Raw genomic sequence first — 56,571 nt, 5'->3', positions numbered from 1 at the left:
AAATAAAGCGCTAACTGCGTTATAATTTTTTCAAGTAGAACAACTACATGTCAAAATTTACGCCTTGTTATCACTGTATTTATCTGTCGCTATAAATGGTCAGTAACTTAACACGATTGGTATTACAAGCACACAACAATCATAGCGACTGCAGCAGCTAAACCAACCAGCCATGATAAAGAACGCAGTACGTCTAAATTTAGATAGTAAAAAGCACAATATAGAACGCGGGCAATAATATGAGTAATGGCTAATAGCTCAGTAACTTGGTGGACATTATTGGTGCCCAGCACGGTGGCTAACGCTACAGCAAACACGGCCAATGATTCAAAACAATTTTGATGTGCTGCCAGCGCCCTTGCGCCAAATCCGGTGAGCTTAGACTGTTGCTCTCTTGGGTGCTTATTATCGTAGCCATCGAGCTTGTTCATTGCAAATGCCACGGGGGCCTTGGCAAAGTAAGGCATCAGTACAGCAAGTAGTGCGCAAATAAGTAATATCGTCATCGTTACTCCTAATCATAGTTTTCATTAACTTAGCACAGCTAAACTGATCGCGTAATTGACTTGAGTAATAAAAAAGCCGCAATGACTTATATGAAATAAATACAAGGCATTACGACTAACAATAACATCGCGATAACTATAGCCCAAAAAGTTGGATTTGCAGCTGTGGCATATTGTCGCAGCAAAGATATTTTCATTTTATGGAATCTTAGTTCGCTTTAGAGCCCTGGCACTGGTAACTTATCCGCCTCTGTGAATTGCTGTTTTTTCATTATGACTTGGATCTTTTTAACTATTTTAGCCGCTTTTATGCAGTCGTGGCGCAACGCTTTACAAAGTAAACTAAGTGCGCATGTGAGTGTTGCAGGCGTCACCTTAGCGCGCTTTATACTTGCAAGCCCACTTGCTTTGGCATATCTCATTTCATTATATCTCTATCAAGATGCTCCCTTACCCACCTTCAACCTAGCTTTTATTAGCTACATTGTCGGCGCGAGCATAGTGCAAATTATTGCAACAGGATTAATGGTGACGTTATTTAAAATGAATAACTTTGCTGTTGGTGCTGGTCTTGCAAAAAGTGAAGCTCTCGTTGCGGCTATACTAGGAGTATTATTTTTTGGCGCGACGCTATCTTTATTAGGCTGGCTTGGCGTGTTTATTGGCTCAATTGCAGTATTACTATTAAGTGGAATTGCTAACATTAAGCACTTTAGCTTAAAAACAGCCTTACTAGGCTTGGCCTGTGGGACAGCATTTGCACTTTCCTCATCATGGATACGCGAAGCAAGCCTAAACTCAGGTCTGTCGTTTCCTTATTCCGCAGCATGGGTTTTACTGCTTATTATCAGCCTGCAAACTATCATGCTATGTGGTTATATTACAGTAAGGGAACGCTCAACATTTCGCGCTATGTGGAACCATAAAAAAACCACCAGTGCGGTGAGTTTTTTTAGCTGCATAGGCTCGATTGGTTGGTTTAGTGCGATGAGTTTACAGCATGTTGCCTATGTCAAAACCTTAGGGCAAGTAGAAGTATTTTTTACAATCTTGATCTCAGTTTTATGGCTCAAGCAGCCTTTAAAACGTCAAGATACCGCAGGGCTGGTGTTAATTGCTATAGCCGCAGTATTAGTCATGTTACCTTCGATATAAACAACAAAGGCGGCTCACTGCAACGTGGCCGCCTTTCGATTTTTTAATTCACTGAATTAATGGCTGATTTTCAATGTGATAACGCCGCTAATAATCATTAATACACCGGCAATACGGCCGAATGTTGCTGCATCATTATAAAATAGTATCCCTACTAAAAATGTTCCTGCCGCGCCAATGCCTGTCCACACTGCGTAGGAAGTCCCCATCGAAATATCACGCTGTGCCAGCCATAACATAAAACCACTGGCGACCATAAACGCCACTGCAATGCCAATACCTAACCAGCGATGTTCACCCTCTTGCGACATTTTTAATCCTACAGGCCAGCCAATTTCCAGCAAGCCTGCAATAATTAAATAAATCCACGCCATTAATTTTCTCTCTTTTTCAATATTACATCGTACAGATCTTCACGACGATCTTTTAAGTTACGCACCGTGCCTTCACTGTGCAGAACTTTTAATTTATCCATATCTAAATCACTAAATAACAGCATTTCAGTATTGGGGGTTGCTTCATTAAGCGTAGCATCATGAGGGAACGAAAAATCAGACGGTGTTAATACCGCTGATTGTGAATACTGCACATCAAGACTTTCAACTTCTGGTAAGTTACCTACCGATCCGGCAATAACCACGTAGCATTCGTTTTCAATGGCCCGCGCCTGCGCGCAGTGGCGTACTCGTAAATAACTATTTTTGGTGTCGGTCCAAAATGGCACAAACAGAATATCGAGACCTTGTTTTGCTAAAATACGTGACAATTCAGGAAATTCAACATCGTAACAAATTTGAATACCCACGCGTCCAGCATCAGTATCAAATACCGCAATTTTGTCACCACCTTGAATCACCCAGTCATTTTGTTCATGAGGCGTGATATGAATTTTACGTTGTTCGTCAATTTTACCACTGCGATGGCATAAATAACTGACATTATAGATTTTATCGCCTTCAGCAAGCGGCATTGAGCCGGTGATAATATTCGCATTATACTCAATCGCCATACGCGACATCGCATCACGAAAAGTCTCCGTGTATTCGGCTAAATAACGAATAGCCTCGGTCTGATTTCTTTGCTCTGTAAGCCCCATTAGTGGCGCATTAAAAAACTCCGGAAAAAGAATAAAATCACTTTTGTAATCAGACACTGTGTCTACAAAATATTCGACCTGCGTGAGCATTTCTTCAACCGACTCAACACTGCGCATTTGCCATTGCACTGCGCCTACTCGCACTATCGACTTCGTTGATTCAAGTACCGTGTCGGTCGGTTCAAACATAATGTTATTCCACTCAAGTAGCGTGGCATAACCCACCGAATTTTGATCTTCCGGTAAATACTTTTTAAGTAAGCGTTTAACCTGGAAATCATTCGACAATTGAAAACTTAAAATTGGATCATACAGCTCTTTATGATCGACTTTGGCAATATATTCTGTTGGACTCATGTCACTGCTATGATTGTAATAACGCGGAATACGTCCGCCAGCCAAAATAGCCCGCAGATTATACTGACGACATAATTCTTTACGCGCATCATAAAGCCTGCGCCCTAAACGCATACCACGATGAGTAGGCGAAATAACCACATCTAAGCCATACAGCGCATCACCATCGGGGTCACTAAATACCCGGTCATGGCCGTCAACAATATCTTCATAGGTGTGCGGATTAGAAAAGCGCGTGTAATCAACTTGCACACTCAACGCAATCCCTACCAGCACGCCATCATCCACCATGCCCAACTGCCCTTCAGGGAACTGGTCAATCAGTCTAAATATAGTATGGCTTGGCCATGCACCACCTAAATCTGGATAAGCCTGATCCATCAAAGTTTTTACTTGTGGATACTGCTCTTTAGTTAAATTACAAATCTCAAGATGGGTTTTTTCTGCCGACATACACAACTCCTTTAGGCGTAGGACATTAAATTTGATAGTTCAATACGCGCATAATACGTGATCAGCTCTGAACGCTTGCTTAGTGCAGCATACCTAGCGCTGGTTTATTTTTAAGATAGCACCAACAACAGTGTTGAAGTAAGTATAAGTAGGTATAAATTTTTAGTTTTACAGCTCTTTGCTCAGCTAACATTAACGCTGGTTTAGCGGTTTTCGACCTAAAGCTTAGGTTAATTGCACTTTATAAGAGTAAAAGTAATGGCCGAAATCAAGCGGCCACTACCTCAAAACAAGGTGGCTTTACTCATTTAAAGCTCATTTGCAGGTAATATTGTGATCTCATGCATTAGTGTTTGCGGTAATAGCGGCGTTGGTTTTGCAGCTACGTAGTCATCAAATCCTGCGCGATAAAATGGCGATAGTGGATGACCTGACTGGCCACCGGGAATGGCCATTATGGCGTTTTCTAAATGCCCAGGTTGAGCAATAAATCGCTGTGACGCACCAAAACTACGCCCCTGCACTGCTGGCATATAACTGTCGCCAAATCCTGGCGCTGTCGGCATATTTAATAATTTACTTAGTTGTGGTATTTGCTGTGCGAATGGATGCTCAATAACCAATTCATTAACTTTCCCCCACTGCCAACCTTTTAAGTTACTGCCAAACTCTTTACTTAAATTACTGACAACTTGACTAAATGAATCAGTTAATTGTGCATCCCAATCAGCAAATTGTGGATTTAACCAGCTATTTGGTTGCTGTTCAATAAGCTGCCATATTGCCGGCTCTAAATCACGTTTAACATACTTTAATGAACCGCCCTGAGCCTGTAAATTTGCTTGCATAGCCGTAAATACACTATTGATAACTTCATCACGATAACGCCTAACCAGCGTGTAGCCTATTGACGTTGCACAGGCGCAATCTTGCCAGTTTTCTAATTCTTTTATGTACTGCTGATTAGCCGTACTATTTTTATTAAGCTGTTGCAGCAATAAGCTATGCCACGGTTGTAAAAAGCGCGCCTGATTATCATGCTGCAACTGGTTAAAATTAGCTTCATTAAAATGTTGCTTTTCATACAATCTATCACGAATTTGACTCGATCGTGCTCCCAAGGCATAACCACCATTACCAAAACGCTGATCATCCAAAGCCGATACAACGCGAGAGTTCCCAGTCCATAAACGGCCATCAACAGGATTTTTAACTTCCGGCCTTTGCTGTTCATTATGCTGCCAAAGTGTTGAGTAGTCATTTTCCTGAACAGCTAGTTCACTGGGCTTAATACGCCCTGGAATGGCTCCCATATTTTTCCAACCCGCATTGCCTTGGCTATCTACCACCATTAAGTTTTGTACTGGAATACCCACTTCACTGGCAATCAGCAGCGCGTCATCGACAGTGGTTGCTTGTTCTAATTTCAATAAATCCATATCGACTGCATAAGGTTGATGGCCAACCCAGCTAAGCGCATAAGGCTTGCCATTTATTTCTCGCACTGGACCATACTCACTCAATGTCAGCTTATATTCTTCAATTGCCCCATCCGGTAGTGCTATTTGCTCAACTTCTTGCCATGTTTTACTGTTATCAGTTAATGCTACCCAATCGGCAGTATCGAGGTAACCATTAGTAAATCCCCACGCAATATTGTTATTAGTTCCCACCACAATTGCTGGTGCGCCAGGCAAGGAAACTCCTGTCACTTGGCTCACTTTTCCTGACATTGCATAGTTAAGTTGCGCACGATACCAAATAACCGGCACCGCCATCGACAAGTGCATATCATCCGACAGCATCCCAGCACCTGTAGTAGTTAACTGCCCAGTCACCGCCCAGTTATTACTACCACGTTCTTGATTTGCATCAATCCTGAGTAAAGCTTGTAAGGTTTGCTTAGGAAATTCAGGAATAGTTAAATTATAAGGTGCGAGTGTGCTGCCATCTAAAGCCGCTTGATATTGACTGGGTTGAGTTAAAAAACTGACCATTTCTGGGCCATAAATATCGGCAATTTGAATTAACGCTTGGTCACGTTCAAAGGTCGCCGTTTGTAAATCTAAGTACATACTGTAAATCACTAACAAACTGTCTTCACTGCGCCAAGGCTTTTGCTCAGCGCCTGTTAGTAAATATTCAAAACTGCTAAAACCTACCTGTGCTAAGCCTTCGTTAACGCCAGCGGCATAACTTGTTAATAATGCTTGATCTGCTTGAGGCAATTGCTCAACTATCGCAGCGCTGCGTTTTCGTAACTGGTGGAAGCGCATTTTTTTATCCAAACCTAATGCTGCTTTACCAAACAGTTCACTCAATTCACCTGCAGCATTACGGCGCAACAAATCCATTTGAAAAAATCGGTCTTGACCATGTGCGAAACCTAAACCATACGCAGCATCAAGGCGGTTCTCAGCTGAAATAACTGCTTGACCCAGTTGGTCTCGGGAGATTTTTACCGCTTGGCTGACGTGGTTACTACGCCCATTACCATCAAGCGCCGGTAAGCTAATTGACAGTACACCATAAATAACTGCTGTTGCAGCTAATCCTAAAATTACGATTGCTAACACCAACCACTTGATAATTTTAAACATGAACCAGTCCTTTTACTCTTGATTAGCTCTATCATAACCATAGTTTTATGAAAAAAGTGCGGTAATTTAAATAAAAAAACAAATAGCTCAATTGATCGGACTATTTTTATTTCCGTGATAAATTGACTATAGTTGAACAGCCAAATATAAAAGCACAAGTCGCTAATGCCATTGTTAAAAACAGATGATCACAAACAAGTCTACAAATTTAAACTGATATTTTGGTGCTCGCTCGTTTTTATTTTATTAATCAGTTTAGTGCTTGATAAGATCAGTTATAAACGTGCCCAAGAATCTCATAGACTATTAATTTTATCTGAAGTAAGTAGCTACCGTACTCAACTTGAATCAACATTAGTATCGAATATTCAATTGGTGCGTGGTTTAGCTGTTGCAGTTGCTGCAGAGCCTAATTTAGATCAACAACGTTTTGCCCAAATTGCCGCGCCATTATTCGACACCTCATCTGAATTACGCAATATCGGTGGTGCACCTAATATGGTGATCCGCATGACCTACCCATTGGCAGGCAATGAAAAAGCCATAGGGCTAAACTTTTTAGATAACAAAGCACAACGTGCAGATGCAATTCGTGCGCGTGATAACAATGAAATAGTTATGGCAGGCCCACTTACATTAGTGCAAGGTGGTGAAGCATTAATTGCCCGAGTCCCTGTGTACCTCCCCCCTGACAAGCATTTTTGGGGACTGCTCTCGGTGGTACTCGACATAGACAAAATATATAAAAGAGCGGGTATCTACGAACTAGAAGAAGACTATGATGTTGCCATTCAAGGACGCAATGGCTTGGGTATAAAGGGAGAGTTTTTCCGTGGTAAAGCGGATATTTTAGAGCGTAACCCTCTGGCATTTACTTTAACCTTTCAAGGTGGCGAGTGGGAAATTTTTGTTACTCCTAAAGTTGGTTGGGCACCTCCAAACTCTGCGATTTGGCCGCTGAGATTAGCAATATTTACTATTTGCGGGTTACTAATTTTAGCTTTCTTATTATTCTTAAAAATGCTCAATCGCCAGCTAAGAAATGAAAAAATGCTAGTGACAATGAGTAGTCTTGCAAAAATTGGCGCTTGGTCATTTAACCTTGAAACACAACAAGTATATTGGTCAGATATGACCAAAAACATTTTCAAATATCCGCTAGACGAACAACCTGATTGGCCAACGAACTTTTCTTACTTTAAAGAAGGCGAAAGCCGTGACACGATAAAAAAGCTCGTTGAGCGAGCAATTAAATATGGTGAAAGTTACGAAGTTGAGCTCGAAGTTATCGATTCTAAAGGTAATGCTTTATGGGTGTTAGTGCATGGTGAGGCCGAAATCCGTAATGGCCGCTGTATTAAGATTTTTGGCTCTTTACAAGATATAAACGTCCGTAAATGCATTGAATTAGAAAGCAGTAAAACCGCTTTGCACAATGAGGTACTCGCCTCACTTACCGTTAATAACGCTGTGTTGACTGGTAATTTAAAACAAGCAAAAGATATTATTACACAATCAATTTGCGATGCATTTAATGTTGAACGTGCCAGTATATGGCTGTTCAATGATGCAAGAGATCAACTGCAATCATTTGCCCATCATGGTAAACACACCCCAAATAACACTGCGTTACCAGCATGGCAGCAAACTGAGTTAAATAATTTTTTTACAGCCATTGATAACCAAGCAGTGATCCGCGCTTCAAATGCACTGAGCAATAAATTTACAGCCCCGCTTACAGCGCTCTATTTAGCCCCTTTCGACATAAAATCAATGCTTTGTGTATCTATCCCTACAGGAAGCGGGGCGATTGGTATTGTTTGTGCTGAGCATTGTCAGTATCCGCGGGTATGGTCGCGTAACGAAGAAAGCTTTTTAATTGCCGTTGCCGCTTTAATTGGCAGTTTATATTCTAGCGAGCAACGTATAGAAACCGAGCAACAATTAGTCACAGCAAAAGAAGCAGCGGAACAAGCTGTAACCGCTAAAGGTGAGTTTTTAGCGAGCATGAGCCACGAAATTCGCACCCCGATGAACGGTGTGCTCGGGATGCTTAATATTGTGCAACAGACTAAGTTAGATCCTCAGCAAGCGCATCATATTGAATTAGCACAATCATCAGCGCAATCGCTGCTTAATATAATTAACGATATTCTGGATTTTTCAAAAATTGAAGCTGGTAAATTAAATATCGAAAAGATTGCTTTTAATTTACCGAAATTACTCGGTGAAGTGGTCGAGTCATTTGCCCTTAAAGTAGAGCAACATAATACTAAACTGATTTTAGATGCCACTAAAATTAATGTAAATAAGATTGTTAGTGACCCAAATAGGCTTCGCCAAATTATTAATAATTTACTCGGTAATGCCGTTAAATTTACTCATAATGGTGAAATTATCGTGAGCGCAAACTTAAAAAATACCACTAACGGGACTTTTTTAGATTGCTCAATTATTGATACCGGTATTGGTATTAAAGCCGACAAACAAGCTTCGTTATTTGATTCTTTCACTCAAGCCGATACCTCAACTACTCGCCAATATGGCGGCACAGGCTTGGGCCTGGCGATTGTTAAGCAGCTGTGTAATTTGATGGATGGAGAAATCAATGTCACGAGTGTTTATGGCCAAGGCAGTACATTTACTTTTTCCATTAAAGTACAGCCGCTACTGGGTAAAGAACAAGACTTACCGAGTCATTTAATTACAAACAAACATATTTTAATTGTCGATACTTGTCCGTTAAATAGCTCAATTGCGCAAAAACAACTGAATGTGTGGGGGGCACGTGCGCATATCCTCAAAAACTACCTAGCTTTGAGTTACTATCTCAATTCTAGCGATGAATTGATTGATGCTGTGCTGCTTGATTATAGCTTTTTTCAGCAAGCCGACGCCGCTGCAATTAATACATTGAAAACTTACCTAAGCAAGCATCACGTAAAACTGATCCTTATGGCACCAATGAGTTTCTCACAAGAAGCACATGCAAACTTGCCAATCGAAGCCGATTGCATGATTTTTAAACCACTAACGCCTTCGGACTTGTTTGATTCTTTGGCGAATGAAAAATTTATCGAGCAACAACAAAATAACAATGCACTACCAGCAAGTATTGCAATCAACAATACACACTTTGTAAATCAAGACAAAATCCTGCTGGTAGAAGACAATAAAGTAAATCAAGTCGTAGCCTGTGCATTACTAAAACAAGCAGGCATAAGTTTTGATATCGCTGAAAATGGTCTGGAAGCTATTGAAAAACTAAAAAACAAAACCACAGAACCATACAAGCTATTGTTAATGGACTGCCAGATGCCAGAAATGGATGGTTACCAAGCAACTAAGGCAATCCGTAATGGGGATGCGGGTGAATACTACAAAAACGTAACTATTATTGCGTTAACCGCAAATGCTATGCAAGGCGATAGAGATAAATGCCTCAGTGCAGGAATGACTGATTACCTAACCAAACCACTCGATTTTGATGCGCTTAATCCGAAACTGCAACAATGGCTTGGTAAACAATAAAGGTGTAAGCTAAGGCATAACAAAAAGAAGGATTTATTATGCAACTCACTGCTATTGAACAACGTGTGATCGGCTGCCTACTTGAAAAACAAAGCACCACACCAGAGCATTACCCGCTGTCACTAAATGCATTGACCAATGCGTGCAATCAAAAATCGAACCGAGAGCCAGTGCTCACGCTCAGCGAAACTGAAGTACAAGAGGCGCTAGACTCGCTAGTTTCCCAGCGGTTAGTTACATTAGACGAAGGGTTATCTGGACGCGTAACTAAGTTCGCACATCGCTTTTGCAATACTGAATTTGGTAATTTACAGTTAACGGAGCAACAGCGCGCTATTATTTGTTTAATGCTGCTACGTGGCCCACAAACCCCTGGTGAATTAAGAACCCGCAGTAATCGGCTCGCTGAGTTTAATAATGTTGCTGAAGTTGAGTCGGCATTAAATGCCTTGATGACTGCCGAACATGTGACTAAACACCCGCGAGAACCCGGCAAACGTGAAAGCCGTTACAGCCATTTATTTGCTGATCCACAAAGTGCTGTTGCAGTAGAACCACCTGAATTACCTGCACTCAAAGCTGACGAGTTGAATGAGTTACTTGCTGAAATTGATGAGCTAAAAGCTGAATTACAAAAAATTAAGCTACATTTAGGGCTTTAAATTAAACCCTTTGAATTAGATAATAATTCCAATTGCATTAAATAGAGATCATGCTTTTAAGCTAATTGGTATAACCATGACAACCAATAATATTATTAGGAGAGCTCAGCATGCGCGCTGAAATAGTGGCAGAAATGAAAGTCCAGCCAAATATAGACGTCAACAACGAGATCACACGCCGCGTAAACTTTATAAAAAACCGTTTAGTGGCAGCACATTCACGCTCTTTAGTGCTGGGGATTAGTGGCGGTGTAGATTCCTCTACCTGTGGTCGCTTATGCCAACTCGCCGTTAACGAATTAAATGCGCAGCAACAAACCGACAAGTATCAATTTATTGCGGTTCGCTTACCGTATGGTGTGCAAGCTGATGAAGCTGAAGCGCAATTGGCTGTTGATTTTATTCAACCAAATAAACGCCTAACAGTGAATATTAAACCCGCAGCAGACGGCATGCATGAGCAAGCATTAGCGGCAGTGGTAGGTTGCGGTGATGCACTGCCGGAACAAGCACAAATTGATTTTATAAAAGGTAATGTGAAAGCCCGCCAACGCATGGTCGCGCAATATGAAATTGCCGGACTGTGCCAAGGCCTCGTTGTTGGTACTGATCATAGCGCCGAGAACATTACTGGCTTTTATACTAAATTTGGTGATGGCGCATGCGACTTAGCGCCATTATTTGGCTTATCAAAACGCCAAGTACGCGCATTAGCCAAGCAGTTAGGTGCACCCGATTTACTCGTTAATAAAGCGCCAACAGCCGACCTAGAGTGTGATCGCCCTGGCCTTACTGATGAAGAAGCCCTTGGTTTAAGCTATGAACAAATTGATGACTTTTTAGAAGGCAAAGAAGTCAGTGACGAGGTAAGTGAAAAACTCATCGCAATTTATCTACGCACTCAACATAAACGCCAAGCTATTCCAACCATTTACGACGATCTTTAGGCTGTCATAAGTTCATAAACCGTAAATGACACTTCTAGGGCAATTAACAATAAGAAAAATGTGATTAATTGCCCGCTTTTCACTTTAGCACAAACATAAGCCCCTAACGGTGCTCCGACCACAACCACTGGAATAGCCGCTAATAAATACGACTGTATTTCGCTACTTAAGCTATTGAAGAACCATACGTTAGCAATGCTTGCCACTACAGACGTTATTGCCATGATAATCACCGAGGTTGCAGTCGCTTTTTGAATATTAGCGTTGCAGGCGATAATCAATAACGCAAAAATAGCAATGTCAGCTCCCGAACCAACTAAGCCAGATGCAACTCCTCCAATAACAGCAACTAATGCAACTGTAAATGTACTAACGTGTATATCGGTTTGACTACATACATGTTGCACCCTGCAGTAAATACGCCATAAAAGAGTTAATGCGAAGCATATTAAAAGTACGCTAAAGACTCCTTTAACCACCAGTCTTGGTAATTGATCGGCAATAAAAGTAAGGCTTAGTAATACGCCAACTAATGCAGCAGGAGCTGCGATTAATACCACTTGGCGATAATATGGAATACCAGTAAAAATAATGGTTAATGCAGCCGCACTCATACCAAAACTTTGAATCGCTAACGAGAATACTTTTGCGGTTACAGGATCTATTGCCAGTAACTTAGTCATCACAGGAAATGCTACTGCGCCACCACCAAGTGCAGTGCCACCAGCAACAAAAGACCCAAAAGCCATAGTCACAGCAATGCTAAACTCTGCGATAACACTTTGTAGCGCGGCATTTGCGCCTTGCCAAGCAATTAATGAACAATACACGCCAGCAACAAATAACCAGGGGATCATACGCAGTTTATGGATCGGTTTAGGTGGTGATTGCATAGTTACAGATCATAAATTGAAGTTTTATTATTATGCCTGACAATCATCGCAGAGCAAATGATCGCAACTGTTCGTTACGGCGTACAAACAGATTGTTATATTGGTGCAATATCTTTGCAGTAAAGATGAAATAGTTCTGTAATTTAGTTTATAGTTGTTAGTAAACACATGGTAATCAAGCTCATCGCATTAAAAAAACCTAAGGATTTGTATTTAGTTATGACATCGCCCATTTTAATAACAGGTGCCGGCCAACGTATTGGTTTAGCACTGGCAAAACATTTTATAGCCCAAGGGCAAGCTATTATCGTTACTTACCGAACTCGCCATCCCGCTATTGATGAATTATCTGACCATGGTGCTGTATGTGTTTACGCAGACTTTAGCACTGACAACGGCATTAATGAGTTTGTCAGTCAATTAAAGCTGCACACAAATAGCTTAAAGGCGGTGATCCACAATGCATCGAGTTGGGACTGCGAAGCGAATAATCCAGATAGCAGTACGCTATTTGATAACATGATGCGGATCCATGCAAAAGCACCTTACTTAATTAACTTAGCGCTTAGCGAGTTACTGTTAAATTTTCAGCAACAGCAGCAACACCCTGCTGATATCATTCATTTAACTGATTATGTTGTTGAAAAAGGAAGTCCAAAGCATATCGCATATGCCGCAAGTAAAGCCGCCTTAGAAAATATGACAAAATCATTTGCAGCTAAGTTTGCCCCGAATATTAAAGTGAACGCTATCGCCCCTTCATTAATTATTTTTAATGATCACGATAGCGATGAGTACCGAGAAAAAACCCTTAAAAAATCATTAATGGGCATCGAGCCCGGTTGTCGCGAAATTATAAACAGCGTCGATTTATTGCTTAGCAGCCATTACATCACGGGACGTTCTTTACCCGTAGATGGTGGCAGACATTTAAAATAACGGATTAATCGAGAAATTTATGCACGATCAATTAAAAAATAGTTACCACGAAATTATTACTGCTGTAGGTGAAGATCCACAACGTGAAGGCCTATTAGACACGCCAAAACGCGCCGCCAAAGCGATGGAATATTTGACCAAAGGCTATCGTCAAACATTAGAAGAAATTACCAATAATGCGGTATTTACTTCTGATGCAGATGACATGGTTTTAATTCAAGATATAGAGCTTTATTCGATGTGTGAACATCATTTATTACCATTTGTAGGGCGCTGTCATATTGCTTATATTCCTAACGGCAAAGTGCTGGGTTTATCGAAATTTGCGCGTATTGTTGATATGTTTGCACGCCGCTTTCAAATTCAAGAACAACTGACTCATCAAATCGCTAAAGCGGTTGAAGAAGTCACCGGTGCTAAAGGCGTTGGTGTAATAGTGGAAGCAAAACATATGTGTATGATGATGCGTGGGGTTGAAAAACAAAACTCAAGTATGCGTACGTCGGTAATGCTAGGTAACTTCAGAGCCGATCCAAAAACCCGCAATGAGTTTTTACAACTTGTAAAAGGCTAATCCTATGGCCAATGCAATTATCCATGTAACTAACTTACGGCTGCGCACTTTTATTGGCTTTAATCCCGATGAACGTGAGAAAAAGCAGGATGTAGTGATCAATTTAGAAATTCACTATCCTGCTGAGCAAGCCTGTGAAACGGATCAAGTTGAACAAGCACTTAATTATAAAGTGATCACCAAAGAAGTGATTAGTATTGTTGAGCAAGGTCACTTTTTATTGCTTGAAAAACTAGTGGCAGAAATACTCAGTGTTTGCCATAGCCATAGCAGCGTGAATTATGCAAAAGTGCGAGTTGATAAACCTCACGCTTTGCGTTTTGCAGATTCAGTATCGCTAACACTCGATTGGAGTAAAGCTTAAAGCAACTTATCCAGCCCAACGGCAAAGGCTAGTACAAGCAAGTAACGTGCGCCTTTGCCAAGGGTAACCAGCCATAAAAATGTCCACCAGCGCACTTTAAAAATGCCTCCTACAACTGTTAGCGGATCACCAATAATTGGTAGCCATGCCAACAACAGACTATAAACACCATACTTTTCAAAGCGCTCTGCAGCCTTATCGATACTTGCCTGCGACACGGGAAACCATTTCCGATCCTTAAAACGTATGACTTGCGTGCCTAACCAGTAATTAACGCAACTACCTAGTACGTTACCAACTGTGGCACTGAGCCATAACAACCAAAGTAAATATTCTCCTTTGGTCACCATTGCTGTGAGTACCACTTCTGATGAGCTTGGCAATAATGTTGCCGAAATAAACGCAGTAAAGAACAGAGTTAAATAAGCCATCTAAGCCTTTATTAATACATATAAAAAACCCAGCATTTGCTGGGTTTAATAAAAATGAAGAGTAGTTTATTTTATCAATTGTAAGCTAAATGGGTAGTTAAACTCTTTACCGTCATTAGTTTTGATTGCGCCAATCACCACCATAATAAACGAGAAAATAGCGACTATAGGTAATAGAATTACCCCGATAACTGCAAACATCAAAATCAAACACACTATATATGCTATGAACATAGTGATTTGAAAGTTAAGCGATTTACGCCCATGTTCAGCCACTAATGGCATTTCGTCTTTTTTTATTAACCAGACAATCAGCGGACCGATGATACTACCCATAGGTATAATAAATCCGGCTAATGCGCTTAAATGACATAACATCGCCCACATACGCTCATCTTTACTCGTTATAACTGGTTCAACCTGTTGATTATCTTCCATTACCATCTCCTTATTTCGTTAATACCTATATGCTGACCTTTTTCAGTCTTAATGTCTAGATTTTAATCAGCGTCGTCGATACTGCTAAGCTCGAGCAAGTGTGCAAAACCACAACACTTAATTTAGACAAAAAATTAAGGCGTAACCTAAGTCACGCCTTAATTGTAAAACACTAAAATCAGTTATTACTTTTTAATACCAGCTAAATCTAAGATAAATGCATAATTTAGAGCTGTATCTTGAAGGCTTTTAAAACGCCCAGATGCGCCACCATGGCCTGCTTCCATATCAATTTTAAACAGTAATTTATTATCATCGGTTTTAAACTCACGTAATTTTGCAACCCATTTTGCTGGTTCAAAATATTGCACTTGAGAATCATGCAAACCTGTGGTGACCAACATATTTGGATACGCTTGTTTACTCACTTGATCGTACGGTGAGTAAGACAGCATATAATCATAATATAGTTTGTCATTTGGGTTGCCCCACTCGCCGTACTCGTTGGTCGTTAATGGTAAGCTCGCATCTAACATAGTGGTCACTACATCAACAAATGGCACAGCCGCAACCATCCCCTGATAAAGCTCTGGTGCTTGGTTTGCCACGGCGCCCATTAATAAGCCGCCCGCACTGCCGCCCATCGCGAATATTTTATCTTGCGCACCATACTGCTGGGTAACTAAGCCTTTGGTTACATCAACAAAGTCATTAAAAGTATTCTTTTTATTGAGTAGCTTGCCATCTTCATACCAAGGACGACCGAGCATCTGCGAGCCACGAATATGCGCGATAGCAAATACAAAGCCTCGATCAAGTAAACTCAAACGGCTACTAGAAAAACTTGGATCCATGGTTGCCCCATACGACCCATAGCCATATTGTAACAATGGATTAGTGCCATCTTTTTTGAATTTATCTTTGCGATAAACTAAACTCACCGGTACTTTTACGCCATCTCGCGCAGTAATAAATAGTCGCTCCGATGCATAATTATCGGCATTAAAATCACCGATCACTTGTTGCTGTTTTAACAGTGTTTTCGTTGTGCTATTCAAATCGATATCATACGATGAACCAGGCGTCGTCATACTGGCATAATATACTCGTAAGCTTTCGCTATCTAATTCATTATTACCATATGTACTGACCATATAACTGCTGTCATTAAAGCTCAGCTGCTGTTCATCACCCGACTTTAAGTTGCGTATCGTTAAACGAGATTGCCCCATTTCACGCTCTTTATACACTAAATGGTCAGTGAACAAATCGATGCCTTCAAGCTTAATATCATCACGCGCGGCGATCAGTGTTTGCCAATTCGCTTTGTCGTGCGCTTTATCTTTATCCACCGTCATTAGCTGAAAGTTTACTGCGTTAAGGTTAGTGACTATGTAATAAGTATCACCGAGTTTAGCAATATCATATTCTAGGTTTTCTTCACGTTCAATTAAGCGCTTTGGCTGTGCCTTGACGTCATTAGCATCAATTACCGACACACCTGAAGCGTTAGTACTGCCATGCCAAATATAAATTTCTTGTTTGTCTTTACTCTTACCAAGGCCAGTGTAATAACTTGTGTTAGTCTCTTCGTACACTAACTCATCTTGTGCTTGTGACGTACCTAAGGTATGGCGATAAACCTGATAACCTAGCAATGTCTGTAAGTCTTTTTTAATGTAATAAAAAGTTTTATTATCATTCGCCCAGACGATATCACCATCTGTCCCTTCGAGCTTATCTTCTAGTAATTTACCGGTCTTTAAATCTTTCACTAAAATAGAGTAGATTCGTCGACTTACCGTGTCTTCACCATATGCTAATAAGTGACCATTTGGGCTGACAGATAAACCTGTTGCCGCGAAATAGTCATGGCCTTTTGCCAACTCATTTACATCTAATATAACGTGTTGATCAGTGCCCTTATCATCGCTACTGCGAACATAAGTCGGGTATTCATTATCCCCTCGCGTTTGCGATGAATAATAATAATCGCCACTTTTAGTTGGCACGGAGTCATCATCTTTTTGAATGCGCCCTTTTAACTCTTCAAACAAAGTAGTTTGTAAAGCTTTAGTATGCTTTAGCATCGCATCAGTATAGGTATTTTCTGCATTAAGGTGTGCTATGACAGCTGCATCTTTTCGTTCATCGTCACGCATCCAATAGTAATTATCGGTGCGCGTATCACCATGAATAGTCATTTCGAAAGGGATCTTATTGGCTACCGGTGCAGTTACATTAACCACTGCAGCTTCACTCTGTACAGCCTCGGATTTTATATTATTTTGTTCTGGAGCTTTATTACAGCCCGCTAAAATAGCTAACGACAAAGCCGCTAACGCAAATGATTGACGTGTTTTCATAGTATTCCCTAGAGTTATTATTATTCCACTACTAGCAATATATCTAACTAGCTGTTGATTACCTATATTAGTTTGTAAAGCAATGTAAAAAGGGAGCCTAAGCTCCCTTTGTTTGATTAACTTTGCTCGTTAATCACTGATAATTAAAATGACTAACTAAACAATTAATTACTTTTGTTTTCGGCGGCGCACAAATGCAAATGGTGCAATAAGCAATGTTAACCATGCTAGTGAACCGCTGTCACCGTCATTATTATCGTCATCTTTGCCCACAATATTCTTTACTCGTACTTCAACATCAACAGCTTTAGAGTTATTACCCGCACTATCAACAGCGATAACACTAAATGTAAAGTTACGCTCATATTCATAATCAATACTACCTACAACAACAATTTCACCCGCAGCATTAACAGTGACTAAGTCAGTGCCTGACACAATAAACTTAGTAACAGGACTTACATCAGCATCTGGATCACTAAAGTTAAGTTTACCAATCACAGTGCCAAGCGCTGTATTTTCATCAACACTAAAGCGTTGATTATCAGCAATAACTGGCGTGTTTTCTAATGCGTCTTGCGCTACAGTGATTGTTACTTCAACAGCTGCAGATTGATTACCAGCACTATCCGTTGCGCTAACCATCAGCTTTATCTCAGGTGTTGCATCATAATCAACGTCACCCGCCACTGTGATTTGGCCAAGTTCATCAATTGCAATACCGTTATGACCTGCAACTGTGTAGCTTACAATTGGTGTTACTGCTGTATCTGGATCAATAGCACGTATTTGACCAATCACAGTGCCTACCACTGCATTTTCTTGCACTTTAAAAGTTTGCCCGGCTTCGATAATTGGCGCAACTTCTGCTCCTTCATCAGCGACATTTAACACGTTAATCGTCACAGTTTCAGCAGCTGACTGATGACCATCTTCATCAATTGCGACTATCTCTAACGTAATAGTACTTTGCTCTTCAAAATTAAGTAGTTGAGCAACGGTTAGCATCCCCGTATTATCAATCGTGATTGCATCACTTCCCGCTACAGTAAACATAGTGATTGAACTGTTATCTGGATCTGTGAAAGCTAATTGAGCAAATGCGGTAGCTACTGGGGTGTTTTCTGCAACAGAGAATACTTGGCCAGAATTTATAATTGGGGTTACTTCGCTCGCTTCATCTGCAACATTGGTAATGTTAATAGTAATAACAGCTGGCTCTGATGTATTTCCCAAAGTATCGATGGCAACAACGACTAGTTCAGCGATGTGCTTACCAACTTCAAAATCAACTAACTCGCTGTTTGATACAAGAATTTGCCCTTTATTATCAACACTAAAGCCTTGATGAGTTTGCGATTGCACATAAAACTCAGCAATCGCTAAATCTCTATCTGATTCCACAACACTCAAGGTGCCAACGAGATGGCCGTTTTCCGCATTTTCAACAACATCAAATGATGCATTTGCAAGCTTAGGAGCCTGCGTTTTTGGTAACACTAAGTCTTCAGCAGTCACTAGTTTCAGTACATCTTGTAATGACGATGCTGTAAAAGCAAATGGCGCACTAGCATTCACAATCGCTTTTTCACCTGGCGCAAGTTGATTTACGACTGTATCACTGCCATCCACCGCAGTTAAACTCACTGACGCTGAAGAACTAAAGGTCGTAGCGCCAACTAGACTATCTGTTTCAAAGTACACGCCGCCACCATAAGATGGATAGCCTACAGATGCCTTAATATTTAACGGATCACCTAAATTATCACGTGTTAACCCAAGTGTGCTGCTACATACCGAGAAGGTAATAGTATCTGCACCGGCTGATTGATATAACGGTGTCAAAAACCGAAGCGTTTCTGCGCCAGCGTCATCGATAGTACCAATAACAGTACGTGAACGCCCTGGCGAAGTCGTTTTACGACCTCGGTCATTGTAGTTCTGCATAAGGAAGTCATAGGCACCATCGTTGTTGGTGTCTATATCTAAACGATAACCTGCTTGGAATACATGAGTGATCTCATCACGTAACTGAATCGATGCTGTAACTAATACACCAGATTCACATCCTTCAGCTGCTATTGCATTGAATGTAGTTGCAAGAATATTGAACGGTGCCTCTGCTGCTGACTTAACTTTACCAGTTGCAACAATATTTTCTGTCATTGTTGAAACTGTTGTTGCCCCAGTATTCTCAACGATAAGTTGCATCTCATTACCAACCACTTCCGGAGCAATACTTAATTCACTAGCCGCTTTTGGTAGCGCATGGTAAACAACATGTAGCGCATAATCTGAATCAGTGTCATCCACATCGTCAAACACTAAGGCGCCGTCAAACTCTGCGAGCGTTAATGCGGCGCTTCGTGCAGCTACCGATTCGGCATCAAATGGGTTTTCCAGTTTCCACTGATGCAATTTACTGGGATCAACAGTTAGCGTTACATCAAACTCTGTAGTTTGACCTGCGGGAATTGTTACGCTGGCTGGAATATCCCAACTGATTGCGCCACTGTTTTTATCATTTGCGTAACGTGCTTCAGTCCGTAATTTGTAGGTTTTTTCTTGTGTCGAGAAATTTTTCACGGTGACTGTTTTGCTGATTGACCTAACGCCAGTAAAGTTTTCTAAGCCAAACGATAATGCCGCTTGTTTAGTTTTAAACTCGGTATTATCAACCCATGCTACAACAGGCAGATTAACCGCTTTTTCAACGTTAACTAAACCAGCACCAATCATACTAATTGGTGCTAATTCAGAATCTGGATTTGTGCTAAGCGGCTCATTAGTCACATTTAGATCTGCCGTATTCATTAATGTTGCTTTAATTTCAAAGGCATTACGCTGTGGGTGTGCTGCGCGTACTAACGCAACCGCACCGGCAGTAATCGGTCCTGAAAAGGATGTACCTGAGGCTGGAGCTAGTTGATCTTGCGTACCAGTTGCTGCAACCATAATGCTTGTACCTGGCGCTGTGATTTCAGGTTTTAATAAACCATCCATTGATGGACCGCGCGATGAAAAGGTTGCCACAGCACCTGATGTTACTTTACGCTCAACAACTAAGCTATATGCAGCTTTGCCTGATGCTTTAAGCTCCGCTTTTATCGCTGCCCCGGCAGCATAAGTAATGCCAATATTTGGGATAGTAACCGTGGCATCAAATCCACCCATTGAAGCAGGAGTACCGTCATCTTCGTTATTTGCAATAAATACAAACGATGCGCCGCGCTGTTGTGCATGCAGTACTTTTTTCGTGAAATTACATACACCACGATCTATAAGCACCGCTTTATTATTAAAATCGGTGTCTTCTGAAAATACTTCACAGCCATTTTGATTTGCGGTTGGGTAAACAAGTTCAGCATCGGTATCTGCCATAGCAAATGCGGTTTGCGGACCAAAACCTGAAACTTGAAAAACAACCTCTTCTCCAAGTACGGTACCTGAAGCAATCCCAATATCTAATGTTGGATGCGTCATCGCACCAACTGCAAGTGCGTTTGGCGTGGTACTTGGTCCCCCAATACGAAAAGGATGATCGCCATCATTGCCTGCTGAGATAACAACATTTACACCTAAATCAACCGCTTTTTGAATTAAGTATTGAGTACCTCCGTCAGTTTCAGTGCCACCAAACTCGCCACCTAAAGACATATTAATAACATCTACGCGGTCAGAGATATCGCCATCACCATTAGGATCCATTGCCGCTTCTAATGCTGATGCTTGTGCTGCACTTGGACAACCACCACCACACACTGAGTACACATATAACTCTACTTCAGGAGCAATTCCAGTAACAGAGTGAGAAACAGACGTACCATGACTGGTCGGTTCATCAACATCGGGGATCACGACTACAGGATCATGTTCAATTGGATCAGCATCGTCACGAATAAAGTCGTAGCCACCATGTACGATGCCTTGCGGCCAAGCTACAGAAGTAGGATCAGCTTGAGCTGCGTCATACGCCTCTACGGTACCCGCACCACCAAAAACGTTGTGCGTGTAGTCAACACCTGTATCCAGTACCGCTACCGTTTGACCTTTACCTGTTACAACCCCATTTGCAACCAATGGTGAAGCTTTTAAATAATCTGCAGATGCGGCGACATGTAATTCATAATCATACATTGGCAGCACTTTCTCAACTCGGTAGTCACGGGCAATTTTTTCTAACGCCTCAGGGCTTGCTTGTACAATCAAAGTAGGCGCCAGCACTTTAGTTTGGCCGATTACTTTTGTACCAAAATCTAGACTACTTAGTTCAATTGTCACTTCACTTTGCACTTGCTCAATTTGTGCAATGGTTGCACGGCTGTCACCTATTTGATAAATACCTTGCGCCATTAGATCGGCGGCGGTTGTCGCTCTTAGCACAATCATATGAGCTGATGGTAACTGTTCTTTAACTTCGGTTTCATTAAATGTAGCTGTAGAGAAATTATTGAGAGCGGTAATACTGTGTGCTGTTTGCACTGTTTGTGCATTTACCGATGCCGCCATTAGCGCTGATGATACTGCAATTGATAAGGCTGTTTTTGTTATTAACTTGTTAGACATAAATTCCTCTGATGAGATTATTGTTATTAAATGTCCCCAAAAAGAAACATTAAGTCCCGAATACTACACCAGCAAGAAACAAAAAAACAACATTGAAACAAAAAGTGTAACCGTTTTAGGTAATCACAATAAATTTAAAACAAAAAAAATACCGCCCAATGGCGGTATTTTCACTAAAGCTATATGCCTTTAGAGGCTATATTACTACTTTTGTTTACGGCGACGCATAAATGCAAACGGTGCTACAAGCAGCGTTAACCATGCTAGAGAACCAGAGTTGTCATTGTCGTCATCATCGTTCGCACGTAGATTGTTAACACCAACAACAACACTCACGGCTTTAGACACATAACCTTTGCTATCTTCAGCTTGAACACTGAATACGATTTCACGGTCAAATTCGTAATCAATTTCGCCAGCAGTAACAATTGTTCCATCTGGATTTACTGAAACTAAATGGCTACCTGATACAATAAAGCGTTCAACTGGTGACACATCAGAATCAGGGTCAGAGAATGCAAGAGTACCAATAGTTGTTCCTAAAGCAACATTTTCATCAATTCTGAAACGTTGATTCATCTCAATCATCGGTGCATGTGAATTAGGATCAATTTCCACGTTAAGCATTACAGTAACAGGTGCAGACTCTAAACCGCTATCATCAGTTAGCGTAACTTCTAACTCAAGTGTTGGCATTGCATAATGATTTAGGCTACCAGTAACGACTAATTCACCCATTTCATTAATTGCAATTACGTCAGAACCTTTAACACTGCCTGAAACAATCATCGTTGCTGAACTTTCGAAAAGCTCCGCTGCTAGTTTACCAATAACAGTACCTTCAGCTGCAGATTCAATCACGTTGAATTTTTGACCTTCAGCAACAACCGGAAGTTCATCAGCTACGTTATTGATTGTTACTGTAAATGTTACTGGTGCAGACTCAGTACCAATAACGTCAACAGCTTTTACTGTGATTGTAATTTCTTTAAGACCAGCTTCTGAGTCAATTAAATCAGTGTTATCAACAATGATATCACCAGTATCAGCATCAACAATAAGACCCGGAGCAGACATACTCAAAGTTTCAAAATAAGCAATATCAAGTGCTGCCTCAGCATCGAGTTTGATTGTGCCAATGGTTAAACCAGTAAGCATTGTTTCGTCGATTGCAAAATCTTCAATTACTAAGTTAGGTACTTTAGGTGCACCAGGAATATCTCGTGGCGCAGATAAATAAACTTTCGTTCCTGCAGGTGATGTAAGAGCAAACGCACCGCTAGATTTAACAACAGCTTTTTGACCTGGCTCTAGTTTAGTGATTGCATTATCTACGCTATCAGTCGCATACATTGTTACTGCAGGGTTCGCTGTAAACACAGTAGAACCAGCTGCACTATCTGTTTCGAAGAATACACCAGCCTGATAACTTGGGTAACCAACTGAAGCTGCAATATTAATTGTTCCTCCCAGCATGTTTGCATCTAATCCTAACAGATTACTACATCCAGAGAAGGTCACTGTATCTTCGCCAGCAGCATGATACATAGGTGTACCCCATTGCCATACATCCTCACCCGCCGCATCGATTTCACCAATTAATGTACGGCTGCGTCCAGGTATTGCAGCATCACGGCCAACATCATTAAGATTCATCATAAAGTGATCATAAACACCGTCATTATCAATATCGAGATTCATACGAACACCGACTTGACGCATATGGGTAATTTCATCTCGTAATTGAATTGAAGAGGTAATAAACACTCCAGAATCACATGTTTCAGATGCATAAGCAGCAAATGTAGTGCTAAGAATGTCAAAATCTATCTCAGCATTTTCAGGGCTAGATGCAACGACCTGCTCAGATGTTGGCTCTACAGCCAGCGCACCAACGTTCTCAACAACTAACTGCGTAGAACCATCGATATCTTCAAAAGAGAATTCTAACTCAGCACCGGCCTTAGGTAATGCATGATAAACAATGTGTAAGTCGTGATCCGTATCGGCTGTTGAAGTATCATCAAATACCAATGCGCCATCAAATTCAGCCATTGTCAGTGACGGACTACGAGCAGCTAGATCATCTTGGCTAAATGGGTTTTCTAATGTCCACTCATGAAGTTTAGATGGATCAACTGTCATGGTTACTTCGAATGTTGTTACCGTATTTGCCGCAACAGTTACACTACGTGGAATATCAAAGCTAACAGCACCTGTATCCACATCATTCATATAACGCTCTTCAATACGAAGGTCATATGTTTTGTCTGCATCAGAGAAGTTTTTCAGCGTCACTGTTTTTGTAAAGCTGGTTGTTTCTGTCATGCGTTCTAAACCGAATGATAACGCAGCCTGTTTAGTTTCATACTCATCATCTTCAACCCATGCTGCGACAGGTAAATTAACCGCCTTTTCAACATCCACTAAGCCTGCACCGATTAAACTAATTGGTGCAAGTGGTGAATCTGGGTTAATACTAATAGGATCTACGGTTACGTTTAAGTCAGCCGCATTCATGATTGTCGCTTTTATTTCAAACGCATTACGCTCTGGATGCGCTTCACGAACTAATGCAACAGCACCGGCAGTAATCGGACCTGAGAACGAAGTACCTGTTGCTGGAGCTAGCTGATCTTGTGTACCAGTTGCCGCTACCATAATATCAGTACCTGGCGCTGTAATTTCAGGTTTTAATAAACCATCCATTGATGGACCACGAGATGAGAATGATGCAACTGCACCCGCAGTCACTTTACGCTCAATCGTTATGGTATATGTTGGCATTTCACCGGCCGCTAAAGCAGCTTTCATTGCTGCACCTGCAGCAAAGTTAATGCCAACATTAGGAATTGTTACTGCAGCATCAAAGCCACCCATTGGAGCAGGCGTGCCATCATCAGTATTGTTTGCTATAAATACAAACTTAGCACCACGGTCTTGAGCATTTAATACTTTTGCCGTGAAATTACATGCACCACGGTCAATAATTACCGCTTTACCAGTAAAGTCAGTTTCAGCAGAGAATGCCTCGCAGCCATTTTGGTTTTCTTCAGGGTAAACAACTTCAGCATCGGCATCTGTCATTACAAACGCAGTTTGTGGACCAAAACCTGACGGCTGAATTGTGGTCTCTGCGCCTTCAATTGTGCCTGTTGCAACGCCAACATCATTTGTAGGATGCGTCATCGCGCCAACAGATAATGCGTTAGGAGTTGTAGAAGGGCCACCAATACGGAATGGGTTATCGCCATCATTACCAGCAGAAATAACAACGTTTACACCAGCCTCAACCGCTTTTTGAATTAAGAACTGCGCACCGCCACCGATGTATGTGTCACCAAACTCTCCACCTAAAGACATATTGATTACATCAACACGATCTTCTGAATCACCATCACCATTTGGATCCATAGCGGCTTCTAATGCCGAAACCTGTGCTGCACTTGGACAACCGCCGCCACACACTGAATACACGTATAGCTCCACCGCTGGTGCAATACCTGTTACTGAGTGAGATACAGATGTACCATGGCTTGTTGGTGCATCTTCTTCTGTAGGAGCGGCTGGATCATTTTCAATTGGATCAGCATCATTACGAATGAAGTCATAACCACCCATAACTTGGCCTTGTGGCCAATTTACTGTGGTAGGATCTGCTTGAGCTGCCTCATAAGCTTCAACGGTTCCTTCACCACCAAAAATTTTGTGAGTATAATCAATACCCGTATCTAATACTGCAACAGTTTGCGTTGCACCTGTAACTGTACCATTTACTACTAATGGCGACGCTTTGATGTAGTCAGCGGTTGCTGCAACATGAAGGTCGTAATCAAACATAGGTAAAACACGCTCTACGCGTGAGTCTTTTGCAATTCGATCTAGCGCACCTTGACTTGCTTGAACAATTAACGTCGGTGCCAAAATTTTAGTAGAACCAAGTACTTTTACATTACTATCAAGAGTAAATAACTTATCTTGAACTTGGCTTTGTAACGTTGCTACTTGGTCATAACTTTGACGAGCATCAGAAACATTATAGGCGCCTTGCTCCATCATATCAGCTGCTGTTTTTGCCTTTAAAACAACAAGGTATGCTGAAGGTTGATTTTTATTAACAATATCGGTCTGTGATACTGGTGTGTAGCTAGTATTCTTAAGTGCGCTGTTATTTATAGTATTTGCATTTACAGCACCTGCAACTAAGATGCTTGTTACAGCGGTTGCAACCGCCGTTCTTTTTATTAGATTCTTAGACATGATTTCCCCTGGGATATGTTATGTATTATTGTACTTATTGATGATCATAAATTAAGTGCGAGACTAATATAGAACTTCAACACCCAAAATGACAACAATTCGATTACATGTAAATTACAAAAAGCAATGTGAAAATTAACAAATTGACACTAAGTGACTGTTTTAAATAAAAAAACAATCAAAAAAATAAATGTAAATCTTTGTAAACGGAATAATTAAAATCTACCAATGTACCTAAAAGGAAAGCAATGAACTCTGATGTTATAAATATTCTAACAATGGCAAAAGTAATCCAAACAGCCGTTGCGCCAGTTTTTTTAATTACTGGTATTGCTGCTACGCTGGGGGTTTTATCTAATCGCTTAGCTCGAATTACCGACCGTGCTCGTCAACTTGAACGAAAATTAAAGGTAAGTACCGATGAAGAATTTAATTCATCGCTAACAACCGAGCTACGAGCACTGCTGAAACGCTCTCGCTGTATCCATATTGCCTTTAGTTTAAGTGTATTAAGTGCGGTACTTGTTTGCGCCGTGGTCATGCTGTTATTTTTGTCTCATATTCAATCAGTTAATTTAGGTGTTTCCATCGGCAGTTGTTTTGTTGGCGCAATGGCACTACTTATTTGTGCATTTATGTCTTTACTGGGTGAGGTGTTTTTAGCTACTCGTAGTATGCGCAGAGGAATGATCTTTGCTGATATTGATATCAATAATTAAGATACAATCTTAGTTTTATAATTCAATAACAGTTCAGTTTAACCGCAATATACTTGAATAATCTGACTTGCTGATATACAACAGCAACTGTACAAGCAATGAATTACATATAAGGGGCAAAAGGAATGAAGTTAAAGCAATTATTTTTAGGTGCAACACTTTGTGCACTAACATTTGGTGCAACAGCAAACTCTGTATTTGAAGAGCCTAGTGACGCCATTGAGTACCGCCAAGCGGCATTTTCAATGATCCGTGTCCAAATTGGTGATATGGGTGACATGCTAAAAGGCAAAGTACCTTTTGACGCAGAACAGTTTAAGCATCGTGCAAATAATGCTGCTGCATTATCAAAAATGCCATGGGAAGCATTCGTTGCAGGCAGTGATAAAGGTGACACATCTGCATTACCTGCTATTTGGAGCGATAACGAAACCTTTATGAAAAAAGCAGCAGCATTTCAACAATATGCTGACGAACTAGCCGTTGCCGCGAAAACAGGCGATAAAAAAGTAATTGCTAAAGCATTTGGCCCATGGGCTAAAGGCTGTAAAGATTGCCACACATCATTTAAAGACTAATCTTTAATGCGATCATCTTAAAACTAAAACGGCGCTAAATTAGCGCCGTTTTTGATCTGTTAAACAGTTTAACTAAACAAGTAAGCCACAGGCTCTGCGCCCCATGTCATCAGTAATGCCGCAAATACAACGACAAGAATAATTATCGCAGTCCACGGTGATTTTGTTAGCTCTTCATTACTATCATTATTTTTTTCAGCGGCATAGCCCGTAACCATTGCTTTGACTAAATTTTTACCTTTCATGCGATAAATTACAATTGCCACAATATGGAGAATAATCGCGTACAACAATAAATCAAAGTTCTTATGATGCACCCAGCCGGCCCATTCAACTACATTACTTGATACATACTGCACTAATGGGCCATCTGTCAAAATGTCATCGGTGGTCATTAAGCCGCTTACTAACTGCGCCAGTAATAAAATAAAAAATGCCAACACCATGTAGCTGCCCGCTGCGCCATGGCCTGGTTTATTATCTGTTTGTTTAAATGATTTTAGTGCTGCGCTAGGTGAATGAAACAATGCACTTAACTTAGCTGTTTTGCTACCAATCAAGCCCCAAATAAGACGTGTTACTAGTAGCGCTAAGGTGAAAAAGCCAGCCACAAAGTGTAATTCCATCATGCCTTCTTCAGCACTAAAATACAGCGCCGCAATTGCAATAACTAACAACCAATGGAAACTGCGAATAAACCCATCCCATACTTTAATTTTATGCATGCTTAACCTCTTTTGCGTAAAAGCTTATTATTTCAAACTTTTGTTAATTTAGCATCTTTGCTGTTCAGGGTTAATTGATCTATGGCAGACTAAGGGCATTAATTACCGTAATGAATAATATTAATGACACTTAGCACCAAACGCGCACTCCTAAAAGGCTTTTTAGATATGCTACCACTGTGTTTAGCAGTGATCCCTTGGGGGATTTTATGTGGTTCACTGGCAATTCAAAATGGCTTTAGCGCATTTGAAACCCAAGCCATGTCATTATTAGTGTTTGCCGGTTCCGCCCAACTAGTCGCTATAGAGCTAATGGCTGGCAATACGCCTTTATTAACTATTTTATTCACCACCTTCATAATTAGCTCACGGCACTTTTTATACGGCTTAGCGGTGCGTCATAAAGTGATTGATCAGTCGCTACGCTGGCGCTTACCGGTAAGCTTTGTACTCACTGATGAGCTGTTTGCGTTTTCCCATCATCGCAAAGCTTATCGAACTAAAACTCGCTTGATCTACGCGCTCAGTGCCGGCTTTAGCTTTTATATTACTTGGAACTTGTGGACATTAATTGGCATCGTAGCGGGCAGTCTGCTACCTGATCTCACTAATTTAGGCTTAGACTTTGCTATTGCTGCAACTTTTATTGCATTAGTAATTCCTGGTATTAAAAATCTAGCTACATTGGCAACGGTTGTAAGCGCTGGTGTTGTGGCTACCGTTTTAAAAAGCCAGGGGTTTGAATTATGGTTAGTAGCTGCGGCACTATCGGCGATGACTATCGGTTACCTTATTAGCCGTATCCAAGGTAAATTGGAGCATAATTGATGATAACAACTATTTTACTTATGGCATGTATTACCTTTTTTACCCGTTACTTATTTTTACATCGTGACCTACCATTTAAAGTTGGCCCGAAAATGCAGCAGTTTTTAAGTTTTAGCGCACCGGCGGTACTTACCGCGATTTGGGTACCTATTGTGTTTGTAACAGACGAGGGGATAAATTTAGATTGGCAAAACCCATACCTCAGTGCGGCAATAGCAGCTATTATTGTCGCATATAAAACGCATAACATTTACTACACAACACTGGTTGGTATGGGTTTATTTTTGATCTTAAATTAGCGCATTTGTAATGCGCTAAAAGTAGCCTTAAACGCTGGCTAATAAAATTGCACGACTCTTATCAAGCGTGACTTGCTCTCGCTCACCGAGTGCCGTCATCCCATGGCGCTCTAGTTGCGCAACAATTTTGTCTGCGACTTCTTCACCTAAGTTATAATCACTTAAACGCGTTGGCATATTAACACTATGAAAAAACGCTTCTGTTGCTGCAATCGCTTGCTCAATAGCCGTATCTTCATCGCTAATATCAAGGCCTAAAACACGCTCTGCGTATTGTAAGATTTTACCGCGCTTAGTGTCTTTTTGCTCCGCCATCATGCGCGGTAGTACAATTGCCAAGGTTTGTGCGTGATCAAGACCATAAACCGCTGTCATCTCATGGCCTAACATATGCGTTGACCAATCTTGTGGCACACCAGCACCAATTAAACCATTCAATGCCATGGTTGCTGACCACATAATGTTAGCGCGTACTTGGTAATTATCTGGCTCACTGAACGCTTTCGGTCCTTCTTCAAGTAAGGTCATTAAAATACCTTCAGCGAAACGATCTTGAAGTTTTGCACCTACATCATAGGTCAAGTATTGTTCCATGGTATGTACAAACGCATCAACAATACCGTTTGCCACTTGACGTTTTGGTAATGAGTAAGTCACCGCAGGGTCGAGTACTGCAAATTGTGGCTGTACTAATGGACTCGCAAAAGGCAGTTTATCGTGGCTATCAAGGTTTGAAACCACACTAAAAGAATTTGATTCAGAACCCGTTGCTGGCAAAGTCAATACAACACCTAATGCTATTGCTGATTTTACCTCACCGCCTTTAGCTAGAATATCCCATGGCTCGCCGTCATAATTAGCTGCTGCGGCAATAAATTTACTACCATCAATTACCGAACCACCGCCTACAGCAAGAATATAATCAACTTGCTTTTCTTTAACCAAAGCAACGGCTTTCATACATGTTTGGTAACTTGGGTTAGGTTCAATACCGGCAAATTCAAACCAAGTGTGTTCGCTTAACGCCGCAGCCACCTGATCATAAATACCATTACTTTTAATACTGCCACCGCCATAAGTAACAAGTACCTTTGCGTCTGCCGGGATCTCATTTTTGATTAAGGCAATTTGCTGTTCGCCAAAATGAATCTTGGTTGGGTTTGCAAAACTGAAATTTAACATGCTTGCTCCATTGCTTTGAGGTGCTCATTATTTAGTGTGAGCTAAAATTTGCTGACCACCTAATTGTAGGGATTTAAGCATTAATTTAAAGACTAAGCTCAGAGAATCACTTTTGCACAGCTGCAACAATAGATGGTATAAACTATAATTACTTAATATTTGAGAACTAAATTATGTGGCATGGCCTTGATGAATTTTTACATGTGGTTGAACATGGCAGCTTTACCAAAGCAGCCAAAGTCATGGAAGTATCAACTTCCCATATAAGCCGCCAAGTACAGCAACTTGAAAACCGCTTAGGCTCATTGCTATTTCAACGTACCACCCGAAAAATAAGCCTCACCGATGCCGGCCGCGAATATGCCGTAAAGCTCAAAGCAATTAAACAAGAGCTAATTGATGCTAATAATCAACTGCAAGGTGAGCAACGTAAACCCAAAGGGGTCATTAGAATTTCTGGTGCTGGTGAATTTGTTGCATGTCATGTAGCACCTAAAATTGTTGAGTTTGTAAAACGCTACCCTGAGGTCGAAGTAGATATGGACTTCAACAATCGTAATGTCGACTTAGTTGAAGAAGGTTTTGATTTAGCGATCCGTTTTGGCCGCATGCAAGACTCTAACTTAATTGCACGACCACTTAGCCCGCGAATCATGACTCTCGTTGCCAGTCCAGAATATTTAGCACATCACCCAACCCCAACTACGCCTCAACAATTAACCGCTCATAATTGCTTAATTGCCATGGGGAAACGTTGGCGATTTAATTTTGCCGGCGATATTAAAGAGGTAAAAGTTGCCGGCAACTGGCGCAGTAACCATCCGCGCGCACTATTATCTGCGACATTAGCAGGCTTAGGCATTGCCCATTTAGCCACTGATATTGTTGATAAGTATATTGAAAACGGGCAACTAATTACCTTACTTGATGAGTTTCAGGTAACAGACAATGCCTCTTGGTTAGTGTATCCACGTAAAGATTTAATGCCATACAGAGTGCGATTATTGATTGAACATTTACTCAAAAGCTTTAATCATGCAAGTTAAAATAAAATGGTCTATGCAATGTGATGATAATTTAAGCTGTATGTCTATCACAACTCAGGATAGAATTTAACAAACAACAATAACTAGAGAGCAACATGAACGACTTCTATCAACTTTCAGCCAGCAATTTGCAAGGCCAAAGCATTGATTTTTCAGATTTCGCAGGCAAAGTTGTGTTAATTGTCAACACTGCCAGTAAATGTGGCTTCACTCCACAGTACGAAGGTTTACAACAATTACATGCAAAATACGCTGATCAAGGGTTAGTAATTATTGGTTTTCCGTGCAATCAATTCGGCAAACAAGAGCCTGGCGGCGCAAAAGAAATAGCGCAAGGTTGTTTAATTAACTACGGTGTTGATTTTGTGATGATGAGTAAAATTGATGTTAATGGCGAAAACGCCCACCCCGTATTCAGGCATTTAAAATCAGCATTACCTGGATTTTTAACCCGCAAAATAAAATGGAATTTTACTAAGTTTTTAGTTGGCCGTGACGGCGAGGCAATTAAACGCTTTGCACCATTTACCAAACCGCAGCAAATCGAAGGTGCTATTATCAAAGCCCTTAAAAGCAGTAATATCTAAACTCTAAAAGCAATAAAGAGGCAAATTGCCTCTTTATTTAAATTATCTCTTAGTCGTTTAAATACTCATCTAAGTCATCATCGCCCAAGTTTTTACGCAAGCGTTTTTGCTCAAGGTAGTCTTCCAACTTTTTCTTAACCTTTTGCTTATTCTTGTCGTGTTGATTACGCCCGACCATTTCGTACTCGTCTTCAACAAAATCGTCATCTAGCGCATCGTAACTAAATGTCTTACCCACAACCCACTCCATAAAGTGTTTGAGACCAATTAAGGATTTTTATCACTATCATTGGTAAATTAAAAATGTTCAGCACTATTTCACCGTATGAAAAAGCACCAAAATAAAGCCATAACGCGATTCTAAAATAGTGTTATGTCGATATTGTGAATAAATAGCGCTAAATTTGAGTTCTGGAAAGTGAGAGTTTTTTATCGAAACGATAAGTATATTTTATGTATCAATGTAAATTAGTCAAAATGACTAAAAAATGGCTTTTTTATAACATCCTAATACAATTTAAAAATAGTAAAAAACAATTAACCCTTTGTTTTTATTTACTAATAATTATTGGCACTAAACTTGATATGTATTAAATACGTTAAATGCGTACTGGTCATAATCAACAAATTAGCAGGAAATAAAAATGAAAAAATTACTATTAATAAGTTCTTTATTCATTGCCACAGGGGCAATGGCACACAATGACAATGAGACGAATATTTCTTTTAGCGGCGACACATGTGACGTTGAATTTAAAAATGATGTGCGTATTAAGCCAAATGAATTAGAAATTTTTACAGCTGATAACCACACTATGACTTTTATAAATAGTGGCGAGTTAATGATTGATGGCCAAACTTTGACACTCAACAGTCAACAACACCAAGCTATCAGTAATTATTCAGACAGTCTGCGTAGCCAATTACCAGAAGTCGCGAACATTGCTCTTGAAGGCGTTAAAATTGCCGGGGTCGCCATTGAAGAAGTCGCCAATGCATTTAATATCGATGGCCTAGATAGCATTAATGAATTAATGGCTGATATTCAGGTAGAAGTACAAAACACCTTTTACCAACAAGGCGCTTTTGTAATGGGCCAACAAAGCTTTAGCCAATTTGGCGAAAACTTTGAAAGCCAATTTGATGAGCAAATAGAAAGCGCTGTACAAGCTGCGATGATGCAATCGATGGGTAGTATTTTAATGGCTGTAGGTTCAGAACTAATGGGCTCTGGTGGCGATATGCAAGCCTTTGAACAACGCATGGAAAATATGGGAGCTGAAATTGAAGCCAAAGTTGAGCAACAAGCTAACCAACTTGAAAAACGCGCTGATGCACTGTGCGGTAATTTTTCAACCATTGCTGATCAAGAGCAACAATTAGTTAAACTAGTTCCAGAATTGAAAGACTACCAATTATTTAGTTATAAACAAAATAACTAACTTGAACTCAGGTTCTAAACGCTAAAAGTTTGATATCCCTTTAGCAGCACTCTTTTTTAAAGGTGCTGCTTTTTTATGCCATGCTATTTCTTCGCTAAATGCACTAACTCACCTAGCTTTATAATAGCTTGTTCAATTTTTTCACCCCATGGCAAACCATAACTTAATCGAATACAACTGCGATATTTATTAGTGGCTGAAAAAATATAGCCAGGAGTAATGCTAATGCCACTTTCTAATGCCAGTTGAAATAGTTTTACACTATCGTAAGCCGCACCTAAATCAATCCAGATCACACATCCGCCTTGCGGATCGCTGATCCTAGCGGTACTCGGAAAGGCCTGTTGTAAACACCAGATCATTCGTTCTTTATTAGAACGTAGACGCTGTCGCAGTAGTTTTATATTACGATCATAATCACCACTAACTATAAATTCATATAACGTCCATTGATTGATCAATGAAGTAGAACAACTCAATGCACGCTTATAGCGACGCGCTTTGGCAGCAAACTTTCCGGCAATCAACCAGCCAACACGATAACTCGGCGCCGCAGTTTTAGAAAACGATGCACAGGTTAATACCAACCCTTTTGTTGAGTAAGCCTGAGCGGGTGTACCGCGCTGCGGGGTAAAATGTAAATCACCATACACATCATCTTCAATTAGCACCACATCTTGAGATTCCAATAACTCTACTAATTGTTTACGCTTATGATCAGGCATAAAACTACCCACAGGATTATTGATCGAAGTAGAGAACACACAGGCTTTAATATCGTGATCATGTAAAGCCTGGCTCAGATCATCAAGCCAGATCCCATCATCAGGACACAGCGGGATCTCGAGCGCCTTGAGGCCCAGGCTTTCGATCAATTCAATGATACCAAAATAACAAGGTGACTCGATCGCCACCACATCACCTACTTTAGTGACACATTTTAGCGCGATCGCCAGTGCTTCTTGAGCACCGTTGGTGATCACAAGTTCTTGCGAGTCAACACCAATGCCAAAATCTAAATAACGATGGATTAACTGCTTTTTCAATGGTGCAAAACCATCCATCGCACCATAATTTATGGCGCGACTGCCGGCAATCGACATAACCCGGCGCATCGTACGACTTAGCATTTTATCAGTTGGAGCGGCAGCAACAGGATTAGCAATGCCAAACGGTACGACATCGGCTTGATGAATTGCATCATACACTTGCTCAATTAATACCTGCATGTTGACCGAAACTGGCTCACGATTGAGTTTAACCCGCTTTGGCCGCGCTAACTGGGTATGTGCCGTTTTTAAAAAATAGCCTGACTTTTCTCGTGCTTCAACCAAACCTTGTGCCTCAAGTGATTGGTAAGCCAATTTCACCGTCGGAATACTGACATTCAGCTTAGTGGCCATTTTACGTAATGAGGGGAGTTTTTCGCCTGGTAATAGTGTCCCCTGCTCACTCAGCTCACGCACCAGCTGCATTACTTGCTGATATAAAAAGTCATGGTTGGTTTTGCTGATCACCAGCGACATAGTAGACACCTTAAAGCCGTACAATCTGTATAGGTTGCATTTATAGTTTTCTGTGTATGTTAAGTATACAGAAGTATCTTAAAATAAACACTTAATCGACATAATGGACCAAGGCCATGAAAAGTATCGTGCTTTATGCACTAACCGTTTTAATTTGGGGCTCTACCTGGCTCGCAATCGAATTTCAACTTGGCGATATCGCCGTTGAAGTTTCACTATTTTATCGCTTTAGTTTGGCTGCAATTCTAATGTGGGTATGGGTGAATATTAAAAAATTACCGATGAATTATAGTCGTCGCGATCATGGCTTTTTCGTATTACTAGCACTGTGTAACTTTGGCCTTAATTACTTAGTACTTTACTGGGCACAACATTATTTAACGTCAGCCATGGCATCAATCGCCTTTTCAATGTTGTTATTAATGAACATTGTAAATACCCGATTATTTTTTGGTAAACCCATCGCTAAACGTATTTATACGGGTGCATTGATAGGGGTATTGGGCATCATCAGTCTGTTTTGGCCACAATTACAGCAGTTCGACTTGAGTAATGGGGCGTTGGTCGGTTTGCTACTTGCCTTAGCTGGCACCTTTGTGGCTTCATTAGGGAATATGATCAGCGTACGTAACTCTCAACAACGTATTGGCGTCATGCAGGGCAATGCATGGGGCATGTTATACAGCGCTATTGGTTTATTTGTATATGTAATCATCAGCGGTGCCGATTTTAGCCTGTCGGCCCCAGCAAGCTACTGGTATTCATTAGTTTATTTATCGGTGTTTGGGACGGTTATTGCATTTGCATGTTACTTTGCACTACTAAAAAATATCGGCCCAGAACGTGCCAGCTATGTGATTGTGTTATTTCCATTAGTTGCAGTGACTTTAAGTACATTATTTGAAGGTTTTAGTTGGCAAGCCAATACGTTTATCGGCTTTAGTTTAGTACTGCTTGGTAATGCTATTGTACTGACTCCAACAAAAAGAATTAAAGCGTTTATTGAGTCTAATAAAGCATCATTTGCTAATAAACGCTCCATCCCCAGTTAGAATGCGTATATACGCAACTAACGCCAAAAGCGCCTACTTGTTAGGCGCTTTTTTATTACTAACATATTACTCGTCATTTAACATTGCGGCATACAAAAACGCAACGCGAGCGGATGAATAGTCACCACCGCAGGGGTAACGCCTACCAGCTCACCATCTGCTTCGATTGGTAAATCAGGCGTATTTATATAAGCAATTTCTAAGCGCTGGTAGTTGAGCTCTTTCATACCGTGGTGTTTACGTAGCAATAAGCGCACAAAACTGTAGAGGTTACCTAACAAACCACGCGTAGGCACGCGATAGCACTCTAAATAGCCACTATTCAATTGTGCTTTTGGCGCTATCATCAACCCCCCACCAAAATAATGATGATTTGCAAATACAGTAATCAAATTACCATATTCGCATTGCTGCCCTGCAAAACTCCCAGCCAAGCGAGAAGGCTGATAAACGAATAAACACTTAAAGCCAGCTAAACTATAACTTAAAGCGGATAATGCAGGCTTGGTTTGCAATGCCTGTACTACATGCGCATCAAAGCCAACCCCCGCAATATTAATAAAGTAACGGCTATTTATTTGGCCAATATCGATTTTTACTTGATGCTCACTAAAAATAGCATTACGCCAAGCTGAGTTTGAACAGCCAAAGCCGCGTGCAAAATCATTACCCGTCCCCTGAGGCAATAACGCCAACGAGCAACTCAATCCCATCAATGCGTTTACAGCCAAATGCAGGCTGCCATCACCACCGAGCACAACAACGCGCTTTTGTGACTGAGCCAAAAACGTTATTTTTTGGCAATCATTAGTAAAATGTCCTGTGGTGTAAAAAACAGTGTAACTAATTTGACGTTTTTGACACTGCTCTAATAACCAAGTGCAATTTTTTTTATGTTTTTTTTGCGTACTTGGTTTAATAATTATTAGCATCTGGATACCAGCCTATTCAAAAGTAGGAAAATAGACATATTCAAAAAATAAATTAATCTGAATAATTAGTCACTTTATTTATTATCTAATGCATTAAAATATCAGTGGCAGTGTAATATTGCTTTTAAACAAGTGATTTAGGCGAATTTAAATTTCATAACCATGCATAATACTCAGTACGCACTATCTGAATAATACCTTAATAAAAACAATTCGGATTAGTTATTTCTATTCGAACACCCTAATTTTTATCGTTTTATTTTTGTGCAAAAAAAGCTCAGAATAGCCGTGTTGTCAAAACAGACATAACCCGGAGCAAAGTAATGAACCCAGTAAATACATTAAACGAAAATGCAGCTACCCATGTTGCAGTAAAATCGACCAACCGCAAAGCAAAAATGCTTGCCAGACTTAACCGTTTCGGCAAAAAGCTAGCTCTTGGCGGCGCAGTTCAATACAAGTAATCACCCAACCATGATTACTTTAGCGGTGCAGCAAACACCCAACCACTAAATGAAACTACTTATTTAGCTCCCTAGTTTGCTGCAACCCCTTCTTTAAACTCCCTAAAAACTCCTTTTTTATAAAAAAACCTCTTTTTTAGAACAAAAAAACAGCAAACGATCTTTTTCCTATTTACACACCCCAATCACCTGCGTATTATTCTTTCCCAACGGAGAGATGGCAGAGTGGTCGAATGCACCGGTCTTGAAAACCGGCAGGGGTTTATAGCCCCTCTAGGGTTCAAATCCCTATCTCTCCACCATTATTACGTTTTGGTGGTTCACTCGATTATCAAAATGACAATTTATGCGCCGGAGAGGTGGCCGAGTGGCCGAAGGCGCTCCCCTGCTAAGGGAGTATAGGGTTTGTAGCTCTATCGAGGGTTCGAATCCCTCCTTCTCCGCCATTTAATAACGAAAAAAGCCCCGCAATTTATTGTGGGGCTTTTTTTGTTGTTAAAAATGGCAGAAGGCGGGTGAGAACCCTCGACCAGGGTTCGATAAAATGTCAGGAACATTTTAGGCCGCTGCAAGCGTCGCGAAGCGATTGGTTACATGGACGTAAGCAAGCCCATCCCCACGTTTGACACAAATTTCAGAATGAAAAGCCTATTGTTTTATGTCCGTAACCTTTACACCAATGAAGGCGGGTGAGAACCCTCGACTAGGGTTCGACCAAACTTTGTCTGGAACAAAGTTAAACGCACGCAGTGCGGCCAGAAAACTAAACTCTAGATCCCTTCCGCTAAGTTGTGTAATGTAATATCAAATAGAACACATAAGTCAGCTCTTAAACCAAATTCAAAAATCGTTCTGACTTTTCTTTTTAAAAACAACAAAATATTTTCTAAGGCTACAAGTTGAATAATACCAATCGTGTTAAGTTACTGACCATTTATAGCGACAGATAAATGGAGTGATAACAAGGCGTAAATTTTGACATGTAGTTGTTCTACTTAAAAAAATTATAACGCAGTTAGCGCTTTATTTAGCTCGCTAGAATGGTTAAATATTTAAGTCGATTGGTATAACAGTGAGGACAAAGAAAGTGGTATTTTATATGCAGTTTTTACAACTGTATTATTGTACTTCCTTTTCAAAATCACTTTAATTTACACAATAGTTTCAGACCGACATGCCCCTTGTCTAAGCTCTCGCTGGGACAACATTGAAGTAGTTATTACTCCTTTTTCAGCATTCTTAATTTTAGCAATGTTGAGTTGTATTTGGTTGTTCCTTAGTTGTTTAAAATATAAAAAGAAAGTAGGTAAAGCAGCCTATCTAGTATTTTTTTTCGCAGCGATATTCTATTATTTTTGGTTTAAAGGTTTTTACGGCTTTTGGTTACTAATGGAGTATGAGCAGGACAAAATAACCCTATCTCAATTTTTTAACAAAACTGGGGGCGATGAGTTATTTAAATTATATGATGGGCATCACGAAATTCAGATATTGTGCCAACCATATAATCACAATGCAGATAAAAAACCGGATAACTAACTGTTACATCATAGTAATGCAATAGGTTGCTACCTATTAAATCAATACTTTAACCTAGTCTAGGTATTCTCTCGTAACGATTGGGTGAGCAGGTAAAAATTCATCGCAGATAAATGGTCTTGTATTGATACAAGCCTGTAGATTATTTTTTTGTTGTATGTTGTCGGGTTTCGCTGCGATCAAACTCACCTACAGTGCTTCTGCGTAAAACGGGTAAAGAGGCTAAACAGTCTCTTTATCTTAATAACCCAAACTAAACCCATCGGCATCTAAATGCGCCGGGAAACTTTGCTTAAAGAGCTCAAGCGGCTGTTTGTCCAAAGTGATAATAACAACATCAGCTTTGTTATCAGTAGCGGCTGCTAACGTATCACCTTTAAAGTCATACACTGCCGTGCCGCCATTGTGCGCGACGCCATTAGCATCATCACCAATACGATTAACGCCAATCACATAACACTGGTTTTCCATCGCCCGCGCCATTAGTAAGGTGTCCCATACTTTGCGCCTTGCAGCAGGCCAGTTGGCGACATTAACCATCACATCGTAGTCATTGCGATTGCGCTGAAAGACCGGAAAACGTAAGTCGTAACAAACTTGCGGTAGAATTCTAAAGCCATTAAGGGTGAACACTTCACGTTGCTGCCCTGCGGTTACAAAATCGCCCTCTTTGCCCAAGCAAAATAAATGCCGTTTGTCGTAATATTTCACTTCGCCATTGGGCCATGCCCAATAAAAGCGATTAGCTTTTTTATCGCCTTGAGTTACCAATACCGAGCCTGCAATTACCGCATTGCTTGATTTTGCCGACGCGATCATCCAATCAAGCACTTTGCCTTGCTTTAACTGATGATCCGGCTCTGCGCAATCAAGGTTAATAGCAAAGCCGGTGGCAAAGGTTTCTGGCAATAAAATAAGCTCTACTGATTTATCTATATCAGCTATTTTATTGCCAAAGTGTGCCAAGTTGGCGTCTTTATCTAACCAATTAAGCGATGTTTGTATCAGTGCTATGGTTAAAGTTGACATAAAATCTCCGCGGCTTGTAATAGCGTGGCGTCATTTTTGGCAAAGCATAAGCGAATAACTTTATCGTTGCTTGGTTGCTGATAAAACACGCTTAGTGGAATGGCTGCAACGCCTGCTTGTTCTACTAACCACTGGCAAAATTCTACGTCATTTAAATCCGATACATCGCTGTAATCAAGCAGTAAAAAGTAGGTGCCTTCACTTGGTAAAATGGTAAAGCGGCTATCTTTTAGTGCTTTACTAAGTACATCACGCTTTTGTTGATAAAACTCACTGAGCTCATCCACATGCTCACCTTGCTGTTCTAACATATCGGCTAATGCATGTTGTGCCGGCGTAAAGCTTGAAAAAGTCACATATTGGTGAATTTTACGAAACTCGACCGCAAGTGCAGCGGGTGCGATGCAGTAACCCATTTTCCAGCCTGTGCTATGAAAAGTCTTGCCAAAGCTTGAGATCACAAAGCTGCGAGCAAACAATTCGTTATCACGCAGCACACTTAAATGCGGTTGCTGATCAAAAGTAATATGCTCGTATACTTCATCACTTATCAGGTATAAGTCATGCTTAATTACTAAGGCTTTTAGAGCATTAATATCGTGCTGTTTTAACGTTTTACCACTTGGGTTATGTGGGGTGTTGATTATAATAGCCCGCGTTTTGCTATTGATAGCCGCAGCCACCGTTTGCCAGTCAATTGCATAACTCGGAGCATGCAGAGCAATATTGACTGACTTACCACCGGCCAATTCAATCGCTGGCTGGTATGAATCATAAGCGGGGTCAAACACAATGACTTCATCACCTTCGCGCACCAGCGCCTGAATGGCAACAAACAAGGCCTCGGTCGCGCCAGAGGTTACCGTTACTTGCTGCGCGGCATCTATTTCAGTTGCATATTTTCGTTTTGCTAACTGGGCAATTTGTTGCTGCAGGCGCGGCACACCAGATGAAGGTGAATATTGATTAACTCCTTCAAGCACATAATGATTAAGCTGTTTTTTAAGTAGCTCAGGCGCATCAAACTCAGGAAACCCCTGCGATAAATTAATCGCTTCGAATTGATTTGCTAAAGCAGTCATTTGACTAAAAATACTGGTGCCTAAATTTGGCAATTTACTTTCAAACACTGGTTACCCTTAATGATGGTTTTGCGCCCAAAGCGATGCTATCATTGCTGTTAACAGATGTATAGCCGTCTAAAAAAGTATGAGGAATGTATGCATAACAATACCGCTATTTCAGAACTTATAGAAGCAGGAAAGTGGATCAGTCAACGTGGTTGGGTGCCAGCTACGGGTGGTAATTTTTCAGCGCGAACTAACACCGGTTTTGTGGTTACTGCCAGCGGTTTTGACAAAGGTCAATTAGGGTCGCATACCTTTATTGAACTGGATCATGTCGGTAATCGTAGCGCTAGCGCCGCCAAACCCTCAGCTGAAACCGAATTGCATTTGTGCATGTATAAACTTATTCCTGCTGCTAATTATGTATTGCACACTCATTCGGTTGCTGCGACGGTATTATCTCGGGTTATTAAAGGTCACAGCCTAGACTTACACGGCTACGAAATGCAAAAGTCACTAACCGGCATTACTTCACATTTAGACACCTTGAGTATTCCAATCTTTGATAACGACCAAGATATTGATCGCTTGAGTTTATTAGTGAGCGATCACCACTTACACACGCCTATTGAGCACGGCGTGCTTATTCGCGGCCACGGTTTGTATGTAGTGGGTCGCACTATTGGTGAAGTACGCCGTCAATTAGAAGGCCTTGAGTTTTTATTTGCATGTGAGATAGAACGCTTAAAATTAGTAGGATTAGAATCATGATCAAAGCACTGCTGACCGATATTGAAGGCACTATTACCCGTATTTCGTTTGTTAAAGACGTACTATTTCCATATGCCGCAAAGCAGCTCCCCGAATTTGTAAAAACTCATCAAGAGCAAAGCGCTGTAGCTGAACAAATTTATGCCGTAAAAGCGGTTATTGAACAGCCAGATGCCAGTATTGATGTCGTAATTAACACTTTACTTGAATGGATCCGTGACGATAAAAAAATCACTCCATTAAAACAGTTACAAGGTTTGATTTGGCAAACTGGCTATGAAAATGGCGATTTTACCGGCCATTTATACCCAGATGCCTACCACTTTTTAGTTGCACAGCAGCAAGCCGGCCAGCAGTTGTATGTGTATTCATCAGGGTCAGTAAAAGCACAGCATTTAATTTTTAACTACTCTGACTTTGGTGATATTCGCTCCTTATTTACTGATTATTTTGATACTCAAGTCGGCGCTAAACAAGAGCAACGTTCATATCACAATATTATTGAGCAACTACCTTTTGCCGCTAATGAAGTGTTATTTTTAAGTGATGTGGCAGCCGAGCTTGATGCCGCCAAAGCCGCAGGTTTAAAAACCTTGCACCTGATCCGTGATGGTCAAGCAAGCTCGCCTGCGCATAACTATATTAACGATTTTAGCCAATTCACTGTGGAGCATTTAGCATGAGCCAACTGACTATTTTTGCTGACTGTAACGGCAATAATGCTTTATTAAACACTCAAGATACAGCACAAATTGCCACCGAGCTTAATAAAGTAAATGTACGATTTGAGCAGTGGCAAGCAACAAAAATGATTACTGCTGATACTAGCCATGAAGCTATTATTTCCGCCTATAACGCTGATATTGAAAGCTTAAAGCAACAAGGTGGTTATCAAACTGTAGATGTTATTTCGCTGGCAAAAGGCAATCCGAACGCTGCAGAATTACGTGCTAAGTTTTTATTTGAGCACACCCATAGTGAAGACGAAGTACGCTTTTTTGTAAAAGGCCAAGGATTATTTTGCCTGCATATTAACGACAAGGTTTACCAAGTACTTTGCAAGCAGGGTGATTTAATTTCAGTACCAGAGCTTACTCCCCATTGGTTTGATATGGGCAGCGATCCTGAATTTACTGCGATCCGTTTATTCAATAATACCGAAGGCTGGGTGGCACAAAGCACCGAATCTGAGATTGCTAAGCAGTTTCCTTTATTGGACTAGATATCTGTTAATAATGGAGTTTAAATGGAAAAGTTGTTTTCATACGGCACACTGCAATTAGAGCAAGTACAGCTTGATACCTTTGGCCGCTTGCTCGAAGGCCAAGCCGATACACTACAAGGTTACGTAGTAGGCGAAGTTGAGATCACCGACGCCGCCGTGCTGAAAAGCAGCGGCCAGCGTTTTCATCCAGCATTAATTAAAACAGGCCTGCCAACAGATACAGTAACTGGCACTATTTTTACTATCACCTTAGAGGAACTTGCTAACGCGGATAGCTACGAAGTTAATGACTACATCCGTATTGAAGAGTCATTTAGCAGCGGCATTAATGCATGGGTGTATGTGGCAAAAGGCTGTTAAACCAGCCTTTTTAATTCACCAACTAAAACTTGTTGTTGGTCATAAACGCCAGTATCGAGTACCCAGCCGGTAATAAGCTTAGCGGGGGTTACATCAAATGCGGGATTATATACGTTAGCATTTGTAGGTGCCCATAGCGCTTCACCAAAGCTTCCGCTTACACCGCGCACTTCTGCGCTGTTACGTTGTTCTATTTCAATGTCTGCACCGCATGCTGTGTTTACATCGAGGGTTGTTAGCGGCGCTACGACATAAAATGGGATGTTATGAAAATGCGCCAGTACTGCTAAGTTATAAGTGCCCACTTTATTAGCAAAGTCACCATTTGCAGCAATACGATCTGCACCGACAAAAATTTTATCAACCTTGCCTGCAGCCATTAAACTCGCTGCCATATTATCGCAAATTAAGGTGTAAGGTACTTGCCAGCGCTCAAGTTCAAACGCGGTTAAACGCCCGCCTTGCAATAATGGCCGCGTTTCATCCACCCATACATGAATATCGCCATGACGTTGCTGCGCTTTATAAATAACACCAAGAGCAGTACCAATACCTGCGGTTGCTAAGGCACCAGTATTACAATGTGTGAGAATATTATCGCCGCGGTTAACCAATGCAACTCCATGATTTGCCATGCTTTCACACAAGGCGATATCTTCATTAAACAATGTTACAGCGGCGCTTACAATTGCCGTTACATAATCATCTTGTTGTAATGCAATACGTAACTTTGCCATACAATGCATTAAATTAACCGCAGTTGGCCGAGTGGCTTCTAAATCATCAATCGCCTGCGCTAATGCTACTTTAGCTGTGCCTTGCTCTGCCAAATGGGCAACTAGCAAACTTGCTCCTAAACCAATCAGCGGTGCGCCGCGTATTTTTAAGCTTAGAATTAAATCCCTCATACTGGCTACATCATCACATTCGTGCCATACCTGCTGATGCGGCAGTAGGTATTGGTCTAACACGCTTAGTGTATTGTTTTGATATTTTAAACTGCTCGCTATGAGGTCTTGCATGATTGATCCTGAATAATCGTTAGGCTGAGGTTATTTTACAGTAGTTTTTAAAACGCACAACCCAGAAGTGTAGACATCTAAACGGTTGAAGGTATAGAATGCTATTGTTTATCATTTTCTGAGAGTACGCCGATGGCCGAATACGTTGCCTTTAATGCACAGCATGCGATTGATTATATTAAAAATCTTGTAACTAAAGATGGGTATGATTTGTTTGATCTTGACCAAACGTTATCGGCGTATGAGTTTGGAGATGGCAATTTAAATCTCGTTTTTAGAATAAGCGACGAGCAAAGTAATAGCGTTATTTTAAAGCAAGCCTTACCTTATGCGCGCTGTGTGGGTGAGTCATGGCCATTAACGCTTGACCGAGCACGCATTGAAGCTGAGGTTTTACTCAATCACGGCGCATTAAGCCCTGACTACACAGCAAAAGTATTGCATCATAATCCAGAGCAAGCACTGACCATTTTAGAAGATCTTGGTCACTTACAAATTTTGCGTAGCGCACAAATAAACGCAGAGCAATTTCCGCTATTAGGTCAACATGTGGCTCACTACTTAAGCCATACTGGTTTTTATAACTCAGACTTTTACCTAACCGCGCAAGATAAAAAAGCCAAAGTCAGTCAGTTTACTAATCCAGAGTTGTGCCAAATTACTGAAGATTTGTTTTTCAACGATATCTTGCGTGAACATGAGCGTAATAACTACCCAAGCGAGTTGCAAAGTACAGTCAATAAACTACAAAATAACACCGCATTACATTTAGCGATCGCAAAACTAAAAGCTAAGTTTTTATCATGCCCGCAGACGCTATTACATGGTGATATGCATAGCGGCAGTATTTTTGTCGATCAAGAAACCACTAAGATGATCGACCCTGAATTTGGCTTTTTTGGCCCAGTTGGCTTTGATATCGGCTCATTTATCGGCAATTTATTATTAAACTACTGCGCGCAAAATGCTCGTATTAGTGAATTTGTTACACGCCGTAACTATCACACCCATTTACTGACTTGCCTGCAAGAGAGTTATTCTTTGTTTGAACAACAGTGGCTGACATTTATTGCAGAGCAAACCACAGATAACAATTTAAAAGCCGCTGGTTATGGCGAGTATTTTATGCAACAAGTATTACAAGACGCGATTGGTTACTGTGGGACAGAACTGATACGCCGCACTATCGGCTTAGCACACGTTGCTGACATTGATGGCATTGAAGATGCGCAGGCGCGTTTAGACGTACAACGCCACACTTTAGCGCTGGGTGAGCAGTTAGTACTCAACGCCCACACTTGCAATAACAAAGAAGAGTTTTTCTCTTTATTGATAAGCCAACTAAATTAAATTTATAAAAATAGCAAAAGGCACTTTATTTAGTGCCTTTTATCAACCTATTTGGGCGGGACCTAGCTTCTATTACCTAGTCTTTTAAATTACTGGTAATTTTCATACATTTTATCAAGCGGCTCTGATAAACCATTTTCTTGCACAACGCGCACATGCTGGCGGCCAAGTTCACGGGCACTAAATACCCCGCATGAGTGAGCAATTAAACCCGCACCATAATGAATGTACTTATTGTAGTTTGCTACGCGCTGCGCTTTATCGGCGACATCTAAGCCACGTTGCAACCGCTCGTTGTGTGTGGTTATCCCTGTTGGGCAAGTGTCTTTATTACATTGCAGCGCTTGAATACAACCCAAAGCAAACATATGACCACGTGCCGATACAACAAAGTCTGCGCCCAGCGCGAGCGCCCATGCAACCTTAGACGGCACAATCAGTTTGCCTGACGCAATAACTTTAATTCGCTCTCGCAGGCCATGCTTTTCGAGCATATTAACAACCAAAGGTAAACTTTCTTTCAGTGGTAAACCCACCGAATCCATCAGCGGTTGTGGTGCAGCACCGGTACCGCCATCAGCACTATCGATAGTAATAAAATCGGGCGCAGATTCAATACCACGATGATTGATCTCAGCAAACAAGGTTTCCAGCCATGCATAAGCGCCAATAACCGCTTTAAAGCCGGTTGGCTTGCCAGTCGTTTCGCGCACCGAGGCAATCATATCAAGTAAATCTGCAGGGTTTTTAACTTCAGGATGACCATTTGGGCTAATTGAATCGTGACCTTCTGGGATACCACGAATAGCCGCAATTTCAGCAGTCACTTTTTTGCCTGGCAACATACCGCCTTTACCAGGCTTCGCACCTTGGCTCATTTTAATTTCAAACATTTTTACTTGTTCATGCGCAGCTATTTGCTTGAGCTTCTCATGACTTAATTTACCTTGTTCATCGCGCACACCATATTTAGCTGTGCCAATTTGAAACACAATGTCGGCACCTCCTTCTAAGTGATAAGGGCTTAAACCACCTTCACCAGTGTTCATCCAACAACCAGCGAGTTTGGCACCTTGCGATAACGCACGTACAGCAGGTTTTGATAACGCACCAAAACTCATACCTGAAATATTGAATAGCGATTTAGTAATATAAGGATTTCGACAATGCGGCCCTAACGTAACTGCACTAGGTTCAAGCGCTTCTTCGTCCAAGGTAGGAAACGCGCAGTTCATAAACATCACGGTCCCGGTAACTTCTAGGCTCTGAGTTGAGCCAAAGGCGGTGGTACGATCAACGTTTTTAGCCGCTTTATAAACCCAACTACGATCGGCGCGATTAAATGGCATTTCTTCGCGATCCATAGCGAAAAAGTATTGACGAAAAAACTCACCTTGGCGCTCAAAAAAGTATCTAAACCGACCTATTACCGGATAATTACGTCTAATCGCTTGTTTAGATTGAGTTACATCACTGATATAAAAATAAATAACAACTAAAACTAAACACCCAAATACCACTATAAATAAGCTGGCAAACACATCAATGCTAAAAACTATTAAATTACTCATGCAGCGCCCCTTGCTGGTTGTTTTTCCAGCTTTGAGAATATAAGCAGAACAAGTTTCAAGCAAATGTTTTGTAAGGAAAGCTCGGTTACACGCTAATCAGCACGAACCGAGATAAATTGAACGTTGTAATTTAGCCGCGCTTTTCCAGCTCAGTTTCAATATATTGATGGATTTGATCTTCTAATACTGACATTGGCACAGAACCGTGGCGAAGTATTTGATGGTGAAACTCACGTACATCAAAATCTTGACCAAGCGCTTGCTCGGTTTCTTTACGTAAGCGCTTAATAGTCAGCTCACCAATTTTGTATGATAGTGCTTGTGCTGGCCATGAAATATAACGATCAGTTTCGGTTTTCACGTTATGTAGTGACAATGCCGTATTTTCACTCATAAACTTCATCGCGCGATCTCGGCTCCAGCCATACATATGCATGCCAGTATCAACCACTAAACGAGCTGCTCGCCACATTTCATAAGTTAAACGGCCAAAGTTACTGTATGGGTCTTGGTAAAAACCCGCTTCAATTCCTAAATACTCAGAATATAACCCCCACCCTTCACCAAATGCCGATAAGTATGCATTCTGACGATAGCTTGGTAAGTTTTCTAATTCAGCATTAAGGGAGATCTGTAAATGATGCCCTGGTACAGCCTCATGAAAAGTGAGAGCTTCTAATACGTATAAAGGGCGCTTATCAAGTGCATAAGTGTTTACCCAGTAATAACCCGCTTGATCATCACGACTCGAACCAGAATAACGGCCAGTCGTGTACTTAGGCGCTATGCTTGCTGGCACCGGCGCAACACCATAAGGCATCCGTGGTAAGGTATGGAATAGCTTAGGTAATTGTGCATCCATCTTTTTAGCTATGTACGATGCTTCTTTTAATAACTCTTCCGGTGTTTTAGCATAAAATTGCGGATCAGTACGTAAAAAGTGCACAAATTCAGCAAACGTGCCTTTAAAACCAACTTGCTCAATAATCTTATCCATTTCAGCACGAATACGTGCCACTTCTTTTAACCCCAGTTCATGGATTTCTTTTGGCGTCATATCTGTGGTGGTATAATACTTGGCGCGATTGGCATAAAACGCAGCACCATTAGGTGTTGCAGAGATACCAATTTCAGTACGCGCACCTGGCTGATACTCTTCATTAAAAAATGTTAAATAATCTTGATAAGCAGTAATCACCTGCTCTTTAATAATTTTCTTTGCTTGTTGTTGTAAAGCAAAAAACTCACCATCACTCAAACCAGCGGTATTATTTAAAAATGGTTTATAAAACTCAGACTCAGTAGCGTCATCAACAATATATGCACTGATAGAGTCTTGATAACCCACAAGCACCGCTTTCGGTTGCGTTAAACCAACTTCTAAACCTTTGCGCATCCAGCTGATGTTTTGCTGAAAAAATCGAGGAACTTGCTGCAAACGTTGCAAATAAAGCTGGTAATCAGCTAATTTTTTATAATCTGAACTCGACACCATAAAAGATAAACTAGAGTGAAAGCCATATTCAGAAGTAAGCGGCATGTAGTGGCTGTTAAATACATATTCATCGATACTATTTTGTACTTGTCCACGAATTATAGTGAGATTAATACGGTTTTCATCACTGAGTTTATCTTTATCTATTGCATCTAACTGCGCTAATAATTCAGTGTTATGTTGATATTTCTTTTCAAGAAACTCAGCAGATAAATTAGTTAACAAATAACCATCAACACCCTCGGGGTTGCTATACGTGCTAATACTTTTACGATAATCAACAATTGATTGCGCAACTTGCGTAAATTGTTGATCGCTATCTACGGTGGTCATTTGGCAAGCACTTAATGTACATGCCAAGGCGATGCTTAACAGAGAATGACGCATAACCGATGAAGGTGATTTTTTCATAATAATAGGGATCTGCTACTGAAAACGTGAGGGTTAACCTAACCTAGACTGCTACAATAACCAAAAAAATGCGACCAAGGGCGATAAATACAAGGTTAAATTAACCGCGACTATTGACTAGTAGTTAATCAGCACTTTTTATTGCTTAATAAGATTGTCGAGAAAACCAGCTATTGAGCGATAAAAATAGAAATTTCGCTATCAAATTACATATTTTTGCTTTTAAATATCCCCGATACAGATTAATGTAAGGCAATCCCATACGCTAGGATTGCGTCAAGACCTCACGGAGAGAGTTATTTAATTTCGCTGTTACGTGTATTTAATTGGTGTATACAATGATGTTCCATGATTCCATGGCTATTGCTCAAGAAAAAATGACCAAGGTATGTATCTTTTTAGAACATCATATATTACCACCGACTCCTCTTAATTATCACGTTGTCTACACCTACGTTAGCCAAGTTAATTCTGATTTAAATACCACTATCGATCGTGCAATTGCCCAAGGCCAAGAAATTGACTGTGTTTATGTAGAACAACTTTATTTCGATTACATGGATCAAGCCCATAAAGCTGAAACCAATATGGTTCGTAATGTTGATGGTATTATTAATTCATTATCACGTAGCGCGCACTCAACCGAAAAAGATATTATCCGCTTTGCAAGTCAAGTCAGCGACTGTGTACATTCTTTAGATGAAAATAATATTGCCCAAACTCGCCTCGCACTTGAGACATTAAATAAGCAAACTGCTCACTTGCTCACTCAACATAAACAATTTAAACAAGAGCTGATCAAAGCAAAGCGACGACAAGAAAAAACTCAACAACAACTCGTACAATTACGCAAACAACACATCACCGATCAACAAACAGGCCTTTTTAAACGTCATTATTTAAACCAGCAAACACAATTATGGTTAGACCAAAAAAAATCTGTGTGCGCGATTGCCATTCAAATAGATAACCTAGATCACTTTATTGATAACTACGGCGATATCATTGGTGAAGTAATTTTAAGCAAGGTAGCTAAACAAATTCAAAAATATGTATTTGAAAGTGGCCTACCAGGGCGAACAGGCAAAGATGCTTTTACTGTATTACTGGCTGATATCGACCCTGAAACTGCGAATGTAATTGCTGAAAAAGTCCGTAATGGAGTCGAAAAATTACGTTTCGTTAGTTCTAAAAACGGTATTAAACTTCCAGCAATCAACCTTTCATTAGGGATTGCCAAACACTTAGACGAAAAAGATTTTAATAATCTTGCCCGTAAAGCCTCCAATGCAGCACATAAAGCCAGATCGCTTGGCCAAAGCAGCTTTATTGCCGGACAGTGAGCCGTAACTCATAAAGCTTGATCCACAAGCAATTTTCCCCAGATTCAAATTGCACCATGGCGTAACAATCAAGTACACTAGTCTTTATTACCACGATAGAGATTAATCATGAACGAGAATCCTGAAAAGACCACGCATTTTGGTTATAAAACCGTTGCCGAAACCGAAAAAGCTTCTATGGTTGCCGATGTATTTCATTCCGTTGCTACTAAATATGACGTAATGAATGATCTCATGTCGTTTGGTATTCATCGTTTATGGAAACGTCAAACCATTGCTAGTTCAGGTGTGCGTAAAGGCCATCATGTGCTGGATTTAGCCGGTGGCACCGGCGACTTAACGGCAAAGTTTAGTCAACTAGTTGGTGATACTGGGCAAGTAGTATTAGGTGATATTAACTCATCAATGCTTAAAGTGGGGCGCGAAAAGCTACATAACCTAGGTCTTGTCGGTAATATTGACTACGTACAAATGAATGCTGAAGCACTGCCTTTCCCTGATAATAGTTTTGATTTAATTACCATTGCCTTTGGTTTACGTAATGTTACAGATCAAAATAAAGCACTTCGCTCGATGTACCGAATCTTAAAGCCTGGTGGTCGTCTGCTGGTATTGGAGTTCTCCAAACCAGAGCATCAAGTATTAAGTAAAGCCTATGATTTTTACTCATTTAACTTACTACCTAAAATGGGTGAGTTAGTTGCTAACGACGGTGAATCATACAAGTATTTAGCTGAATCAATTCGTATGCACCCAGATCAAGAAACACTAAAAGCAATGATGAACGAGGCTGGATTTGAGCAAACCACCTATCAAAATCTCACCGGTGGTATTGTAGCATTACATCGTGGCTTTAAATATTAAGCGTCACACCAGCTAGTAAAGTTTATTGCTAAGGTATTGTATGTTAAATAATTTCATGGTCGCACTCGTCGAAAGGGTTTTAAATACGGCGCTTAAACTCGATCCCACTCTTAGCGATAGACTGTCGTCAATATCCCAACAACGTTTATTAATTGATATACGCGATTGGCAACAGCAGTTTTTAGTGGTGTTTACTGGCCAACAACTGCATTTATACAACACTACCGAAACGCAATATGACTGCATGATAAGCGCCGATATTAATACTTTAATGGCACTTAAAAACCCTGCAATGCTGACTCAGTTAATCCGCCAAGATAAACTCGATTTGCAAGGTGATCTAAATATTGCACAAGGGTTTAGTAATGCTTTCGCTGCGCTTAATATCGATTGGCCTGAACACTTATCTGATTATCTTGGTGACGCAGCGGCACAGCAACTATGGCAGTTAGTTAAACAAACTCAACAGCAAAGTCAAAAAGCCAACAAGAAACTCTCTACAACGCTAACTACTTTATGCCAAGACGAGCTCAAAGTGACCATTCATCCTTTAGAGCTTGAGCAATTTAAGCAACACACGCGTCAACTCAAAGCACATGTTGCGCAACTTGAGTTACGTATCAACCAACTACTTCAAGCAAAATGAATCAGTAAGGATTATCTGTGTCAGCTGCTCGGCTTTATAACATCACAAAAACCCTCCTTAGCTATGGTTTGGATGAACTGATCCCATCACAAAAAATACCTTGGTATGGCAAAGTTGGCCGTGCATGTCTATTTTGGCTAACCAATAAGCACCCAGAAAAACCAGCAGGGTTAAGACTGCGTTTAGCATTACAACAATTGGGGCCAGTATGGATCAAATTTGGCCAAATGTTATCTACTCGGCGCGATTTATTACCACTAGATATCGCTTTAGAGCTAGCCTTGCTGCAAGATCAAGTACAGCCATTTGATGGTGTGTTAGCACAACAACTAATTGAAAATGCACTCGAAATCGATGATATCAGTGAATACTTTAGTGATTTTGAGCAAACCCCTTTAGCTTCAGCATCCATTGCCCAAGTACATACAGCCACTTTAGTGGATGAGCATAATCAACCACAAAAGGTGGTTATCAAAGTCATTCGCCCTGATATCAGAGAACAAATTGACGCTGATTTAGCATTAATGGAACAATTTTCTAAAATAGTGGCCAAGTTAATCAATGAAGCGAAAAGGTTACGCCCTGTTGAAGTAGTCAAAGAGTATAAGAAAACCTTACTTGATGAACTTGATCTGATGCGTGAAGGCGCAAACGCCATTCAATTAAAGCGTAATTTTGAAGGTTCTGATTCGCTTTATATTCCCTATGTTTACAGTGACTATAGTCGCGTAAATGTACTAGTCATGGAGCGAATTTACGGCATTCCAGTGTCTGATACTGAGGCATTAGTTGCGCAAAACACCAATATGAAACTACTGGCTGAACGCGGTGTGGAGGTGTTTTTCACCCAAGTGTTCCGTGATAGTTTTTTTCATGCTGATATGCACCCTGGTAATGTATTTGTATCCTATGAAAGCCCTGAAAACCCCAAATTTATCGGTATCGATTGTGGCATCGTGGGCACGCTAAACAAAGAAGACAAACGTTACTTAGCCGAAAACTTTATTGCCTTTTTTAATCGCGATTATCGTCAAGTCGCACAATTACATGTCGATTCTGGCTGGGTACCTAAAGACACCAGCGTGGAAGAATTTGAGTTTGCCATTCGCACTGTCTGCGAGCCGATTTTTAATAAGCCATTAGCAGAGATTTCATTTGGCCATGTCTTAGTTAATCTATTTAATACCGCTCGTCGCTTTAATATGCAAGTTCAACCCCAATTAGTTCTACTACAAAAAACCTTGTTGTATGTTGAAGGCCTTGGGCGTCAGCTATATCCGCAACTAGATTTATGGAAAACAGCTAAACCCTTTTTAGAAGACTGGGTAAAGCAACAGGTTGGTCCTTGGTCGGTATTTAAACAGGTATACGCAAATTTGCCATTTTGGGCAGAAAAAATGCCCGAGTTACCTGATTTGATCTATCACAACTTAAAACAACAGCGCAACAGTCCTGCACCACTGCCACAGCCATCGCACAAGCCATTATTACTTGGTCTTTTTGCTGGCTCAGCAATGATAGTATCAGGGTTATGTTATTTGCAGCATGACCTTGTCGCTGCAGGTATTGCTGCGATATGCTCTTTAAGCGGCTTTATACTTGCTTGGCGCAGCGCTGCATAAACTAAGTGCTATTTAGTGCTCGGTGAGTATAATCAGTACAATAATTTTAATTCACAGTATTTAATTAAGTGGAGAACATCATGGGTTTTGGCGGCATTAGTATTTGGCAATTGTTAATTGTTTTGGCAATCATAGTGTTACTTTTTGGTACGAAAAAATTGCGTGGTATTGGCGGTGATTTAGGTAACGCTGTAAAAGGGTTTAAAAAAGCAGTCTCTGAAGATGAGCAAAATAAACCAGCAGAACCAATTGAACAAGCAAATAACCCAATACAAAACAAAGAGTCTGTTGATAAAAGTAAAGAAGACCATAAGGCTTAATTAGCATGGGTATGTGGGAACTTGTTGTGGTGTTAATCGTCGGCTTAGTGGTACTTGGCCCTGAGCGGTTGCCAGTTGCTATTCGTACTGTTAGCCGTTGGATAAAAACTATAAAATCGCTGGCTAATTCGGTTAAGGCTGAAGTTAATGAAGAATTAAGAGTGCATGAGTTACACCAAAATTTAAAAAAAGCCGAACAACAAGGCATGCAGAACTTAAGTCCTGCAATAAAAGATTCAGTCAGCGAATTGCAAAAGGCTGCGGACTCGGTCACCCATAGTTATAAAAGAAATCCTCCTGAGCAAGCAGATAAAGTGAATGTTGATGAACAAAAATGAAATTATTTTTGTTAGCTATGGTCTATATATCGGTAACGAGTTAAATTATGACTGAACAAGTTAAATCAGGCTTTGTAAGTCATTTAATTGAATTGCGAAATAGGCTCATGAAAGCCTTATTAGCCATATTAGTATTTTTTATTGCGCTGGTTTACTTTGCAAACGATATTTACGGTTTTGTAGCGGCTCCATTAGTTGCGCACTTACCAAGTACAGCAACCATGATCGCTACAGATGTAACTGCACCGTTTTTTGCGCCGTTTAAGTTAACCTTATTTGTCGCTTTATTTGCAGCGTTTCCGTTAATTTTACACCAAATCTGGGGCTTTATTGCGCCAGGGTTATACCAACATGAAAAACGTATGTTAATGCCTGTTTTGGCATCAAGCATTATTCTTTTTTATAGTGGTATCGCATTTTGTTACTTTGTAGTGCTGCCCATTATTCTTGGCTTTTTTACTAGCGTTGGTCCAGAAATGATGACCTTGGCGCCAGACATTAGTAGCTACTTAAGTTTTGCATTGAAGCTCTTTTTTGCCTTTGGGGTCGCTTTTGAGATTCCGGTAGCTATTATGCTGTTATGTTTTAGTGGCGCTACCACAACACAAAGTTTAAAAGAGAAACGCCCTTATATTGTAGTCGGGGTTTTTGTTGTAGCAATGTTTTTAACGCCACCTGATGTGCTATCACAATCTTTATTAGCATTTCCAATGCTGCTGTTATTTGAATTGGGTTTAATCTTAGCATCCTTTTATAAGGCTAAACCTCAACAAGATGAATCAGAGGAATAAATGAAAAAACAACTTTTACCAATACTTGCCTTGTTAAGCATTCCAACTGTTCATGCCAATGAAGTTAACTTACAAGCTTTACAAGCCTGTACATTTATTGAAAATGACTTCAATCGCTTGCTTTGTTACGACAATACCATGGCAGGCAAGTCATTAACTAAACCAGAAACAACAAAAACCTTAACTCCACCTGCAAGTTCAGTCACCGCAACAGCGGATGTAGCTGTTGCTAGTAAGCAAATAATTAAAGTTAAAAATGAAGATTTTGGCTTAGAGCATAAAGAACTAGTAAAAGAAAACGACAATGAAATTACTGCCGTCGTGACTAACGTAAAAGAAGCACCTTACGGTGAGTTAATAATTAGTTTAAATAACGGCCAACAATGGCGCCAAATTGGCTCAGATAGCTTGCGTATCGACCAAGATGATACTGTAATTATTGAGCGCGGTATGTTCAACTCATTTTTATTGAAAAAAGCAGGTCAGAATCGCTCAATCCGCGTTAAGCGCACTAATTAATGACCACATCACTTATTGATGCTGGCGTAAATCTTACCAATCATCAATTTGATGCTCAACATTCGGCTATCATTACTCGTGCAAAAGCGCAAAATGTTAGCCAGATGCTGTTAATTGGTTGCGATATAAACTCCAGCCAGCAAGCTCTTCACTTAGCACAACAGTACCACCTACTTGCTACCGCCGGTGTTCACCCCCATGACGCAAAATCAGCCGATGAAAAACTAGAAATACAATTGTGCGCTCTTGCTGCAAATCCTGAGATTGTAGCAATTGGTGAATGCGGGTTAGATTACAACCGCGACTTTTCGCCTCGTGAAACTCAACGTTCTGTGTTACACCGACAACTCGCTTTAGCGGTAGAGTTAAATCTTCCGGTATATTTACATGAGCGAGATGCGAGCGAAGATATGCTGGCGATACTGCAACAGTATTCGGTGCGAGGAGTATTACATTGTTTTACCGGTGATCAACACGCCTTAGAGCAATACTTATCACTCGGTTTATACATTGGTATTACTGGTTGGGTCTGTGACGAACGTCGTGGTAAATCACTACAACAACTGGTGCCTATGCTGCCATTAGAGCGTCTATTAATTGAAACAGATGCGCCGTTTTTGATCCCACGCTCGTTAACTCCAAAACCAAAATCGCATCGCAATGAACCAAGCTATTTACCACATATATGCCAAACAATTGCGTCCTTAAAAGGTCTAGAGTTTGCAACTGTTGCAAAGCAAACTACACTTAACTTCCAACAGTTATTCAAC

At 40.7% G+C, this 56,571-nt stretch carries 50 protein-coding genes and 2 tRNA genes (1 of these 52 running past the window's edge); 32 read left to right on the top strand and 20 right to left on the bottom strand.

The window, feature by feature from the left end; all coding sequences use genetic code 11:
• Positions 1–122 precede the first annotated feature (122 nt).
• Entirely contained in the window at positions 123–506 is a 384-nt protein-coding gene (locus H5162_RS07235) for an MAPEG family protein (RefSeq protein WP_182730742.1), read from the bottom strand.
• A 273-nt stretch (positions 507–779) separates the two neighbouring features.
• Here H5162_RS07235 and H5162_RS07230 point away from each other — a divergent pair, with 273 nt between their 5' ends.
• Entirely contained in the window at positions 780–1,661 is an 882-nt protein-coding gene (locus tag H5162_RS07230; protein WP_145239974.1) for a DMT family transporter, read from the top strand.
• A 56-nt stretch (positions 1,662–1,717) separates the two neighbouring features.
• Here the strand turns inward: H5162_RS07230 and H5162_RS07225 are convergent, their stop codons facing one another.
• The 3 genes from H5162_RS07225 to H5162_RS07215 form a co-directional block, all read right to left on the bottom strand.
• The gene (locus H5162_RS07225; protein WP_149982191.1) at positions 1,718–2,035 is read right to left on the bottom strand and encodes a multidrug efflux SMR transporter; all 318 of its coding nucleotides are present in this window, start codon (positions 2,033–2,035) and stop codon (positions 1,718–1,720) included.
• Positions 2,035–3,567 (bottom strand): bifunctional GNAT family N-acetyltransferase/carbon-nitrogen hydrolase family protein, encoded by a 1,533-nt coding sequence (locus H5162_RS07220; RefSeq protein WP_145239976.1) that lies wholly within the window; start codon positions 3,565–3,567, stop codon positions 2,035–2,037. Before H5162_RS07220 ends, H5162_RS07225 begins: the two co-directional genes overlap by 1 nt.
• A 308-nt stretch (positions 3,568–3,875) precedes the next feature.
• Positions 3,876–6,167 carry a penicillin acylase family protein gene (locus tag H5162_RS07215; RefSeq protein WP_182778062.1) on the bottom strand — a complete coding sequence of 764 codons (2,292 nt, stop codon included), beginning with the start codon at positions 6,165–6,167 and terminating at the stop codon, positions 3,876–3,878.
• Positions 6,168–6,332: 165 nt separating this feature from the next.
• On the opposite strand from H5162_RS07215, the gene H5162_RS07210 reads away from it, so the two are divergent.
• From H5162_RS07210 to nadE, 3 genes are all read left to right on the top strand, one after another.
• Positions 6,333–9,698 (top strand): ATP-binding protein, encoded by a 3,366-nt coding sequence (locus H5162_RS07210; protein ID WP_182778059.1) that lies wholly within the window; start codon positions 6,333–6,335, stop codon positions 9,696–9,698.
• 38 nt (positions 9,699–9,736) lie between these two features.
• Positions 9,737–10,360 (top strand): YceH family protein, encoded by a 624-nt coding sequence (locus tag H5162_RS07205; RefSeq protein ID WP_145239982.1) that lies wholly within the window; start codon positions 9,737–9,739, stop codon positions 10,358–10,360.
• Positions 10,361–10,470: 110 nt separating this feature from the next.
• Positions 10,471–11,307, top strand: a complete 837-nt coding sequence (gene nadE, locus H5162_RS07200) for an ammonia-dependent NAD(+) synthetase (protein WP_149982194.1) — start codon at positions 10,471–10,473, stop codon at positions 11,305–11,307.
• Here the strand turns inward: nadE and H5162_RS07195 are convergent.
• Positions 11,304–12,200, bottom strand: coding sequence for a sulfite exporter TauE/SafE family protein (locus H5162_RS07195; RefSeq protein ID WP_182757906.1), 897 nt, complete (start codon positions 12,198–12,200; stop codon positions 11,304–11,306). The genes nadE and H5162_RS07195 overlap by 4 nt on opposite strands.
• A gap of 219 nt (positions 12,201–12,419) precedes the next feature.
• Between H5162_RS07195 and folM the strand changes: the two genes are divergently transcribed.
• The 3 genes from folM to folX are packed head-to-tail and all read left to right on the top strand — an operon-like array spanning position 12,420 to position 14,077.
• Positions 12,420–13,139 (top strand): dihydromonapterin reductase, encoded by a 720-nt coding sequence (folM, locus tag H5162_RS07190; protein ID WP_182735035.1) that lies wholly within the window; start codon positions 12,420–12,422, stop codon positions 13,137–13,139.
• A gap of 19 nt (positions 13,140–13,158) precedes the next feature.
• Positions 13,159–13,713 carry a GTP cyclohydrolase I FolE gene (gene folE / locus H5162_RS07185; protein ID WP_145239988.1) on the top strand — a complete coding sequence of 185 codons (555 nt, stop codon included), beginning with the start codon at positions 13,159–13,161 and terminating at the stop codon, positions 13,711–13,713.
• Positions 13,714–13,717: 4 nt separating this feature from the next.
• Positions 13,718–14,077, top strand: coding sequence for a dihydroneopterin triphosphate 2'-epimerase (gene folX, locus H5162_RS07180; RefSeq protein WP_145239990.1), 360 nt, complete (start codon positions 13,718–13,720; stop codon positions 14,075–14,077).
• Here folX and H5162_RS07175 read toward each other — a convergent pair.
• From H5162_RS07175 to H5162_RS07155, 5 genes are all read right to left on the bottom strand, one after another.
• Positions 14,074–14,508, bottom strand: a complete 435-nt coding sequence (locus tag H5162_RS07175; protein WP_145239992.1) for a YqaA family protein — start codon at positions 14,506–14,508, stop codon at positions 14,074–14,076. The two genes, folX and H5162_RS07175, sit on opposite strands and share 4 nt — an antisense overlap.
• A gap of 66 nt (positions 14,509–14,574) precedes the next feature.
• Entirely contained in the window at positions 14,575–14,946 is a 372-nt protein-coding gene (locus H5162_RS07170) for a DUF4870 domain-containing protein (RefSeq protein WP_145239994.1), read from the bottom strand.
• A 185-nt stretch (positions 14,947–15,131) separates the two neighbouring features.
• The gene (locus tag H5162_RS07165) at positions 15,132–17,312 is read right to left on the bottom strand and encodes a S9 family peptidase (RefSeq protein ID WP_145239996.1); all 2,181 of its coding nucleotides are present in this window, start codon (positions 17,310–17,312) and stop codon (positions 15,132–15,134) included.
• A gap of 168 nt (positions 17,313–17,480) precedes the next feature.
• On the bottom strand, positions 17,481–21,878 hold the full coding sequence (locus H5162_RS07160) for a S8 family serine peptidase (protein WP_182778058.1): 4,398 nt from the start codon (positions 21,876–21,878) through the stop codon (positions 17,481–17,483).
• Between the two features lie 204 nt (positions 21,879–22,082).
• On the bottom strand, positions 22,083–26,138 hold the full coding sequence (locus H5162_RS07155; protein WP_145240000.1) for a S8 family serine peptidase: 4,056 nt from the start codon (positions 26,136–26,138) through the stop codon (positions 22,083–22,085).
• A gap of 248 nt (positions 26,139–26,386) precedes the next feature.
• On the opposite strand from H5162_RS07155, the gene H5162_RS07150 reads away from it, so the two are divergent.
• A complete protein-coding gene (locus tag H5162_RS07150; protein ID WP_145240002.1) occupies positions 26,387–26,857 on the top strand; it encodes a DUF2721 domain-containing protein in 471 nt (156 codons plus the stop codon).
• A gap of 125 nt (positions 26,858–26,982) precedes the next feature.
• Positions 26,983–27,435 carry a cytochrome c gene (locus H5162_RS07145; protein ID WP_182778056.1) on the top strand — a complete coding sequence of 151 codons (453 nt, stop codon included), beginning with the start codon at positions 26,983–26,985 and terminating at the stop codon, positions 27,433–27,435.
• A 68-nt stretch (positions 27,436–27,503) separates the two neighbouring features.
• On the opposite strand, the gene H5162_RS07140 is transcribed toward H5162_RS07145, so the two are convergent.
• Positions 27,504–28,160 carry a cytochrome b/b6 domain-containing protein gene (locus tag H5162_RS07140; RefSeq protein WP_182730734.1) on the bottom strand — a complete coding sequence of 219 codons (657 nt, stop codon included), beginning with the start codon at positions 28,158–28,160 and terminating at the stop codon, positions 27,504–27,506.
• A 123-nt stretch (positions 28,161–28,283) separates the two neighbouring features.
• On the opposite strand from H5162_RS07140, the gene H5162_RS07135 reads away from it, so the two are divergent.
• Positions 28,284–28,988 carry an AzlC family ABC transporter permease gene (locus H5162_RS07135; protein WP_145240009.1) on the top strand — a complete coding sequence of 235 codons (705 nt, stop codon included), beginning with the start codon at positions 28,284–28,286 and terminating at the stop codon, positions 28,986–28,988.
• Positions 28,988–29,287, top strand: a complete 300-nt coding sequence (locus H5162_RS07130; RefSeq protein ID WP_145240011.1) for an AzlD domain-containing protein — start codon at positions 28,988–28,990, stop codon at positions 29,285–29,287. Before H5162_RS07135 ends, H5162_RS07130 begins: the two co-directional genes overlap by 1 nt.
• 27 nt (positions 29,288–29,314) lie before the next feature.
• Here H5162_RS07130 and H5162_RS07125 read toward each other — a convergent pair whose 3' ends face one another.
• Positions 29,315–30,469, bottom strand: a complete 1,155-nt coding sequence (locus H5162_RS07125) for an iron-containing alcohol dehydrogenase (RefSeq protein ID WP_145240013.1) — start codon at positions 30,467–30,469, stop codon at positions 29,315–29,317.
• A gap of 173 nt (positions 30,470–30,642) precedes the next feature.
• Here H5162_RS07125 and H5162_RS07120 point away from each other — a divergent pair, with 173 nt between their 5' ends.
• Both H5162_RS07120 and H5162_RS07115 read left to right on the top strand, forming a co-directional pair.
• Positions 30,643–31,515 carry a LysR family transcriptional regulator gene (locus H5162_RS07120; protein WP_182730733.1) on the top strand — a complete coding sequence of 291 codons (873 nt, stop codon included), beginning with the start codon at positions 30,643–30,645 and terminating at the stop codon, positions 31,513–31,515.
• Positions 31,516–31,610: 95 nt separating this feature from the next.
• On the top strand, positions 31,611–32,102 hold the full coding sequence (locus H5162_RS07115) for a glutathione peroxidase (protein ID WP_145240017.1): 492 nt from the start codon (positions 31,611–31,613) through the stop codon (positions 32,100–32,102).
• 49 nt (positions 32,103–32,151) lie between these two features.
• On the opposite strand, the gene H5162_RS07110 is transcribed toward H5162_RS07115, so the two are convergent.
• Positions 32,152–32,340, bottom strand: coding sequence for a PA3496 family putative envelope integrity protein (locus H5162_RS07110; protein WP_145240019.1), 189 nt, complete (start codon positions 32,338–32,340; stop codon positions 32,152–32,154).
• 406 nt (positions 32,341–32,746) lie between these two features.
• Between H5162_RS07110 and H5162_RS07105 the strand changes: the two genes are divergently transcribed.
• The gene (locus H5162_RS07105; protein ID WP_145240021.1) at positions 32,747–33,544 is read left to right on the top strand and encodes a YggN family protein; all 798 of its coding nucleotides are present in this window, start codon (positions 32,747–32,749) and stop codon (positions 33,542–33,544) included.
• An 83-nt stretch (positions 33,545–33,627) separates the two neighbouring features.
• On the opposite strand, the gene H5162_RS07100 is transcribed toward H5162_RS07105, so the two are convergent.
• Complete coding sequence (locus tag H5162_RS07100; RefSeq protein ID WP_145240023.1) at positions 33,628–35,070, bottom strand: PLP-dependent aminotransferase family protein; 1,443 nt, start codon at positions 35,068–35,070, stop codon at positions 33,628–33,630.
• 116 nt (positions 35,071–35,186) lie between these two features.
• Between H5162_RS07100 and H5162_RS07095 the strand changes: the two genes are divergently transcribed.
• A complete protein-coding gene (locus H5162_RS07095; protein WP_145240025.1) occupies positions 35,187–36,122 on the top strand; it encodes a DMT family transporter in 936 nt (311 codons plus the stop codon).
• 77 nt (positions 36,123–36,199) lie between these two features.
• Here the strand turns inward: H5162_RS07095 and H5162_RS07090 are convergent, their stop codons facing one another.
• Positions 36,200–37,054, bottom strand: a complete 855-nt coding sequence (locus tag H5162_RS07090) for a diacylglycerol kinase family protein (protein WP_220493048.1) — start codon at positions 37,052–37,054, stop codon at positions 36,200–36,202.
• 323 nt (positions 37,055–37,377) lie between these two features.
• Here H5162_RS07090 and H5162_RS07085 point away from each other — a divergent pair, with 323 nt between their 5' ends.
• From H5162_RS07085 to H5162_RS07075, 3 genes are all read left to right on the top strand, one after another.
• Positions 37,378–37,518, top strand: coding sequence for a hypothetical protein (locus H5162_RS07085; protein ID WP_182757905.1), 141 nt, complete (start codon positions 37,378–37,380; stop codon positions 37,516–37,518).
• Positions 37,519–37,729: 211 nt separating this feature from the next.
• Positions 37,730–37,820, top strand: a tRNA-Ser gene (locus H5162_RS07080).
• A gap of 51 nt (positions 37,821–37,871) precedes the next feature.
• Positions 37,872–37,964 (top strand) — tRNA-Ser (locus tag H5162_RS07075).
• A gap of 1,333 nt (positions 37,965–39,297) precedes the next feature.
• Here the strand turns inward: H5162_RS07075 and H5162_RS07070 are convergent.
• Together H5162_RS07070 and H5162_RS07065 are read right to left on the bottom strand one after the other, a co-directional pair.
• Positions 39,298–40,086: an amidohydrolase gene (locus H5162_RS07070; RefSeq protein WP_182778054.1), complete on the bottom strand. Its 789-nt coding sequence runs from the start codon at positions 40,084–40,086 to the stop codon at positions 39,298–39,300.
• Positions 40,074–41,216, bottom strand: a complete 1,143-nt coding sequence (locus tag H5162_RS07065) for a methionine aminotransferase (RefSeq protein WP_182778052.1) — start codon at positions 41,214–41,216, stop codon at positions 40,074–40,076. Before H5162_RS07065 ends, H5162_RS07070 begins: the two co-directional genes overlap by 13 nt.
• Before the next feature lie 90 nt (positions 41,217–41,306).
• Between H5162_RS07065 and H5162_RS07060 the strand changes: the two genes are divergently transcribed.
• The 4 genes from H5162_RS07060 to H5162_RS07045 are packed head-to-tail and all read left to right on the top strand — an operon-like array spanning position 41,307 to position 43,509.
• A complete protein-coding gene (locus H5162_RS07060) occupies positions 41,307–41,924 on the top strand; it encodes a methylthioribulose 1-phosphate dehydratase (RefSeq protein WP_149982209.1) in 618 nt (205 codons plus the stop codon).
• Positions 41,921–42,607, top strand: a complete 687-nt coding sequence (gene mtnC, locus H5162_RS07055; protein ID WP_145240037.1) for an acireductone synthase — start codon at positions 41,921–41,923, stop codon at positions 42,605–42,607. Before H5162_RS07060 ends, mtnC begins: the two co-directional genes overlap by 4 nt.
• A complete protein-coding gene (locus H5162_RS07050; RefSeq protein WP_145240039.1) occupies positions 42,604–43,146 on the top strand; it encodes an acireductone dioxygenase in 543 nt (180 codons plus the stop codon). The genes mtnC and H5162_RS07050 overlap by 4 nt, the downstream gene beginning before the upstream one ends.
• Before the next feature lie 24 nt (positions 43,147–43,170).
• A complete protein-coding gene (locus H5162_RS07045; RefSeq protein ID WP_149982210.1) occupies positions 43,171–43,509 on the top strand; it encodes a gamma-glutamylcyclotransferase family protein in 339 nt (112 codons plus the stop codon).
• Here the strand turns inward: H5162_RS07045 and mtnA are convergent.
• On the bottom strand, positions 43,506–44,531 hold the full coding sequence (mtnA, locus tag H5162_RS07040) for an S-methyl-5-thioribose-1-phosphate isomerase (RefSeq protein WP_182735028.1): 1,026 nt from the start codon (positions 44,529–44,531) through the stop codon (positions 43,506–43,508). The two genes, H5162_RS07045 and mtnA, sit on opposite strands and share 4 nt — an antisense overlap.
• A 132-nt stretch (positions 44,532–44,663) precedes the next feature.
• On the opposite strand from mtnA, the gene mtnK reads away from it, so the two are divergent.
• On the top strand, positions 44,664–45,881 hold the full coding sequence (mtnK, locus tag H5162_RS07035; RefSeq protein ID WP_182778050.1) for an S-methyl-5-thioribose kinase: 1,218 nt from the start codon (positions 44,664–44,666) through the stop codon (positions 45,879–45,881).
• An 89-nt stretch (positions 45,882–45,970) separates the two neighbouring features.
• Here the strand turns inward: mtnK and H5162_RS07030 are convergent, their stop codons facing one another.
• Entirely contained in the window at positions 45,971–47,452 is a 1,482-nt protein-coding gene (locus tag H5162_RS07030) for an FMN-binding glutamate synthase family protein (protein ID WP_145240047.1), read from the bottom strand.
• A 130-nt stretch (positions 47,453–47,582) separates the two neighbouring features.
• Positions 47,583–49,358: a DUF885 family protein gene (locus H5162_RS07025; protein WP_182730727.1), complete on the bottom strand. Its 1,776-nt coding sequence runs from the start codon at positions 49,356–49,358 to the stop codon at positions 47,583–47,585.
• Positions 49,359–49,714: 356 nt separating this feature from the next.
• Here H5162_RS07025 and H5162_RS07020 point away from each other — a divergent pair, with 356 nt between their 5' ends.
• The 9 genes from H5162_RS07020 to H5162_RS06980 form a co-directional block, all read left to right on the top strand.
• On the top strand, positions 49,715–50,701 hold the full coding sequence (locus H5162_RS07020; protein WP_145240114.1) for a diguanylate cyclase domain-containing protein: 987 nt from the start codon (positions 49,715–49,717) through the stop codon (positions 50,699–50,701).
• A gap of 108 nt (positions 50,702–50,809) precedes the next feature.
• Entirely contained in the window at positions 50,810–51,565 is a 756-nt protein-coding gene (gene ubiE, locus H5162_RS07015) for a bifunctional demethylmenaquinone methyltransferase/2-methoxy-6-polyprenyl-1,4-benzoquinol methylase UbiE (RefSeq protein WP_145240051.1), read from the top strand.
• 40 nt (positions 51,566–51,605) lie between these two features.
• Positions 51,606–52,211, top strand: coding sequence for an SCP2 domain-containing protein (locus tag H5162_RS07010; protein ID WP_145240053.1), 606 nt, complete (start codon positions 51,606–51,608; stop codon positions 52,209–52,211).
• Positions 52,212–52,228: 17 nt separating this feature from the next.
• Positions 52,229–53,833: a ubiquinone biosynthesis regulatory protein kinase UbiB gene (gene ubiB / locus H5162_RS07005; protein ID WP_145240055.1), complete on the top strand. Its 1,605-nt coding sequence runs from the start codon at positions 52,229–52,231 to the stop codon at positions 53,831–53,833.
• Between the two features lie 80 nt (positions 53,834–53,913).
• The gene (tatA, locus tag H5162_RS07000; RefSeq protein WP_064666784.1) at positions 53,914–54,153 is read left to right on the top strand and encodes a Sec-independent protein translocase subunit TatA; all 240 of its coding nucleotides are present in this window, start codon (positions 53,914–53,916) and stop codon (positions 54,151–54,153) included.
• A 5-nt stretch (positions 54,154–54,158) separates the two neighbouring features.
• The gene (gene tatB, locus H5162_RS06995) at positions 54,159–54,491 is read left to right on the top strand and encodes a Sec-independent protein translocase protein TatB (protein ID WP_182759937.1); all 333 of its coding nucleotides are present in this window, start codon (positions 54,159–54,161) and stop codon (positions 54,489–54,491) included.
• A 47-nt stretch (positions 54,492–54,538) separates the two neighbouring features.
• Positions 54,539–55,282 (top strand): twin-arginine translocase subunit TatC, encoded by a 744-nt coding sequence (tatC, locus tag H5162_RS06990; protein ID WP_145240059.1) that lies wholly within the window; start codon positions 54,539–54,541, stop codon positions 55,280–55,282.
• Positions 55,283–55,801 carry a hypothetical protein gene (locus H5162_RS06985; RefSeq protein ID WP_182778048.1) on the top strand — a complete coding sequence of 173 codons (519 nt, stop codon included), beginning with the start codon at positions 55,283–55,285 and terminating at the stop codon, positions 55,799–55,801.
• A protein-coding gene (locus H5162_RS06980) for a TatD family hydrolase (RefSeq protein ID WP_145240063.1) crosses the window boundary here: on the top strand, positions 55,801–56,571 show its 5' portion. Its footprint extends 12 nt past the window's final position; the window shows 771 of its 783 coding nt (coding positions 1–771); it begins with the start codon at positions 55,801–55,803; its stop codon lies off the right edge, out of view. The genes H5162_RS06985 and H5162_RS06980 overlap by 1 nt, the downstream gene beginning before the upstream one ends.

The sequence above is a fragment of the Pseudoalteromonas sp. SR41-8 genome, assembly GCF_014163915.1.
GTDB classification, from domain to species: Bacteria; Pseudomonadota; Gammaproteobacteria; order Enterobacterales; family Alteromonadaceae; genus Pseudoalteromonas; species Pseudoalteromonas rhizosphaerae.
The sequence above is the reverse complement of the archived record's forward strand: the minus strand, read 5'-3'. Positions and strand labels throughout refer to the sequence as shown.

What these genes read in the sequence shown, in the direction of transcription:
- H5162_RS07150 (WP_145240002.1), top strand. Translation starts at nt 26,387, where the DNA reads ATGAACTCTGATGTTATAAATATTCTAACAATGGCAAAAGTAATCCAA.
- H5162_RS07010 (WP_145240053.1), top strand. Translation starts at nt 51,606, where the DNA reads ATGTTAAATAATTTCATGGTCGCACTCGTCGAAAGGGTTTTAAATACG.
- H5162_RS07205 (WP_145239982.1), top strand. Translation starts at nt 9,737, where the DNA reads ATGCAACTCACTGCTATTGAACAACGTGTGATCGGCTGCCTACTTGAA.
- mtnC (WP_145240037.1), top strand. Translation starts at nt 41,921, where the DNA reads ATGATCAAAGCACTGCTGACCGATATTGAAGGCACTATTACCCGTATT.
- H5162_RS07230 (WP_145239974.1), top strand. Translation starts at nt 780, where the DNA reads ATGACTTGGATCTTTTTAACTATTTTAGCCGCTTTTATGCAGTCGTGG.
- H5162_RS07115 (WP_145240017.1), top strand. Translation starts at nt 31,611, where the DNA reads ATGAACGACTTCTATCAACTTTCAGCCAGCAATTTGCAAGGCCAAAGC.
- H5162_RS07225 (WP_149982191.1), bottom strand. Translation starts at nt 2,035, where the DNA reads ATGGCGTGGATTTATTTAATTATTGCAGGCTTGCTGGAAATTGGCTGG.
- H5162_RS07165 (WP_145239996.1), bottom strand. Translation starts at nt 17,312, where the DNA reads ATGAAAACACGTCAATCATTTGCGTTAGCGGCTTTGTCGTTAGCTATT.
- H5162_RS07135 (WP_145240009.1), top strand. Translation starts at nt 28,284, where the DNA reads ATGACACTTAGCACCAAACGCGCACTCCTAAAAGGCTTTTTAGATATG.
- folE (WP_145239988.1), top strand. Translation starts at nt 13,159, where the DNA reads ATGCACGATCAATTAAAAAATAGTTACCACGAAATTATTACTGCTGTA.
- H5162_RS07060 (WP_149982209.1), top strand. Translation starts at nt 41,307, where the DNA reads ATGCATAACAATACCGCTATTTCAGAACTTATAGAAGCAGGAAAGTGG.
- H5162_RS07120 (WP_182730733.1), top strand. Translation starts at nt 30,643, where the DNA reads ATGTGGCATGGCCTTGATGAATTTTTACATGTGGTTGAACATGGCAGC.
- H5162_RS07220 (WP_145239976.1), bottom strand. Translation starts at nt 3,567, where the DNA reads ATGTCGGCAGAAAAAACCCATCTTGAGATTTGTAATTTAACTAAAGAG.
- tatA (WP_064666784.1), top strand. Translation starts at nt 53,914, where the DNA reads ATGGGTTTTGGCGGCATTAGTATTTGGCAATTGTTAATTGTTTTGGCA.
- H5162_RS07160 (WP_182778058.1), bottom strand. Translation starts at nt 21,878, where the DNA reads ATGTCTAACAAGTTAATAACAAAAACAGCCTTATCAATTGCAGTATCA.
- H5162_RS07125 (WP_145240013.1), bottom strand. Translation starts at nt 30,469, where the DNA reads ATGTTAAATTTCAGTTTTGCAAACCCAACCAAGATTCATTTTGGCGAA.
- H5162_RS07105 (WP_145240021.1), top strand. Translation starts at nt 32,747, where the DNA reads ATGAAAAAATTACTATTAATAAGTTCTTTATTCATTGCCACAGGGGCA.
- ubiE (WP_145240051.1), top strand. Translation starts at nt 50,810, where the DNA reads ATGAACGAGAATCCTGAAAAGACCACGCATTTTGGTTATAAAACCGTT.
- H5162_RS07215 (WP_182778062.1), bottom strand. Translation starts at nt 6,167, where the DNA reads ATGTTTAAAATTATCAAGTGGTTGGTGTTAGCAATCGTAATTTTAGGA.
- H5162_RS07140 (WP_182730734.1), bottom strand. Translation starts at nt 28,160, where the DNA reads ATGCATAAAATTAAAGTATGGGATGGGTTTATTCGCAGTTTCCATTGG.
- H5162_RS07145 (WP_182778056.1), top strand. Translation starts at nt 26,983, where the DNA reads ATGAAGTTAAAGCAATTATTTTTAGGTGCAACACTTTGTGCACTAACA.
- H5162_RS07020 (WP_145240114.1), top strand. Translation starts at nt 49,715, where the DNA reads ATGGCTATTGCTCAAGAAAAAATGACCAAGGTATGTATCTTTTTAGAA.
- folM (WP_182735035.1), top strand. Translation starts at nt 12,420, where the DNA reads ATGACATCGCCCATTTTAATAACAGGTGCCGGCCAACGTATTGGTTTA.
- H5162_RS07195 (WP_182757906.1), bottom strand. Translation starts at nt 12,200, where the DNA reads ATGCAATCACCACCTAAACCGATCCATAAACTGCGTATGATCCCCTGG.
- H5162_RS07050 (WP_145240039.1), top strand. Translation starts at nt 42,604, where the DNA reads ATGAGCCAACTGACTATTTTTGCTGACTGTAACGGCAATAATGCTTTA.
- H5162_RS07175 (WP_145239992.1), bottom strand. Translation starts at nt 14,508, where the DNA reads ATGGCTTATTTAACTCTGTTCTTTACTGCGTTTATTTCGGCAACATTA.
- H5162_RS07155 (WP_145240000.1), bottom strand. Translation starts at nt 26,138, where the DNA reads ATGTCTAAGAATCTAATAAAAAGAACGGCGGTTGCAACCGCTGTAACA.
- H5162_RS07095 (WP_145240025.1), top strand. Translation starts at nt 35,187, where the DNA reads ATGAAAAGTATCGTGCTTTATGCACTAACCGTTTTAATTTGGGGCTCT.
- H5162_RS07090 (WP_220493048.1), bottom strand. Translation starts at nt 37,054, where the DNA reads ATGCTAATAATTATTAAACCAAGTACGCAAAAAAAACATAAAAAAAAT.
- folX (WP_145239990.1), top strand. Translation starts at nt 13,718, where the DNA reads ATGGCCAATGCAATTATCCATGTAACTAACTTACGGCTGCGCACTTTT.
- tatB (WP_182759937.1), top strand. Translation starts at nt 54,159, where the DNA reads ATGGGTATGTGGGAACTTGTTGTGGTGTTAATCGTCGGCTTAGTGGTA.
- H5162_RS07030 (WP_145240047.1), bottom strand. Translation starts at nt 47,452, where the DNA reads ATGAGTAATTTAATAGTTTTTAGCATTGATGTGTTTGCCAGCTTATTT.
- H5162_RS07170 (WP_145239994.1), bottom strand. Translation starts at nt 14,946, where the DNA reads ATGGAAGATAATCAACAGGTTGAACCAGTTATAACGAGTAAAGATGAG.
- H5162_RS07045 (WP_149982210.1), top strand. Translation starts at nt 43,171, where the DNA reads ATGGAAAAGTTGTTTTCATACGGCACACTGCAATTAGAGCAAGTACAG.
- mtnK (WP_182778050.1), top strand. Translation starts at nt 44,664, where the DNA reads ATGGCCGAATACGTTGCCTTTAATGCACAGCATGCGATTGATTATATT.
- H5162_RS07100 (WP_145240023.1), bottom strand. Translation starts at nt 35,070, where the DNA reads ATGTCGCTGGTGATCAGCAAAACCAACCATGACTTTTTATATCAGCAA.
- mtnA (WP_182735028.1), bottom strand. Translation starts at nt 44,531, where the DNA reads ATGCAAGACCTCATAGCGAGCAGTTTAAAATATCAAAACAATACACTA.
- H5162_RS07235 (WP_182730742.1), bottom strand. Translation starts at nt 506, where the DNA reads ATGACGATATTACTTATTTGCGCACTACTTGCTGTACTGATGCCTTAC.
- H5162_RS07130 (WP_145240011.1), top strand. Translation starts at nt 28,988, where the DNA reads ATGATAACAACTATTTTACTTATGGCATGTATTACCTTTTTTACCCGT.
- H5162_RS07210 (WP_182778059.1), top strand. Translation starts at nt 6,333, where the DNA reads ATGCCATTGTTAAAAACAGATGATCACAAACAAGTCTACAAATTTAAA.
- nadE (WP_149982194.1), top strand. Translation starts at nt 10,471, where the DNA reads ATGCGCGCTGAAATAGTGGCAGAAATGAAAGTCCAGCCAAATATAGAC.
- H5162_RS07085 (WP_182757905.1), top strand. Translation starts at nt 37,378, where the DNA reads ATGAACCCAGTAAATACATTAAACGAAAATGCAGCTACCCATGTTGCA.
- H5162_RS07070 (WP_182778054.1), bottom strand. Translation starts at nt 40,086, where the DNA reads ATGTCAACTTTAACCATAGCACTGATACAAACATCGCTTAATTGGTTA.
- H5162_RS06985 (WP_182778048.1), top strand. Translation starts at nt 55,283, where the DNA reads ATGAAAAAACAACTTTTACCAATACTTGCCTTGTTAAGCATTCCAACT.
- H5162_RS07025 (WP_182730727.1), bottom strand. Translation starts at nt 49,358, where the DNA reads ATGAAAAAATCACCTTCATCGGTTATGCGTCATTCTCTGTTAAGCATC.
- tatC (WP_145240059.1), top strand. Translation starts at nt 54,539, where the DNA reads ATGACTGAACAAGTTAAATCAGGCTTTGTAAGTCATTTAATTGAATTG.